This window comes from Thauera phenolivorans, assembly GCF_001696715.1.
Lineage (GTDB): Bacteria > Pseudomonadota > Gammaproteobacteria > Burkholderiales > Rhodocyclaceae > Thauera > Thauera phenolivorans.
Genome location: NZ_MBFM01000001.1, coordinates 107525 through 148690, shown reverse-complemented (window position 1 = coordinate 148690; position 41166 = coordinate 107525). Strand labels below are relative to the sequence as shown.

Genomic DNA, 41166 nt, shown 5'->3' with positions numbered 1-41166 from the left:
AGCCCGTGGGTGACGCGGTCGTAGAGCGCGAGTTCGTCGCCGCTCAGGTTGAGGTCGGCGAACAGCCGATCCTTGTCGATGATGAAGTCGGCCACCACCTTGCGCTCGGCGTCCTCTCCGACGCTGCGCGCAAGGGCGGCGAGCTGGTCGATGCGCTGCAGGTAGAAGGAGAGCTGGGTCGGCATCGCCCAGCGTTCGGTGTTCTGGTAGAAGCGGCCGAGGAAGGGATTCGTTTCCGCCTCCTCGAACATCGTCCCGGCCTGCAGTTCCGCAGCCAGGCGGCGTGCGAGCGAGGTCTTGCCCGCGCCGATCGGGCCTTCCACTACCACGTAGCGCGCTTTGTCCAGCATGTCGGCCTTCCCCTAGCTGCGAAAGATGAAATAGACCGCGCCAAGCATACACAGGCCGGCCCAGAGATAGTCAAGCTTCAGCGGCTGCTTCATGTACAGCACGACGAAGGGCACGAAGACGAGCAGGGTGATGACCTCCTGCATGATCTTGAGCTGCCCCAGGTCGAGCTCGGTGGCGCCGATGCGGTTGGCCGGCACCTGCAGCAGGTATTCGAAGAGGGCGATGCCCCAACTCGCGAAGGCGGCGACATGCCACGCCTTCGACGACATGTTCCGCAGGTGGCCGTACCAGGCGAACGTCATGAACACGTTGGAGGCGGTGAGCAGCAGCGCGGTCTTGAACCAGACCGGCAGGCCGAGGATCGTGGTCGAGGCGGAGTGGATCCAGGCGGACATGGGGTCGGGGGAGGGCGCGCGGGCAGGTATCTCAGCAGCGCTCGATCGACTGGTCGGCGACGCCGGCGAGCAGTGACTGCACGCTGCCGTGGCCGGGGATCGTTGCCGTCGGCGCGATCTCCGCGAGCGGCTGCAGCACGAAGGCGCGCTCGTGCATCCGCGGATGCGGCAGCTGCAGGCCGGGCTCGTCGAGCACGATGTCGTCGTGGAGCAGCAGGTCGAGGTCCATCGTGCGCGGCGCGCGATGGAAGTCGCGGGTACGGCCGCCCTCGGCTTCGATCGAGAGCAGGGCCTCGAGCAGGGCGCGCGGGGCGAGCGCGGTGTCGAGCGCGATCACCGCGTTGATGTAGTCGGGCTGGTCCTCGACACCGACCGGCGCGCTGCGGTAGAGCGAGGAGCGGGCGACGATCCCGGTACGGGGCAGGGCGGCGAGGCGGGCGCAGGCGAGCGCGAAGGCTTTGCGGGGGTCGCCGAGATTGGCGCCGAAAGCCACGTAGGCGCGCACCGGCGCTCGCGGGCTCATGCCGATTCCGGGGTGGCCGGCGCTTCGCCCCTTGCGCCGGGCTTGCGCTTGCGGCGGCGCCGCTTCCTGGCCGGCGCGGCCTCGGGCGGCGCCTCGAGCAACAGCTCGTCGCGCGCGTCGTGGTTCGCGTGCGCGAAGCGGTCCCACCAGTCCACGACTTCCATCGGGATTTCGCCCGCCTGCGCGCGCAGGCGCAGGAAGTCCCAGCCGGCGCGGTAGCGCGGCTGTTCGATGAGGCGGTAGGGCGTCTTGCCGGCACGTTTGTCGAAGCGCGGCTGCAGGGCCCAGATGTCCTTGATGTCGGTGGCGATGCGACGGGTGATCGCGAGCTTGCGCGCCTGGCCGTCGAGCACCTCGTCCATCGCCTCGAACAGCGCCGGCTGCGAGGGCTCGCCCGCGGCCTTGCGCCGCTCCCACTGCTGCAGCACCTCGTGCCACAACAGGGTGGCGAACAGGAAGCCGGGCGAGACCGATTTGTCCTCGCGCACGCGCTCGTCGGTGTTCTCGAGCGCGAGGGTGACGAAGCGCTCGCCCGCGGGCTGTTCGACGATCACGTCGAGCAGCGGCAGCAGGCCATGGTGCAGGCCCTCGGCGCGCAGCTGCTGCAGGCACTTCAGCGAGTGGCCGGAGAAGAGCAGCTTGAGCATCTCGTCGAACAGCCGCGCCGCAGGCACGTTCTCGAGCAGCGGCGCCATCTCGCGGATCGGGTGGCGCGCAGCGGGGTCGAGCGAGAGGCCGAGCTTGGCGCCCAGGCGTACCGCGCGCAGCATGCGCACCGGATCCTCGCGGTAGCGGGTGCGCGGATCGCCGATCATGCGCAAGGTCTTCTGCTGGATGTCGGCGACGCCGTGGTGATAGTCGACGATCGTCTCGGTGCCGGGGTCGTAGTACAGGGCATTGACCGTGAAGTCGCGCCGGGTGGCGTCTTCTTCCTGGTTGCCGAAGACGTTGTCGCGCAGCACGCGGCCGTGTTCGTCGGTCTCGGCCGATTCAGCGTCCTGGCTGGCGCGGAAGGTGGAGACCTCGATCGTCTCCGGTCCGCTCATGACGTGCACGATCTTGAAGCGGCGGCCGATGATGCGCGAGCGGCGGAACAGGGCCCGCACCTCCTCGGGGGTGGCGCTGGTGGCGACGTCGTAATCCTTGGGCGTCTGCCCGATCAGCAGATCGCGCACCGCGCCGCCGACCACGAAAGCCTTGAATCCCTTTTCCTGCAGTGTCGAGCAGACCTTGCGCGCCGCCGGCGAGAGCTGGCTGCGGGCGATGCCGTGCTGCTCGATCGGGATCAGGGCGGGTTCGTGGTGGGGAGAGGTCGCCGGGCGACGAAAGACCTTGCGCAGCAGCTTGCGGATCATCGGGGGAGAGGAGGTTGGTGCCACATGAGGCTCGGATGATACCCGATGGCAGTGCTCAGCGAAGGGAGATTACCGGCCAGTGCGCGCCCTCGGCGTGCGCGCGCAGGGTTTCGTCCGGGTCGACCGCGACCGGGTTGGTCACCCGCGTCATCAGCGGCAGGTCGTTGTGCGAGTCACTGTAGAACCAGCTACGCGCGAAGCCGCCGAAGTGCAGGCCGAGCGACTCCAGCCAGGCTTCGGTACGCTCGATCTTGCCCGCTTTGAAGGCCGGCATGCCGCGCGGCTTGCCGGTGAACGCGCCGCCTTCCTGCGCGGGGATGGTCGCGACCAGATGCGGGATCCCGAACTCGCGCGCGATCGGGCCGGTGACGAAGGCATTGGTGGCGGTCACCACGGCCACCAGCGCACCGCGCGCGAGTTGCTCGTCGACCAGGTGGCGCGCCTTGTCGGTGATCATCGGTCGGACCATGGTGGCGAGGTATTCCTCGTGCCAGGCGTCGAGTTGGGTGCGCGAATGGCGCGCGAGCGGCGCGAGCTGGAAGTCGAGGAATTCGAAGATGTCGAGCGTGCCGGCCTTGTACTGTTCGTAGAAGGCGAGATTCTTCGCCTCCTGCACTTCGCGGTCGAGCACGCCCTTGCCGATGAGGAACTGGGCCCAGGCGAAGTCCGAGTCGCCGTTGAGCAGCGTGTTGTCGAGGTCGAAGAGAACGAGATCCACGAGAAGTTTCCGTAACGAATGAAAGCGTGATTGAGGGGGCAGGGCTCAGATCGCCAGGCCCTGCTGCATGAGTTCGCGCAGCAGCGGCAGGGTGATCGGGCGCTTGCGCTCGAGCGAGGCGGCGTCGAGGGTGTCCAGCACCGCGAGCAGGCTGGAGAGCTCGCGCCGGCCGTGGCGCAGCAGGAACTCGATCACCTCGTCGGCGAGGCGCAGGCCGCGCCGGTCGGCGAGCGAGGCGAGGATCGCGGCGAGCGCGTCGTCGTCGAGCGGCCTGACCTCGAAGATCAGGCCCTGGCCGATGCGGGTGCGCAGGTCCTCGCGCAGCACCAGACCGACGGGGGCCGCCGGGCCGCTGAGCAGGAGCGACTGGCCGTTGCCGTGGGCGCGGTTGAAGGCGTTGAAGGTGGCGATCTGGGCGGCGGGCGAGAGCTGCTCGACGTCGTCGATCGCGAGCAGGGCGTCGGGCGTCTCCGGCAGCGCGTCGCCGATCTGCGCGGCGGCGAAGCGGTGCACCGCGCGCCCGTGTGCGTGGGCCAGGGCGCAGGTCGCCGCGAGCAGGTGGCTGCGTCCGCTGCCCGGGCTTCCCCACAGGTAGAGGCGGGGCGGCTGCGGGCGGACGGCGGGCGCCGCCGCGGCGAGCTGCGCGAGCGCCGCCAGCAGCTCGGCGTTGTCGCCGCAGACGAAGTTGTCCAGGGTCGGCGCCTCGTCGGGCCGGATGTCGAGCACGAGCTGCCTCATCGTCTGTTCGGTGCGCGGGCGACCTGGGTCGGCTGACGTCCGAGATAGACATGGCTGGCGAACCAGGCCTGCCGCACCTCGCGCAGTCCGACCAGCAGCGCGGCGCTGACCGGCAGCGCGACCAGCACGCCGATGAAGCCGAACAGCTGGCCGAAGGCCATCAGCGCGAAGATCACCGCGAGCGGGTGCAGGCCGATGCGCTCGCCGACGAGATAGGGGGTGAGCAGGAAGCTCTCGATCAGCTGCCCGAGGCTGTAGACGATCGCCACCCCGATCAGCGGCGGCCAGCCCTCGGCCTGCAGCAGCGCGGTGAGGATCGCGAGCACCAGGCCGCCGCCGAAGCCGACATAGGGGATGAACACCAGCAGGCCAGTGAGTACCCCCACAGGCAGCGCAAAATTCACGCCGGCCAGCCACAAGCCGATGCTGTAAAAGATCGCCAGCAGCAGCATCACCGAGAGCTGGCCGCGCAGGAACTCCGACATCACCGAGTCGATGTCGCCCATGATCCGCAGCGTGCGCGTCAGCCAAGGGCGCGGCACCAGCCGGCGCAACTCCAGGAGCAGTCGCGGCCATTCCTGCAGCAGGTAGAACATCACCAGCGGAATCAGGATGAGGTTGGCGGCGAAGCCCAGTACCGCCACCCCGCCGGTCTTGAGATTGCCGAGCACGATCGGCACCAGATCCTGCGCGTTGTCCCAGTTCTCGGTGATCAGTTTGCGGAACTGCTCGGCGTCGAGCTGAACGTCGACCCCGAGCCGCGCCTGCAGCAGAGGGGCGACGCGCTCGTTGAAGAGTACGACCAGGTCCGGCAGCCGACGCAGCAGACTCATCGCCTCGCGGTACAGCATCGGCACCATGATCAGCGCGAGGGTGACGAGCACCAGGCCGACCACCACGATCACCAGCGCCACTGCCGCCGGGCGCGGCATGCGGCGACGGGCGAGCCAGTTCACCGCCGGATCGCTGATGTAGGCGAACACCGCTCCGATCACGAAGGGCGCCAGGATCGGCGACAGGACCCAGAACAGGGCAACGAGGGCGATGCCCGCCAGGGCCCAGAAGGCAGTTTGCAGTCGGTCGGCGCGTGGAGTGGTCATTTCAAGTAAAATCGCGGGCTTGACGCGGATGATACCGTCCGCGCACCCGCAAATGTAGCCACCGGGCGTGCCGGCCCCGCTTCGGCACCGCAGCCGGGGGCTCGGCCCCGCATCCAGCCTGCCAGAGGAACGACCTTGAGCGCACCCCAGAATCCCACCCAAGCCTCCCTTTCCTACCGCGATGCCGGTGTGGACATCGATGCCGGCGACGCCCTGGTCGACCGCATCAAGCCACTGGCCAGGCGCACCATGCGCCCCGAGGTGCTCGGGGGCATCGGCGGCTTCGGCGCGCTGTTCGAGCTCACCGGCAAGTATCGCGAGCCGGTGCTGGTGTCGGGAACCGACGGCGTCGGCACCAAGCTCAAGCTCGCCTTCCAGCTCGACAAGCACGACACCGTCGGCCAGGACCTGGTGGCGATGAGCGTCAACGACATTCTCGTGCAGGGCGCCGAGCCGCTGTTCTTCCTTGACTACTTCGCCTGCGGCAAGCTCGAGGTCGACACCGCGACCGACGTCGTCAAGGGCATCGCCCAGGGCTGCGAGCTCGCCGGCTGCGCGCTGATCGGCGGCGAAACCGCCGAGATGCCGGGCATGTACCCGGCAGGCGAGTACGACCTCGCCGGCTTCGCGGTCGGCGCCGTGGAGAAGTCCGACCTCATCGACGGCAGCAAGATCGTGCCTGGCGACGTGGTGCTCGGGCTGGCCTCGAGCGGCGCCCACTCCAACGGCTATTCGCTGATCCGCAAGATCATCGAGCTCGCCCGCCCCGACCTCGACGCCGACTTCCACGGCCGCACCCTGCGCGAGGTGGTGATGGAACCCACACGCATCTACGTCAAGCCGCTGCTGTCGCTGATGCGCTCGATGCCGGGCGCGGTGAAGGGCATGGCCCACATCACCGGCGGGGGCATCACCGAGAACGTGCCGCGCATCCTGCGCGACGAGCTCACCGCCCGCATCGACGCCGCGAGCTGGACCCTGCCGCCGCTGTTCCAGTGGCTCCATCGGGCCGGCAACGTGGATATGCAGGAGATGTACCGCGTGTTCAACTGCGGCATCGGCATGGCGGTGGTGGTTTCGGCCGAGGACGCCGACCTCGCCGCCGCGCGCCTCGAGGCCGCGGGCGAGACCGTCTACCGCATCGGCCGCATCGACGCCCGGGCGGACGGCGAAGCGCAGACCATCGTCGGCTGAGCGCGGTCGGCGTCGAGGGCCGCGGCGCGCCCGCGGCCGTCTCCGGACCCGGCCCCGCGCCGGGTTCTTCGCTCGAGGGACAGGCTCATGCTGCTCCGCCTCGCCGCCGACGCCGTCCTGCTGCTGCACCTCGGCTTCATCGCCTTCGTGCTGCTCGGCGGCCTGCTGGGCTTGCGCTGGCGCCGGGCGCCGTGGCTGCATCTGCCGGCGGCGGTCTGGGGCGTGTGGATCGAGCTCAGCGGGGCGATCTGTCCGCTGACCCCTCTGGAAAACCGGCTGCGTGCGGCGGCGGGCGAGGCGGGCTACGAGGGCGGCTTCGTCGACCACTACCTGCTCGCGCTGATCTATCCGGCAGGGCTCACGCGCGAACGCCAGTGGATTCTGGCCGCACTGGTGCTGGCGGCGAACCTGGCGATCTATGCGTGGGTGTGGCGGCGGAGGCACACCCGGCGCTAGGCCGGGGGGCGAAAGGGTGGGGCGATGCGTGAACTGTGGGTTTCGGGGCTTCTTGCGCTGCTTCTGCTGGCCGCCATCGTGTGGATGGTCGCGCCGCTGTCGCCCGGGGCGGTGGTGCTGCAGTTCGCGTGGACCCCGCGCGCCTTCGGTGAGATCGTGCACCTCTGGCCGCCGGACGATCTAGCGCGTTACCGCCTGCACCTGCCATTGGATACCGCCCTGCTGCTCGCCTATGGCAGCTTCGGCTGGCTGCTCGCGACCCGCACCGCGCTGTTTGCGGCGCTGACGGGGCCGGGACGGGCGTTCGCGCGGTTCGGCCTGCCGCTCGCCGCCGTCTTCGACGCCGCCGAGAACGCCTTCCACTGGTGGCTCACCGAGGTGCCGCGCTTCGACGCCCCGATGACCTATCTGATGTCGAGCGCCTGCTCGGCCTGCAAGTGGAGCCTGCTGCTGGGCTTCGGCGCCCTCGTCCTGTACGCGCTCGCGCGCAGCCCGGATTGAGCGCGCTCGCGGCCCTGTGTGCGGGTGGTTGCGGGATGAATTTTCGGCTTCGGGGGGCGTGGAGCGATAATGCCGGCGGCTGTCCGCCCCCCGGCAGCGCATGGAACTTCATGACGACAAGGAAACAGGATGAGCGATCTGCCCAGGTGCCCGAAGTGCAATTCGGAATACACGTATGAGGACGGCGAGATGTATGTCTGTCCGGAATGTGCGCACGAGTGGCCTCGGGCCGCGGCGGAGACCGCCGCCGGCGAGGCGGAGAAGGTGTTCAAGGACGCCAATGGCAACGTGCTGCAGGACGGCGACAGCGTCACCGTCATCAAGGACCTGAAGGTCAAGGGCTCGTCGCTGGTGGTGAAGGTGGGAACCAAGGTGAAGAACATCCGTCTGGTGGAGGGTGACCACGACATCGACTGCAAGATCGACGGCATCGGCGCCATGAAGTTGAAGTCGGAGTTCGTGAAGAAGCTGTGAGGACTCGCGCCGGCCCGCCGGCACCAGCCGATCGACCGGGAAGCGGCATGCTTCCCTTCATTTCCCCGCCGGAATCGGAAGCTCATGTCCCTGCGTCGCCCCTTCGTCGTGCTTGTCTGCGTAATCGGCGTCGTCGCCGTCGGCGGCTACGCCTGGTATGCCAATCGCGCAGCGCCCGGGCCGCAGGTGGTTGCAGCTGGCGGCGCTCCGCGGGCGGGCGGAACGGCCGGGGAGGCGCCGCCGGTGATGGTCGAGGTTCAGCTCGTGCGCGGCCAGACGGTGGTCGACGAGGTGAGCGCGGTCGGCTCCCTCGTGTCGAACGAGTCGGTGGTGCTGCGCCCCGAGGTGGCGGGGCGGATTGCGGCGATCCGTTTCCGCGAGGGCGCGCCGGCCAGGGCCGGCGAGATCCTGGTCGAGCTCGACGCCGCGGTGCAGCGCGCCGAACTGCAGCAGGCGCAGGCCAACCTCAAGCTCGCGCAGGCGAACCATCGCCGCGCGGTAGACCTGTTCGCGCGCAAGTTCGTCAGCCAGAGTGCGCTCGACACCGCCCGTTCGGCGCTCGAGGTGGCCCGCGCCGGCGCTGCGCTGGCGCAGGCGCGCTTCGAGCGCACGCGGATCCGTGCGCCCTTCGACGGGGTCGTCGGCATCCGCTCGGTCAGTCCCGGGGACTATGTGAAGGAAGGCGATACGCTCGTCAATGTCGAGGACATCGCCACCTTGAAGGCCGACTTCCGCCTGCCCGAGGCCTATCTCGACCGCGTGCGGCGTGGTCAGGTGCTCGCGCTGGCGAGCGACGTGCTGCCGGACGAGCGCTTCGCGGCCGAGGTGGACGCGATCGATCCACTGGTCGATGCGCAGGGGCGCTCGATCGTGCTGCGGGCGAAGCTCGCCAACCCCGAAGGTCGCCTGCGGCCGGGCATGTTCGTGCGGGTGCGTGTGATGCTCGCCGAGCGGCCCGGGGTGCTGGTGGTTCCGGAAGAGGCGCTGGTGCCCGCGCCGGGGGGCGCCGCTTATGTCTATCGGGTGGTCGATGAGCGCGCGCAGCGGGTGGACGTGAAGACCGGCGCCCGCCGCGACGCCCAGGTGGAGATCCTCGAGGGGCTGACGCCCGGCGACGTGGTGGTGACCGCCGGCCAGCTCAAGCTGCGCGACGGCGCGCGGGTGACGCTGGCCGCCGCTGCCGAGGTGCGGGCCGCGCGCGCGGTCGACTGAGCGGGGGCGGCGGCGATGGTCATCTCCGAGATCTGCATCAAGCGCCCGGTGTTCGCCACCGTGCTGTCGCTGATGGTGCTGCTGGTGGGGCTGATGTCCTACTCGCGGCTCACGGTGCGCGAATACCCGAACATCGACGAGCCGGTGGTGACGGTAGACACCACCTACACCGGCGCCAGCGCCGAGATCGTCGAGTCCCAGGTCACCAAGCCGCTGGAGGATTCGCTCGCCGGCATCGAGGGGGTCGATGTGCTGTCCTCGATCAGCCGCCAGGAGCGCAGCCAGATCACGGTGCGCTTCCGCGTCGAGCGCGACGCCGACAGCGCCGCGGCCGACGTGCGCGACCGCGTGTCGCGGGTGCGGCGCCGCCTGCCCGACGACATCGACGAGCCGGTAATCGCCAAGGTCGAGGCCGACGCCAGCCCGATCATTTGGATCGCCTTCTCCTCCGACCGCCATTCCGCGCTCGAGATGAGCGATTTCGCCAACCGCATCGTGAAGCCGCGGCTGCAGACCCTGGCGGGCGCGGCCGACGCCCGCCTGTACGGCGAGCGGCGCTATTCGATGCGGATCTGGCTCGATCGCGACCGCCTCGCCGCCTTCGGACTCACCGTGCAGGACGTGGAAGACGCGATCCGCGGCCAGAACGTCGAGCTGCCGGCCGGCCGCATCGAGAGCCGGCAGCGCGAGTTCGCCGTGGTCGCGCGCACCGACCTTACCGAGCCCGATCAGTTCGGCGCGGTGGTGGTGCGCGAGCCGACGAGCGCGGGCGGCTATCCGGTGCGCATTCGCGACATCGGACGGGTCGAGGTGGCACCCGAGAACGAGCGCACCTCGGTGCGCTTCATGGGGCGACCGTCGATCTCGATCGGCCTCATCAAGCAGTCGACCGCCAATCCGCTCGACCTAAAGCGCGGCCTCGACGAGATGCTGCCGCGGCTGCAGGCGGAGCTGCCCGAAGGCATGCGCATGGACATCGCCAACGACACCACGGTGTTCATCGAGCGCTCGATCGCCGCGGTGTTCTCGACGATCTGGGAGGCGGTGCTGCTGGTGGCAGCGGTGTGCCTGTTCTTCCTGCGCAACTGGCGCGCGATGCTGGTGCCGCTGGTGACCATCCCGGTGTCGCTGGTGGGCGCATTCACCCTGATGTTCGCCCTCGGCTTCTCGATTAACACCCTGACCCTGCTCGCGCTGGTGCTGGCGATCGGCCTCGTGGTGGACGATGCGATCGTGGTGCTGGAGAACATCTACCGCCACATCGAGGACGGCATGGAGCCGGTGGCGGCGGCCTTCCGCGGCGCGAAGGAGATCGGCTTCGCGGTGGTGGCGATGACGATCACGCTGGCCGCGGTGTATGCGCCGGTGGCCTTCATGACCGGGCGCACCGGCAAGCTCTTCACCGAGTTCGCCCTGACCCTGGCCGGGGCGGTGATCGTGTCGGGCTTCGTCGCGCTGACGCTGTCGCCGATGATGTGCTCGAAGCTGCTGCGCCACGAGCCGAAGCACGGACCGATCTACAACGCGGTCGAGCGCTTCCTCAACTGGCTCACCGAGGGGTACCGCCGCGTGCTGCGGGTGGCGCTCGGGCTGCGCTGGCTGGTGATGCTCGCCTTCGTCGTGGTCGCCGGCAGCTCGGTGCTGCTGCTCGGCCAGCTCAAGTCGGAGCTCGCCCCGCTCGAGGACCGCGGCCGGGTGATCGGCATGTTCACCGGGCCGGAAGGCGCGACCATCGACTACATGGCGCGCTACGCACGCGAGATCGAGGCGATCTACGCCGGCGTGCCCGAAGTCGACCGCTACCTGGTGATCGCCGGCAATCCGACGGTGTCCCAGGGCATCTCCTTCGTCGGCTTCCAGGACTGGTCGGCGCGCGAGCGCAAGGCGGGACAGATCGCCGCCGAGCTGCAGCCGCAATTGCGCGCGATACCTGGCGTCAATGCCTTTCCGGTGCTGCCCGCCTCCTTCGGCCAGAGCGCGCGCTCGCGGCCGGTCGGCTTCGTCATCACCACCTCCGCCTCCTACGAGGAACTCGCCGGCTACACCGAGGCGATCCTCGACGCGATGCGCGACAACCCCGGCTTCGTCTCGCCCGACACCGATCTCAAGTTGACGATGCCCGAGCTCGCGGTGGACGTCGACCGCGACCGCGCCGCCGACCTCGGGGTGTCGGTGGAGGTGATCGGCCGCACCCTCGAGACCATGCTCGGCGGCCGCCAGGTGACGCGCTACAAGCAGGACGCCGAGCAATACGACGTCATCGTGCGGCTGGAGGAGGACAGCCGAACCGCTCCGCACGACATCCGTGACATCTTCGTGCGCGCCGGCAGCGGCGAGATGGTGCCGCTCGCCAGCGTGGTGAGGGTGCACGAGACGATCGCGCCTCGCGAGCTGAACCACTTCGGCCAGCGCCGCGCGGTCACGATCTCCGCCGGCCTCGCGCCCGGCTACGCGCTCGGCGAGGCGCTGCAGTGGATGGACGAGACCGCCGCCCGCATCCTGCCGGGCGGCTACGCCACCGATTACGACGGCCAGTCGCGTGAATTCATGACCAGCTCGGCAAGCCTGGCGCTCGCTTTCGTGCTCGCGCTGCTGTTCATCTACCTCGTGCTGGCGGCCCAGTTCGAGAGCTTCCGCGACCCCTTCATCATCATGCTGACGGTGCCGCTGTCGATGACCGGTGCGCTCGGCGCGCTATGGCTGGCCGGCGGCACGCTCAACGTCTACAGCCAGATCGGCCTCGTGACCCTGGTCGGCCTGATCACCAAGCACGGCATCCTGATCGTGGAGTTCACCAACCAGCTGCGCGAGCAGGGGCGCGCGCTGGTAGAGGCGGTGATCGAGGCCTCGGTGCTGCGCCTGCGCCCGATCCTGATGACCACCGGGGCGATGGTGCTCGGCTCGGTGCCGCTCGCGCTGGCCACCGGGGCGGGGGCCGAGAGCCGGCAGCAGATCGGCTGGGTGATCGTCGGCGGCCTGCTGCTCGGCACCTTCTTCACCCTCTTCGTGGTGCCGACCGTGTATACGCTGCTCGCACGCCGGGAGCGCACGGCGCTGGCGGAGCCAGCGCCCGCAGAAAGCGTGTCCTGAAGAAAGAAGCCGGGCGCCGCGATCGACAGCTTCCCGCGCCGCTCAACGTGCTCGCGGGTTTTTCTTCGGCCCTGATGCCGCGAACCACGCTGAGCAGAGTGTGTCGGGTGTTTGCGGTCGCGGGGTGGCAGCGGCGGAGGGTCTCGGCTCAGCCGAAGAGGTAGGGGAACAGGCGTTCCTTCTCCGCGGCGCTCAGCGTCTTCATGCGGGCGACGTTGCGTTCGGGAATGCCGTCGACGTCCGGGTAGTGCTCGATCGCCTTCTCCAGACTCTCCTCGCGGATGATGTGCAGCAGCGGCCAGGGGGAGCGGTTGGTCAGATTGCCCGGGTCGTCCGCATCCGTGTCGGCGAACTGGTACTGCGGATGGAAACTCGCGACCTGCAGCTCGCCCTCCCAACCGAACTGCTCCACCCACAGGTCGACCGCGTCGAGGAAGTCGTTGTAGTCGGCGAAATCCGCGAGCATGTCGGGGATCGCCAGCAGCGTCGTCTCCAGTTCCGCCACCGGGGTGTCGGACAGCCGTTCGAGTTCGGCCTGCAGATCGTCGAGCAGGGCCTCCTCGGTGGTGGCATGGCTCACAGCGATGCGCACCCGATTTTCCCGCCGCGGCCGCGCGGCGAAGGGGCAGAGGTCGAGGCCGATGACGACCTCGTCGAGCCATTGGTTGATGTCGTCGATGATCTGCTGGTCCATGAGAGGCATCCTTGAGCGGGAGTGATCGGGAGGGGCCGGGCTGCCCGTTCAGCGCCCGAGCAGCCGGAGTGCCGCCCGACCGACCGCTTCGGGAAGGTCGGGGCGCAGGCAGTCGAGCTCGACCAGGTCCGGCCAGCGCTCGCGGAACTGGCGCTGCCAGGTGAGCTGGCGCTTGGCGAGCTGGCGGGTGGCGGCGATGCCCTTGAAGCGAAGCTCGTCGTAGCCGATCTCGCCGTCGAGGTATTCCCACGCCTGGCGATAGCCGACGCAGCGCATCGAGGGCATGTCGGGCGTAAGCCGGTACTTTGCCCGCAGCCTGCGCACCTCGTCGACGAAGCCCGCGTGCAGCATGGCTTCGAAGCGCGCGGCAATGCGCGCGTGCAGCACGGCGCGGTCGGAGGGCGCGAGGGTGATCGGCAGCAGGCGGCAGGGGAGGGCGGCGTCCTCCTTCTGCGCATAGCTCTCGGCGAGCGGGCGGCCGGTGAGCCGCACGATCTCGAGCGCGCGCTGGATGCGCTGGGCGTCGGTGGGCTCGAGGCGGGCGGCCGCGGCCGGGTCGAGGGCGGCGAGCTCGGCGTGGAGCGCCCGCCAGCCGCGCGCGGCGGCGGCCTCGTCGATCGCCCGGCGCAGCGCGGCATCGGCTGGTGGCAGGTCCGAGAGACCGTCGCGCAAGGCCTTGAAGTAGAGCATGGTGCCGCCGGCGAGCAGGGGAATGCGGCCACGGTCGCTGATCTCGGCCATCAGCCGGATCGCATCGGCGCGAAAGCGCGCGGCGGAATAGCGCGCCTCCGGCGACACGATGTCGATCAGATGATGGGGGCAGCTCGCGAGCTCCGCGGCACTCGGCTTGGCGGTGCCGATGTCCATGTCGCGATAGACCAGTGCCGAATCGACGCTGACGATCTCTACCGGCAGCGCCTGTGCGAGCGCGAGCGCGCTCGCGGTCTTGCCGCTGGCGGTGGGACCGAGCAGCAGCAGGGCTGGGGGAAGAGGGAAGGCGTGGGTCCTCAATCGTCTATACGGTGCGGAGAGGGAAAGCGAAGGCGATTATCCCTCAAGCCGACGCCAGAAACGAAAAAGGCGACGACCATCATCGATCATCGCCCTTGAGCCGGGGCGCTATGCGCGAAGGCTTCAGCGCGCGGCGCGCATCATCGGCCGCGTCATCGCATCGAGCGGGAGGGCATAGTCATGCACCGCCATCGCGATGTTGTTTTCGGGGTCGATCACCTTCAGGTTCACGAACACCATGTCGCTGCTTTGCGCATAGGTGCCGATGATTACCGCTTGAGCGTTGTGCGAACTGGCGATGTCGCGGATCTCGCGGGTCAGCATGAGTTCGCCCTGGTCGCGCGCCATATAGACGTTGTTGCGGAACTTCATCTCGATCATGCGGTGGCCGGCAAGCGTGAAGCGCGCGGAAACTTGCTCGGAGATGAGCCGGCCAAGGGTCGAGGAGCGATCGAGCGCATCGATATTCACCACGGTAGCCACGATCAACGGATGTTCTGTGGCGAGCCGGCCTTGCAGTTGCGCGAGCAAGCTGTCGGCGGCCGCGTAGTTTGCCGGGATCAGCGGGTTGGTCGTGGCCTGCTCGTAGGTGGGATCTTTACGTACGGTCGCGGTCTCCGTGGCGCAGCCCGCGGCGCCGATCGTGAGCACCCCCGCGAGCGCGGCGAGAACGGTATTCTTGAGCGTCATCATTCGCCTCCTTCGACTCGCAGGGTCTTGGTCCGCACTTGTTGTTGGGCGGCGTAGAGACGCTGGTCGGCGTCGGCGACGTAATAGACGCTCGTGTTGCGCGCAACGTAGCGGTTGGCATCGGTGACGCTGGTGTTGACGATGATTTCCATCTCCGGCGTGCCGCCGCCAGCGAATTCGGAATCGAACCAAGCGTACGCGTCCATCGCTCCGACGGCGAGCAGTGCGGCTTTGCCAGGGCCGTTCGAAGCGTACTCGACGATGTCGTATAGGGCCCACAGGCCGGCGCCGAGCGCGGTGGCCTTGCCAGCGTGGCGATACTGCGGACGGTCTGCTGCGAACGGCACGGCCTGGGTTTCCACCTCGACGCGCATCGCACCTTCCGGAGTGCGCATGAGCGGGTGGCCTGCTTCCATCAGGGCAGTGATCAACTGTCCGGCAAAGGCGCGCTCGAAGCTGGTGGCGTCGGCGTTCTGATGGACGTATAGCGGCACGTTCTCGGAAAGGCCGATGGACAGCTTGGCGGCGACATCCTGCGCGATGGTGTTCCAGTGCGCAGCCGCTTGGAGCTTGTGTTGCTTGCTGGTTTCGAAGTTGGTTGCCAGCGGCGCGGGTGCGTATGGTGTGGCACAGGCTGTCGCCAGCATGGCTGCGGCGGCAGCGGAAACGAGGGCTTGTTTCATCGAGCAGGATCTCCGGGAGGGGCCGCGTCGCGTCACCGATGACGATGCGAGCATAAAAAAGTACAGCGGCGTATGTCAGATGGTGGCTGAAGGTAGCAAATCGTCGATCCCCGCTCAATTCCGGCCTGACGGCGAGTGAGACATAGTTCCTATCAGTCGCGTTGAACGAATCCGGAATGGCTCGACTTTGGAGTTTCCACGCAATCGCGCCGACGCCGTTCGCCCTTTGCCGATCCGATGCGCTGGCGGTGATGCAACGATTCCTGCAGCCGTTTTGCGATAATGCTTATGGAATAATTGGCGCCACGTGCACATTGATGAGGATCGAATATGAGGAAAGCGATTGCTACGTTGCCACGCGTACGTTTTTTCGCGCTCGCCCTGAGCGCCATTTCTTTCGGCGCGTTTGCGCCGTCCGCGTTTGCAACCGCGCCCGACGCGGCTATGCCGCATGCGCCGATGCTCGCCGAACGCTGGCGCGACGGCCTCGATCCGGCGGCCTACTTGGTGAGCGAGAAGCTCGACGGCGTGCGCGCGCATTGGGACGGCGCGGCGCTGCGCCTGCGCGGCGGACGGGCGATCGCGGCGCCGCCCTGGTTCCTCGCCGGCCTGCCGGCGATCCCGCTCGACGGCGAGCTGTGGCTCGGGCGCGGCCGCTTCGACGCACTCTCCGGCCTGGTTCGCCGCCAGCAGGCGGACGATATCGCCTGGCGCGCCGTGCGCTACATGGTGTTCGACCTGCCCGCAGACGCCGCGCCGTTTCGAGCGCGCGCCGCGCGGCTCGCCGAACTGGTGGCGGCGGCTGGCCGACCGTGGCTGCGTGCGGTGCCGCAGTTCACGGTGGCGAACCGGGCCGAGCTGGCCGCCACCCTCGCCGCCGTCCTCGCCGGCGGCGGCGAGGGCCTGATGCTCCATCGTGCCGATGCGCGCTGGCGGCCGGGTCGCAGCGAGGCCCTGCTCAAGCTCACGCCCTCGCTCGACGCCGAGGCCAGGGTGGTGGGCTACGTGCCGGGCAAGGGCAGGTACCGCGGTCTGGTCGGTGCGCTCGAGGTCGAGGCGCCGGACGGCCGGCGTTTTCGCATCGGCAGCGGGCTGAGCGAGGCCGAGCGTCGTGCGCCACCACCGCTCGGCAGCGAGGTCACCTATCGCTACCGCGAGCTCGGCAGCGGCGGCCTGCCGCGATTTCCGGTATACATGCGGCAACGGCTGCTGCCCTGATCCTGCGCGTGTGCCGCATTTTTGGGCGATCGCGAAAACGCCTTTAGGCTCATCGACCTATGCCGCCTATCCACAACTTATCCCACGCGCAGCACACTGCGGATGGGGACAAGCCGCGCGTGACGGGCGGGCCGCCGCTGCACCTGGTGGCAAATCCCGCCTCGGGCGCAGGCGAGGGCGCGAGCCTGGTCGAGCGCGCACGTGCGGCCTGCGCGCGCGCCGGCCGCACCCTGGTGCTGCACGACAGCGTCGGGCCGGGCGGGCTGGAGGGGGCCGTTCGCCGGGCGCACGCGGCGGCACGGGCCGATGGCGGCGTGGTGGTCGCCGCTGGCGGCGACGGCACGGTCCGCAGCGTGGCGCAGGAACTCGCCGGGGGGGCGGTGCCGCTGGCGGTGGTGCCGGTCGGGACCTTCAACTTCTTCGCCCGCAATCACGGCATACCCGAGGACAGCGATGCCGCGCTTGCGCTGGCGCTCGACGGCGCGCCGCGCGCGGTCGCGCTCGGCGAGGTCAACGAGCGGGTCTTCCTCGTCAACGCCAGCTTCGGCCTCTACGCCCGGGCGGTGGCGCAGCGCGAGCGCGACACCGCCCGCTTCGGCCGCAACCGCGCGGTGGTGATCGCCTCGACCGTGCTCAGCCTGCTGCGCGGCCATCCGCTGATGGATCTCGAGCTCGAGGCCGGCGGCCGCGCGCAGCGGGTGCGTACCCCGATGGTCTTCGTCGGTAGCAATGCGCTGCAGCTGCGCGACGTCTCGCTCGACGTCGCACACTGCCTGCGCGACGGCCGACTGGCGGTGGTGGTGCTGAGGCCGGTGGGTTTATGGGGCATGCTGCGGCTGGCCCTGTCCGGTCTCGCGCGCGCGCTGCAGCAGGAGGAGAGGTTGGAATCCTTCTGCGCCGACCGCCTGCGGGTGCATCCGCGCCGACGCCGCATCCGGGTGGCGCTCGACGGCGAACTGTTCAATCTGCGCACCCCCCTGTGCTTCGGCACGCGCCCGGCAGCGATCCGGGTCATGCTGCCGGGCGAGCCGATGGCGGGCGCGGCCGCCGAGGCGCGCGGGCCGGCATGAGCGTGCGCCTGCTGCAGCTCTCCGACCCGCATTTCGGCACCGAGCGTCCCGAGGTGGTAGCCAGCCTGCTGCGCTGCGTGCGGGCGATCGCGCCGGATCTCGTGGTGCTCTCGGGTGACATCACCCAGCGCGCCACCCGCGCGCAGTTCGCCGCCGCCGCCGCCTTCGTCGCCGCGCTCGCGCCGCTGCCGGTGCGGGTGGTGCCGGGTAATCACGATATTCCGCTGTTTGCGCTGGCGACCCGGCTGCTGTGGCCTTATCGACGCTTCGCGGCCGCTTTCGGTGTCACCGAACCCGCGCCCTGGACGCGGGAGGGCGTGGCGGTGCTGTTCATGGACTCCACCTCGCGCTGGCGCCACCGACATGGCGTGCTGGCGCCGGCGCGAGCACGCGCACGGCTGGCGGCGGCGGCCGCTGCGCGCGTGCGGGTGGTGGTGCTGCATCACCCGACGACCTGTCGGCGCGAGCGCGACGAGGAGAACATCGTGCGGCCGGGTGCCGAGCTGGTTTCCGCGCTGGCCGCGGGCGGGGCCGACCTGGTGCTCGGCGGCCACATCCACGACCCCCACGTCGAACTCGCCGCGCGCCGCTATCCCGGACTGACGCGCTCGCCGGTGCTCGCGGTGGCCGGCACCTGTGTGTCCGACCGCACCCGCGCCGACGCGCCCAACAGCTTCAACCTGGTCAGCCTGTCGGCGGGCGCGCCGACGGCGATTGTGGTCGAGCGCTGGGATCATCGCGAAGCGGGTGGCTTTGCGCCGGAGCTCGCGCATCGCTTCGTCGCCCACCATAGCGGCGGCTGGCGCCGGGCGGGCTGAGCGTGGGGCGCTGCCTAATTTTTCAGCAGGCGTTGAAATCTGCCTGCGCTCAGGGGCTTGGCATGCTTATCCACAGCTTATCCCGTGGCCTGTTCAGGCCGGTTGGGGACAAGCGGCTCAGGGCCCGTCCTCCGGCCCGCGGCTGAACTTGTCGGCGTACATCGCGCGGTCGGCGTGCTTGATCAGGGTCTCGGCGTCCTTTCCATCCTCCGGATACAGGGCCGCGCCGATGGCTCCGCCGCACGGGGTGGGGCCGATACCGGCACCGAGCGAGCGCAGCGGCTCGCGCAGCACCGCGTCGATCTGCCCCCGGACGTGATCGACCGCGGCGCGGTCGGGGGCGTGGTCGAGCAGGATCACGAACTCGTCCCCCGCATAGCGGGCGACCAGGTCGGCGGCGCGCACGCTGTCGCGCAGGCGCGCGGCGATCTCGCGCAAGGCCTCGTCGCCGGCGGCGTGGCCGTGCTCATCGTTGATGCGCTTGAAGCCGTTGAGGTCGATGAACAGCACGCCGAGCCGGTCGCTTCGCCGCTCGGCGCCGTGGTGCGCGATGCGCCGGCGCAGTTGCTGCAGCAGGGCGTCGCGGTTGGCTAGGCCGGTGAGCTTGTCGGTGCGCAGGCGCTCCTGCATCGCTTCGAAGCTGCGCGCGAGCTCGCCGATCGCGTCCTCGCGGGCGATGCCGACCGGCGCGTCGAGTTCACCGTCGCCGACCCGGCGCGCGGCCTCGGACAGCCGGGAGAGGTCGCCCGACACCCAGCCCAGGATGCGCAGGCCGATGCCGATGGCCAGCAGCACGGCCAGCGAGGCGAGCGCGACGGTGCGGCTGACGTTGCCGGTGACCCCGGAGAGGTAGTCGCTCTCGGGCATGACGACGACGGTGATCCAGTCGAGCCCGGCGGTGTCGCGGATGCGGTCGAAGGCGGCGCGCACCGCGCTGCCGTCCTCGGCGCTGAAATCGACCACCAGCGGCAGCTTCGGCGTGGCGTTGGCGGCGAGGTAGCGGCCGATCGCGTGGTAGGCGGCGCGCAGCAGGGGGTGCTCGCTCTGCGCCGCGTTCAGTCGGGCGCCGCTGCCGTCGGGCAGGGTGACGACGTTCGGGCTGGCGGAGGAGGCGATCAGGTTGCCGTCCGGCTCGATGATGAAGGCGATGCCGTTGGGCGAGACCTCGAGCCGGCCGACGAAGTCGTTGAGCGCGCGCAGCGAGACGTCGGTGGCCACCACGCCCTCGAACGCGCCATCGGCCGACAGTACCCGGCGAGCGCGGGTGGCGACCAGCTGCAGGGTGCCGAAATCGATGTAGACCGAGGTCCAGGTGTGGTCCGGCGCGAGCCGGCCGTCGCGATACCACACCCGGCTGCGCGGGTCGAACAGGCGAGGCTCCCGGTAGTGAAAGCGGAGCGGCCCGTCGATCGTGGTGAAGCGGTGGATTGCCCGCTTTTCGTCGGCACGGAACTTGATGCGCAACTCGGCTTCCTGCTCGGAGTGGCGGTAGAGGCCGAGCCCCTGACCGGCCTCGTTGCCGTAATAGACGTAGTTGTTGGGGTCGGTGTGCAGGGAGGTGGCGATCCAGAACCGGGTGCGCAGCTCGTGGAACTCGCTCTGGATATCGACCGGCGCCGCCATGCCGGCGGGGAAGGCGGCCTCGAGCACGGCGCCGGAGCCGACGATGTGGCGGTCGATCGCCTGGGTGATGCGGCTGGCGGTCTCGCGCAGCAGGTGTTCCGACACGGTGTTGACCGCCCGGCTGCCGGCGGAATACGACAGCACGCCGATCGCCAGCGCCAGCGCCAGCACCAGCACCACGTAGGGGACGATCAAGACGAAGCGCAGGGGCAGTCGTAGCGGCATGGCGGGCGCGGCCGGTGGGATCGGAAACCCCGAATATTCAACCTGTTTGCCACCCGACGCAATGATTTCGCATAGACGGCGGCGTGCCCGCGCAGGCGGTTGCTCGCAGATCGCGCGCGGACGGTATGATGGCGCCCGCAGTTCCGCCCGCGGGCGGGCTCAACCGATCAACCAGCAAGGACGTTCACGTGAAAATCTTCTCGCCGCTGTACGCGCGGGCGATGGTGTGGTCGCGCCACCCGCGCGCGCCGTGGTTCCTGGGCGGGCTCAGCTTCGCCGAGTCCTCCTTCTTCCCGATACCGCCCGACGTGATGCTCGCCCCGATGAGCCTCGCGAACCCGCGCCGCGCCTGGTGGTTCGCCCTGCTGACCACCCTCGCGTCGGTGGCCGGCGGGCTGTTCGGCTACCTCATCGGCTACTTCGCCTTCGATGCGATCGAGCCCTGGCTGCGCGACAGCCATTACTGGACTGCCTATGAGCAGGCGGTGGCCTGGTTCGACGAGTGGGGATTCTGGGCGATCTTCGTCGCCGGCTTCTCGCCGATCCCCTACAAGGTGTTCACCATCGCCGCCGGGGTCGCCTCGATGGCGCTGCTGCCATTCACGCTCGCCTCCCTGGTCGGGCGCGGCGCGCGCTTCTTCCTCGTCGCCGGGCTGATGGCGCTGGGCGGCGAGCGCATGGAGGGTGCGCTGCACAAGTACGTCGACCGGCTGGGCTGGGCGACGGTGGCGCTGGTGGTGGCCGGGGTGCTGGTCTACCGCGCCTGAGGCTGGCCCGGCAAGCGGCTCACTGGCCGCGCATGAAGAAGCGGTCGAGTTCGGCCATGCTCAGCTGGGTCCAGGTCGGCCGCCCGTGGTTGCACTGGTCGGCGCGTTCGGTGGCCTCCATGTCGCGCAACAGCGCGTTCATCTCGGGCAGGCTCAGCTGGCGGTTGGCGCGCACCGCGCCGTGGCAGGCCATCGTCGCCAGCAGCTCGTTGCGGCGCAGGGTGACGACCTCGCTCGCCGGGTACTCGCGCAGTTCCTCGAGCAGCTTGCGCATCAGTTCGGCTACCGGCGCGCTCGCGAGCAGGGCGGGGACGCTGCGCACCGCGAGCTCGTACGGGCCGGCGGCGGCGATCTCGAAGCCCATGCCGGCGAGCACCTCGCCGCACTCCTCGGCCGCCGCCATGTCCTTCGCGCTCACCGAGAACACCGCCGGGATCAGCAGGCGCTGCACGCTCGGGCGGCCGTCGAGCACGGTCTTCAGCTTCTCGTAGAGGATGCGCTCGTGGGCCGCATGCATGTCCACCAGCACGAGGCCGGCGGTGTTCTGCGCCAGGACGTAGATCCCATGCAGCTGGGCGATCGCAAAGCCGAGCGGCGGCGCGCCCTCGGTCGCCAACGGCGGCGGGATCGACGCCGCTGACGGCGCCGGGGTCGCATCGGGGGCGGAGCGTGCCCCGCCGGCGAACTCGAGGTAGGCGCGGCTGGCCGAGTCCATCGCCAGCTGGCTCTGGCGGGGCGCCGCCTGGTACCAGTCGCGCGAGGCCGTGCCCGCCGCCCAGCGGCCGGGCACGGCCTCGCGCGCGTGGGGGGTGAAGGCTTGGGTCGGGGAGGGCGACGCGCCCGCGCCCGGTGCGGCCGCCATGCCGGCGCCGGACTCCGCCAGCACCCGCTTGAGCGCGTGATAGACGAACTGGTGCACCGCGCGCGACTCGCGGAATCGCACCTCGATCTTCGCCGGGTGCACGTTGACGTCCACCCCGGCCGGATCGAGCTCGAGGAACAGCACATAGGCCGGATGCCGGCTGCCGTGCAGGATGTCGGCGTAGGCCTCGCGCACCGCGTGGGTCAGCAGCTTGTCGCGCACGAAGCGGCCGTTGACGAAGAAATACTGGGCGTCGCGGCTGGCGCGCGAGTAGGCGGGCAGGGAGGCGAAGCCGGTGAGGCGCAGCACGCCGCCTTCGGCCGCCACTTCGCGCGCATGCTGGACGAAGTCGTCGCCCATCAGCGCGCCGACCCGGGCGAGCGCGTCGCCGGGGGGCAGGCGATGGATGACGCGGCCGTTGTGCGCGAGCTGCATCGCGAGGTCGGGGCGGGCGAGCGCGATGCGGCGGAACATCTCGTCGCAATGCGCGTACTCGGTGCCTTCGGTCTTGAGGAACTTGCGCCGCGCCGGGGTGTTGTAATAGAGATCGGCGACGTCGACCACCGTCCCCTGGTTCAGCGCCGCGGGCGCGAGGCTGCGGTCGCTGCCGTCGATGCGCCAGGCGTGGGCGGCACCCTCGGCACGGCTGGCGATCGTGGTGCGGGCGACTGCCGCGATCGCCGCCAGGGCCTCGCCGCGAAAGCCCATCGTGCCCACCGCCTCGAGGTCGTCGAGGCTGGCGATCTTGCTCGTGGCGTGGCGCTCGAGGGCCAGGGCGAGGTCGTCGCGCGCGATCCCGCAGCCGTCGTCGGCGACCCGGATGCGTCGCACCCCGCCCTGTTCGAGCTGGACCTCGACCGCACGCGCGCCCGCGTCGACCGCGTTCTCGAGCACCTCCTTGAGCACCGAGGCCGGGCGTTCGACGACCTCGCCGGCGGCGATCTGGTTGACCAGCAGGTCGGACAGGCGGTGGATGAGGGGCATGGGCGCAGGGGCGGGAGGCGGAGCGCGCCATTATACGGAGCCGCCCTGCAACAGGTTCGCTTCGACCCGCGGGGCTGCAGCATCTACAATGTCGCCTTTCGATCGCGTGCGCGCGCTGGCCGCCGCAGCGGCCAGCGCGCTCGATCGTCCCGCCTTATTCCCGTTCAGGATCCATGAAGTCGATCGTCATTCTCGTCTCGGGCCGCGGCAGCAACATGGAGGCCATCGTCCGCGCGGCGATCCCTGGCACGCGCATCGCCGCGGTGGTCAGCAACCGCCCGGATGCGCAGGGCCTCGCCTTCGCGGCCGCGCACGGCATCGCCACCAGGGTGGTCGATCATCGCGTCCATGCCGATCGCGTCGCCTTCGATGCCGCGCTCGCCGAGGCGATCGACGCCCATGCGCCCGACCTGGTGGTGCTCGCCGGCTTCATGCGCATCCTCACCGACGGCTTCGTGCGCCGCTACGCCGGCCGGCTGCTCAACATCCATCCCTCGCTGCTGCCGTCCTTCCCCGGCCTGCACACCCATCGCCGGGCGCTCGAGGCCGGCGTGCGGGTGCATGGGGCGACGGTGCATTTCGTCACCGACCAGCTCGATTGCGGGCCGGTGGTGATCCAGGCCGTGGTGCCGGTGCGCGCCGATGACGACGAGGCAGCGCTCGCCGCACGGGTGCTCGCGCAGGAGCATCGCATCTATCCGCAGGCGGTGCGCTGGTTCGTCGCCGGGCGTCTCGCGATCGGTGCCGACGGCCGCGTCCGCGTGGCGGGCGAGGCCGACCCCGGCCCGGGATGGACCGTGCCGCCGCTCGGCGGCTGAGAGGAGGTTACATGTTCGACCGCATCCACCGCATTTTCGTCACCCTGTTGCTGTGCCTGCCGCTGTCGCACGCGGGCATCGCTGGCGCCGCGTCTCCGCCCACGGGGGAACTGCCCGAGCTCGCGCGCAGCGGCCACATCGTGTTCAACGTCATCTATGGTTCGTCCGGCTTCCGGATAGGCGAGGCGCGGCACGAGTGGCACTACGACGGCGATCGCTACCGTCTCAGTCTCAAGCTCGAGGCGGGCGGGCTGATCGGGCTCGCCGGATTCAGCTACATGCAGCGCAGCGAGGGCAGGATCGGTCCGGCCGGACTCAAGCCGACACGCTTCAGCGTGGACCAGCGCGGCCGCAAGGTCGAAGCCGCCGAGTTCGACTGGGCCGCGGCGCGGGTCAGCCTGCGCCGCGGCGGTGTCGAGCGCCGCTCCGCGGAGATCGGTCCGGGCGACCAGGACGTGCTCAGTCTGTGGCACCAGCTGCGCCGCGTGGGCGCCACCGGCGAGGCGGTGCGCATGACCGTGGTGACCAACAAGAACGCCAAGCCCGCCGAACTGAAGCGGATCGGCAGCGGCAGTCTGAAGCTGCCGCTCGGCCGGGTCGACACCGTGCAGCTGCAGGCCCGCGCGCTCGACGGCAGCATGACGATCGACGTCTGGCTCGCGCCCAAGCATCAACTGCTGCCGGTGCGCATCCGCATCGTCGACGACGACGGCGGCGTGCTCGACCAGCAAGCGGTGAAACTCGAGCTCGGGGCCGCCGCGGTCGCCGCGGGCGGCGACCTACAGAGAGGCTGAACGGCATCATGGAAAACAAGAGACGCAAAGCAGTGCAGCAACGGGAGAAGACGGCCGAAGGACCGGTATCGCGGGTCCTGTTCATTCAGGCCACGCAGGCGCTGGGCGCGGTGCTCAGCTTCGAGCATCCCGCCGACGCGGTGCTGTCGCGCCATTTCCGCGAGCATCGTGAGCTCGGCCATCGGGACCGGGCCTTCATCGCCGAGGCGGTGTACGGCATCCTGCGCCGCCTGCGCTGGCTGCGCCGGGTCGCCGGCGAGCGGGCGACGCCGCGCGAGCTGCTGCTGACGTGGTTCGCGCGTGGCGAAGGCTGGCCGATGCGGTCCTTCGAGGGGCTCGCCTCGGCCACCGAGCGCGACTGGATTGCCGGAGTGAAGGCGGCCGAGCCGGGCACGGGCACGCTGGCCGAGCGCGCCGACCTGCCCGACTGGCTCGCCGAGCGCCTGCTGCCGCAGTACGGCGAGGCAGGGGTGCTCGAGCTCGCGCATGGCCTCAACCGGCCTGCGCCGCTCGACCTGCGGGTCAACATCGGCAAGACCGATCGCGACACGGTGCTCGAGCGCCTGGCTGCCGACGGCATCGCCGCGGGCGCCGGCCGCCATTCGCCGCAGGCGATCCGGCTCGCCGGTAAGCCCGCCCTGCAGAAGCATCCGCTCTTTCTCGACGGCAGCTTCGAGGTGCAGGACGAAGGCAGCCAGCTGCTCGGCCTGCTGGTGCAGCCGCGGCGCGGCGAGATGGTGGTGGATTTCTGCGCCGGCGCCGGTGGCAAGACGCTGCAGCTGGGCGCGATGATGCGCTCGACCGGCCGCCTCTATGCGCTCGACGTGTCCGACAAACGGTTGGCCAAGCTCAAGCCGCGGATGGCGCGCGCCGGGCTGTCGAACGTGCATCCGGTGCTGATCGCGCACGAGCGGGACGCCAAGCTCAAGCGCATGGCGGGCAAGGCCGACCGCGTGCTGGTCGACGCGCCGTGCAGCGGCCTGGGCACGCTGCGCCGCAATCCCGATCTCAAATGGCGGCAGTCGCCCGCCGCGGTCGAGGAAATGGTGGCCAAGCAGGGCGCGATCCTCGATGCCGCGGCGCGCCTGGTGCGCCCGGGCGGCCGCCTGGTGTATGCCACCTGCAGCCTGCTGGCGGAAGAGAACGACGGCGTGGTCGACGCCTTCCTCGCCGCCCATCCCGATTTCAAGCCGCTGTCGACGCAGGATCTGCTCGACAAGCAGGGGGTGACGCTGGAGACCGGCGAACGCCTGCATCTGCTGCCGCATGTGCACGACACCGACGGCTTCTTCGCCGCCGTCCTGGAGCGCGATGTCCAGGCCTGAGGCGCTGGCCGCGGCGTGGGTGCTGGCGCTGCTCGCCTTTCTGGCGGCGCCGGTCGCGGCCAGCCAGCGCTTCGCGGCCGAAGGCGAGATCGAAGTCGCCTTCAGCCCCCGCGACGACGCCGAGGCGGTGGTGTTGCGCGTCATCCGCGAGGCGAGCCGGACCCTGCTGGTGCAGGCCTATGTCTTCACCAGCCGGCGCATCGCCGATGAGATCGTGGCCGCCCACTGGCGCGGTGTCCAGGTCGCGGTGCTCGCCGACGCGAAAATGAACCGTCGTGCGGAGGGCAACGCGTTGCCGCGACTGCTCGCGGCCGGCGTGCCGGTGGCGCTGGAAACCGGCTACGCCGCCGCCCACAACAAGCTGCTGATCGCCGACGAGACCGGCCCCGCCTGCGCGGTGCTGACCGGCTCCTACAATTTCACCTGGTCGGCGCAGAACCGAAACGCAGAAAACCTGCTCGTGGTACGCAAGCACTGCGCGCTTGCCCGCGCCTACGCCGACAACTGGCGGCGCCACCGCGCCGCGGCCACCACCATCCGCCGGCTTCCGTTCAATCCCTGAGCTTCCGTTTGCAGCTGGAGCTCGGCGCGGCCAAGGGAAGGCCCGAGCCGGGGGCGCCCTGCAGGGGCGGTGATCACCCATCGCGCCGAGCTCATGACCCGCGTCGGTTCCTCGCTGCGGCGCCGTGCGGGCTGAGTTGAGCGCTTACTCGGCGCGCAGCGCGTCGGCCCAGCAGTTCGGGGTTTCGTACAGGCGCACGCGCTCGAGACGCAGGTGGTTGCCGTAGACGTCGCGGTAGGCGGCGTCGAGCAGCCGGAAGGCCTCTTCGGCGAGGTTCTCGGCGGTGGGTACGACGTCGAGCAGCACCGTCTTGTGGCCCGGAATGCTGGCGAGGAAGTCGACGATCTGGCGGTCGTCGCGATAGGCGAGGAAGGCGTGGTCCCATCGGCTCACGACTTGCTCGTTGGCGATGCGCTTGACGTCGGCGAAGTCCATCACCATGCCGTTGACCGGCTGGCCCTCGGCCCGGATGATCTCGCCCGACAGGCTCACCTCGAGGACGTAGCGGTGGCCGTGCAGGTGGCGGCACTGGCTTGCGTGGTCGGGAATCCGGTGCCCGGCATCGAATTCGAGACGGCGGGTGATGCGCATGATGAACCTCGCTGGAAAGGGCAGGGATTATACACCGCGCCATCCCGCGCGGTTCCCAGGAGATGCTGCAAGTGACTGAGAAGACGACGAATTTCCCGTCCGGAAGGATCAGCGTGGGCAACCATGACCGCGATCTTGCCGGCCTCACCTACGTCTATCCGGTGCTTTCGCGGCGCGCCGGCGGCGTGTCGGTGGGCATCAATCTGAACCCGAACAACGCCTGCAACTGGCATTGCGCCTACTGCCAGGTGCCGAACCTGGTGCGCGGCACGGCGCCCGCGATCGACCTCGTGCGGCTGGAAGCCGAACTGCGCGGCTTTCTCGCAGACCTGCTCGAGGGCGACTGGATGGCGCAGTTCGTGCCCGAAGGGCTGCGGGTGATTCGCGACCTCGCCTTTTCAGGCAATGGCGAACCCACCAGTGCCGAGGTCTTCCCCGAGGCGGTCGCGCTCGTGGTACGTATTCACAAGGAGTTCGGCCTCGGTGACGCGGTGAAGCTGAGGCTGATCACGAACGGCAGCCTGTTGGGCCGGGCGCGGGTCCGGCAGGGCATCCGCCTGCTGGGCGAGGCGGACGGCGAGGTCTGGTTCAAGGTCGATGGCGGCACGCTGGATGACATCGAGCGCATCAATGGGGTGCGGCTCGAGCCGGCGAGCATCGCCCGGAATCTCGCGCGCTGTGCGCGCCTATGCACCACCTGGGTGCAGACCTGCATGTTCCGCTGGGACGGCAAAGCGCCTTCCGAGGAAGCGCTCGCCGCCTATGGCGCGCTGCTCGAAGACGCGGGCATCGACCGACTCGCCGGGGTGCTGCTGTATGGCGTCGCGCGTCCGTCCATGCAGCCGGAAGCGACGCACCTGAACCCTCTCACAGCCGACGAACTCGAGGCGATCGCCGAACGCATCCGTAAAAAGGGGCTGACGGTACGCGTCAGCCCCTGACGGTCGGCAACGCCCGGCTCACTTTTCCTTGCGCTTGGCGCGGGCTTCCTTCTTGAGGCTCTTGAAGAGATCCGGCTTGGTGGCCTTGAGGTACTCGGCAACTTCCACGTCGTCCTTCTTCACCTTGTTGATGTCGATCTGCTCGATATGAACGAGGCGCAACAGCGCCTGCACCGGGCGAGGGATGTTGCGCCCGCTTTCGTAGCGGGAACCGCCGCTCTGGGTGACACCGATCTTAGACCAGAATTGCGACTGGTTCATCCCGAGCTTGCGGCGGATTTCGCGGACGTCGAGGTTGTCACTGTTCTTCATGATGGTTCCTGTATCGAGTATGCAGCGAGGGTTCGGAGAACTGCATTCCTACGAAATTACGGGTAAGACCAAAGTCGTAGCGTGCCCAAAGTATAGGCAGTGCCTGGCATAAATGCAAAACAAATGTTTCGTGCTGCGTTGCGGCGATCAGTCATGTTCCAAAAGGGGTTTTTCGGGTCCGGCTCCTGCAAAACAGGCGCGCTTTGGTTAGAATCCCGACCCTTACCCTCAGGCACTTGGATACAACGATGGCACTGATAGTTCAGAAGTACGGAGGCACCTCGGTCGGCAGCCCTGAGCGCATCAGGAGCGTCGCCCGCAGGGTGGCGAAATTCCGCGAGCAGGGCCATGAGGTGATCATCGTGGTGTCGGCGATGAGCGGCGAAACCAACCGCTTGATCGCGCTCACCAAGGAGGTTGCCGCCAATCCCTCGCCGCGCGAGCTCGACGTGGTGGTGTCGACCGGCGAGCAGGTCACGATCGGCCTGCTGTGCATGGCGCTCGAAGACATCGGCGTGCCGGCGAAGAGCTATACCGGCGGCCAGGTGAAGATCCTCACCGACTCGATGCACACCAAGGCGCGGATTCTCGACATCCAGGACGCGCCGATTCGCAGCGACCTCAGCGAAGGGAAGGTGATCGTCGTCGCCGGCTTCCAGGGTGTGGACGAGTTCGGCAACATCACCACCCTCGGCCGCGGCGGCTCCGATACCACCGCGGTGGCGATCGCGGCGGCGCTGAACGCCGAGGAATGCCAGATCTACACCGATGTGGACGGTGTGTACACCACCGACCCACGGATCGTCCCCGAAGCCCGCAAGCTCGACACGATCACCTTCGAGGAAATGCTGGAGATGGCCAGCCTCGGTTCGAAGGTGTTGCAGATCCGTTCGGTGGAATTCGCCGGCAAGTACAAGGTCAAGCTGCGCGTCCTTTCGAGCTTTGAAGGTCGTGAAGGCGAAGGCACGCTCATCACCGTTGAGGAAGACAAGAATATGGAACAGCCCGTCATTTCCGGCATCGCTTTCGCGCGTGACGAAGCCAAGCTCACCGTCGTCGGCGTGCCGGACAAGCCCGGCATCGCCTACCAGATCCTGGGCCCGGTCGCCGATGCCAACATCGACGTCGACATGATCATCCAGAACGTCGGCCGCGACGGCATGACCGACTTCTCCTTCACCGTCGCGCGCGGCGACCTGGACAAGACCCTGAAGGTGCTCGAGACCGTCAAGGAGCACATCGGTGCGCGCTCGATCGAGGCGGACAAGGCGATGTGCAAGGTCTCCGTGGTTGGCGTCGGCATGCGCTCGCATCCGGGCGTGGCGTCGAAGATGTTCCGCACCCTGGCCGAGGAGGGCATCAACATCCAGATGATCTCGACCTCGGAAATCAAGATCTCGGTGGTGGTCGAGGAGAAGTATCTCGAGCTGGCGGTGCGCGTGCTGCACAAGGCGTTCGGCCTCGATGCGGACGACGCGAAATAATCGCAACGTAATTTGACCGCCCGGCGCGAAGTCGTTATGATCGCGCCTTCTTTACGGAGACGTGGCCGAGAGGTCGAAGGCACTCCCCTGCTAAGGGAGCATACCGTCAAAAACGGTATCGAGGGTTCGAATCCCTCCGTCTCCGCCATGGATATGAGAAAGCCCCGCAAGGGGCTTTTTTGTTTTCCGGCTACTTCTTCGCGCCGTTCTCGAGTTTCGCTTCCGGCACCTGGCTGCTGGGCGGTTGCGCGGCGTCTGCCGGCGGCGAGTGCGCACCTGCGGCTTCGAGCGGCGGCGTCTCCGCGGCGAAGGGGCCGGGGTCGGCGCACTCTGCGGTGGCGACGGGCGGGGGAACCTGCTTGCCGGCCCGCGCCATGTCGGCGAAATATCTGGCGGCCACGGCGTCCTGCGACTTGCACAGCTGATACGCGTCCACCTTGGCGGCCCAGGCTTTGCGCGCCGCTGCCTCTGCCGCCTTGGCTTTTGCCGCCTCGTCGATGGGCGGCTGTGCGGCCATGACGGAGGCGCAGAACATGGCGGTGAGAAGGGTGCCGAGTCTGAAAAGTTTGCTTGGCATGTGGTTTCCTCCGTTGCGGTGGACTTCGGTCAGGCGGCAGTCGTGAGGCGCGTGCAGATCCGCGTCCTCGAATACTCGCGGCCGACGAGCGCACATGTCAACGCCGACGGAGCGCTGAGCCTCTTCTCCTGAGGCGTGCCGATCGTGGTTGGCGGGTCATGTCGCTTTGGTCGTCTCGACTCGTCGGGCCGTCCGTTCGGGCCGCGGCGGTGACGCGCCCGGCCTAGATCGTCGGCGCCCAGGCGCTCAGTGCGCGCAGCAGGGAACGCTTCTTCGCCTGGTGCGATTGCATGCGGGTGAGAATGTCGTCGAGCGCGTGGATCGCCTCGAGGATGTGCGGCCCCTTGTTGAGCATCACGCACTCGGCGCGCTCGCCCATCGCCGCGTCCGTGATCTCTGCGCGCGAGGGCTGGCCGGTCTTGGCGAGCGTCTCCAGCACCTGGGTCGCCCAGATAACCGGCATGTGGGCCGCTTCCGCCGCCCACAGGATCTCTTCCTGGACCTCGGCGAGCCGCTCGTAGCCGCACTCGACCGCGAGGTCGCCGCGCGCGATCATCACCCCCGCGCGATGACTTTCCATCGCCGCGAGCATCAGTTCGGGGAGGTTCGCGAAGGCGCGGCGTGTCTCGATCTTCAGGATGATCCCAAGCGAGTCGGCGCCGAGCGCCGCGAGGCGCACGCGCAGGGCTTCGACATCGCTGCCGTGCTGGACGAAGGACAGCCCGACCAGGTCCGCATGGCGGGCGACGGCGCGCAGATCCTCGATGTCGGTGGCGGTGAGCGCGGGCAGGTCGAGCGCGCTGTCGGGCAGGTTGATGCCCTTGTCGCCCGCCAGTCGGCTGCCGTTGGGCTTCGCGCTGACGATCTCGACGATCAGCTCGTCGTCGCCGGCCTCGCGAATGATGCCGCCGATCTTGCCGTCGTCGAACCAGATCCGTTCGCCGGCGCGGACCTGGGCGAAGACTTCGGGCAGGGTGCAGGCGATGCTCGGGATGCGGGGGTGCCCGGTCGTGAGTTCGTCGCCCCGGGCGGTTGCGACGCCCGACCGCGTCAGCCGCAAGAGCCCCCCGGTGCGCAGCAGCACGGTGCCGGGCCGGGCGGACAGGTCCGCGAGGGTGGTCGAGCGCGGACCGCCCGGGTGTTCGGCGCGGTCGAGGCGAGTGGCCGGGACCAGATAGACGGTGCGATCGGTTTCGGCGAGGGCCTCGTTCTCGCTTCGCGACACGATCCGCAGCGAACGACGCGCACCGCGTGCATCGACCAGATCCACCCGTTCGCCAACGGTGAGGGTGTCGAGCCAGGCGACATCGACGCCGACCTGGGGTTCGGCACTTTCGCCGCGCAAGACCGCTCCCTCGGCGCGCAGCCGCAGCCGGGCCTTGCGCACCACGTGGCCGAGCGCGTCGCGCTGCGGCTTAAGCTTGAGCACGCGCGGCCCCGGGGCCACCTCGCCGGTGCGCAGCTTCGGCCCGCCGAGATCCATCAGTACGCGCACCGGGCGCCCGAGCTTCCCGGCGGCGCGGCGCACATGCCCGGCCATCGCCCCCCATGCCTCGGCATCGTCGTGGGCGCAGTTGATGCGCGCCACGTCCATACCCGCCTCCACCAGCCGGTACACGAAGGCTTCGTCGTCGGCCGCCTCCGCGGGCAGCGTCACCATGACGCGGACAGCGCGTCCGGCGTGTGGCTCGCCCAGCAGCGCCGCGGTGTGCCGCGCGAGCAGATCCCGGCTGCTGCGCATGCCGACCGGTTCCTCTGCGGAACGCTCGCGCCAGGGCTGGCCGGTGAGGCTGTGGAGGATGCCGAGGACCTTGTCGAGGTTCGCGAGTACATGGGATTCGGCGCGCCCGAGCGAGGACAGGCCAAGGCTGGCGAGCTGCTCCTGGAGTTGCCGGCGGTCGCGGCGGCGGAGGCCGAGGTAATGGGCCAGGTTGCGCGCACTGGCGAGGTAGTCGTCGGAGACCTTGGCCAGCTGTGCGCCGAAACGGTGCTCGGAGCCGAGGAGCTCGGCCCGCAGCGCCCAGAGCGCCTCGAGCAGCGCCCGGCAGGCCGCCTGATTCCAGGGGTTCGATTCCTGACCGGCCGCAGAGGGGGGCGAGGCGGCGGGGAGGTGGTCGGGATGGGGCGGAATTTCGATCCGGGCGATTCTGACGTTCATGGCGCGCCTCTTTGCGATCGCGGAGACAAAAGACACGGCCAGCGTGCGATCGACGGTGGCGCGTGAATCGGGATGTCCTTATATTGCTTGAGGGTGATGAAGGCTTTGTGACCGTCTCATGACGGCCGCCCAGAGGGTGTCGGACGATTCCGACAGGGGTTTCGGATGCGGACTATGGGACGGACGCGGCCTGCCGATTACATTCACAGCGTGGGCCGGGCGGCATGGGTTTGCCGTGCCTGGCTAAGTGAAGCCGTTCGTCCGGTCGGGAAGGAGCTTTAACAATGTTGCGTATCGCGATCGTCGACGACCACAAGATCGTGCGTGCCGGATTCAGGGACATGCTCGCCGAAGAGCTCGATCTGTCGATCGCCTTCGAGGCTGGCTCCGGCGAGGAGGCGATCGAGCAGCTGCGTGCGCAGCCGGTGGACGTGTTGCTGCTCGACCTGTCGCTGCCCGGACAGAGCGGGGTGGACGTGTTGAAACACGTCAAGCAGCGCCACCAGGCGCTTCGCGTGCTGATGCTCAGCGGCTTTCCCGAGGAACGTTATGCGCTGGCGATGATCCGTAACGGCGCCGACGGCTATCTGTGCAAGGACTGCGACGCAGAGGAACTGGTGCGCGCGATTCGCACCGTGGCCCAGGGCCGACGCCACCTGTCAGCGCGCACTGCCGAGCTGCTTGCCGAGGAACTGACGGGCGGCAATACCGGGCCCGCGCACGAGCAGTTGTCCGAGCGCGAACTGCAGGTCTTTCTGCGCTTGGCGCGCGGCGAATCGGTGTCGGAGATTGGCAACAACCTCCACCTGAGCGTGAAGACGATCAGCACCTACCGCTCGCGCCTGCTCGAGAAGCTCGGCGTTTCGAGCAATGCGGAGCTCGCAGCCTATGCGATCCGCAATGGCCTGCTGGTCGAGTGAGGCAGAGGTGATGAAGAGAATCGAAACGGGAGGGCACGGTGTGCGAGTGGTGTTGATCGAAGATTCGCCGCTGCTGTGCGAGATGCTGAGCGAGATGCTCGGCGAGCTCGACAGCGTGCAGGTGGTCGCCCGTGCAGCCGACGAGAACACGGCGATCGAGGCGCTCGCCGAGCACCGTCCCGACCTCGCGGTGATCGACATTGAACTCAAGGACGGCTCCGGGATCGGGGTGCTGCAAGCGCTGCACGACGATCCGCAGCGGTTCGGCCGCCCGCGCGCGGTGGTTTTCTCCAATCACGGTCACCGCATCGTGCGCCGCCGCTGTACCGAGCTGGGCGTCGAGCACTTCTTCGACAAGTCCTACCAGCTCGACGACCTGGTCGATTACGTGCAGGCCAGCCGAGCCGCTGACTGACTGAGAACGCGTCCTACGCGGCGAGCGCGGCGCGGGTCGGGACGCGCGCCTCGACGACGGTCCCGCGCCCCGCCGCGCTGCGCAGCGTGAATCGGCCCGCGAACATCTGCACCCGGTGGCGCATGCCGGCCAGCCCGTGGCTACCGAACTTCCGCGTCGAGGCGTCAAAGCCGCGACCGTCGTCCTCGATCCGCAGGACCACGTCGTCGCCGTCGATCGACAGGCTGAGCGTCACCTTGTGTGCGTGGGCGTGCTTATGCACGTTGTTGAGCGCTTCCTGGGCGATGCGGAACAGCGCGAGCGCGACCGGGGCCCGCAGCTCCGGAAGGTCGGCGGGCAACTCGGTCTCTATCTGCAGATCCCCGGCATTGTTATCCAGATAGGTATTCAGGGCGTCGACCAGACCGAGTTCGCCGAGCAGCGGCGGACGCAGGTCGGTGACCACCCGACGCTTGATCGCGATGCCCTGATTGAGGGTGTCCTGCAGGCGGTCGAACCGGTCCTGCAGCGGCGCCTTCACCTCGGGCGGGAGCTTGCGCGCGATCCAGCCGGTGTCGAGCTTGGCCGCGGTGAGCAGCGCGCCGAGCTCGTCATGGAGTTCGCGGGCGAGGCGGGCCTGTTCCGCTTCACGCGTGTTGGTGAGGTAGCTCGCCAGCGCGCTGAGCTCCGCGGTGCGCTGCGCAACCTCCGACTCGAGCTCGGCCTTCTCGCGCTGCAGGATCTCGTCGAGTTGCCGGCGCATCCGCTCCTGCTTGCGCATCGAGACGAACAACACCAGCAGCAGGCCGAGTGCGGCGACACAGAGCGCGATGTTCATCATCCGGCTGCGCGAGAAGCTGGCAAAGGAGTCGAGCACGCGGCGATCGTGAGCGGAGGCGAGATCGTCGCGCAACTCGCCGACGAGCACACGGATCTCTTCCATCGCCTGCTTGCCAGGCCCGCCGCTGGCCGAATGCACCTCCGGGAGCGTGCCGTGGACGAGCGCCTCCTCGAGCACCGCACGCTTGCGCTCGACGAGATCGGTCAGGCGGAGGAGTCGCTGACGGAAGGCTGGTTGGTCGGCGAGATCGCTGCGTAGCGCGCCGAGCGCCTTGCGGGCCTGTTGGGCGCTTTCCTGGTAGGGGCCCAGGTATACGGGATTGTGGTTGAGCAGGTAGCCGCGCACGCTGCTCTCGGCCTCGAGCAGAGGAAGATAGACCGCGTCGAGCAGATCTTCATGGCGGCTTCGCGCCTGGAGGTCGTCGAGCGCCTCGCGGCTGGAGGCTGCCTGCCAGTAAACCGAAACCAGCAGCGAGAGGATCAGGCCGCAACCCGCGAGCAACATGGCGAGGGGCCAGCTGAAGCCTTGTGAGGCCGACGGAGTGGGGGCGGCGGGAGGCGGGGTTGGGGACATCCTGTGCTCCGGCGCGGGGGAGGGGGTGGTCACGGACTCGCCAGGTCATACAGTCGCAACGACGCCCGCAGGCTCCCCCGGGAAGGGGGGAGGCAGCGGGCGGGCATTCAGGCCAATGTCACTGCGAGCCTGAAAACGCTCGCTCAGGGCCGGATGACGATGTCGTTCTTGACGCTCTTCACGCCGGAAGTGGACGCGGCGATCGAGCTCGCCTTCGCCTTCTCGTCCGCCGACTTGGCGAAGCCGGAGAGCTGCACCACGCCGCGCAGGGTCTCGACACTGATCGACATTGCGCTCACCGTGGGATCTTCGGCGAATTTCGCCTTGACTCGCGCGGTGATGGCGGAATCGTCAACGTATTCGCCGACGGTGGACTGGTCGCGGGTGACGGCGCAGCCGACCGCGGTGAAGGCGAGCAGGCCGGAGAGGGCGAGAGTGGCGGCGGTATTTTTCATGTTGAGCTCCTCATGTAGGTTGCCATCGTCGTGGCGTTCTCGTCTATGCGATGGACGTCTTCACTCTACGCCGGATGGCCACGCTTTGCTGTCCGATTCCACGGATTGCCCTGTAGGACGATTCCGGCATGGCGGCGGCATCGGCTTGGCGGTCGGAAGTCGGCGGCTGCCATGAAACTCCCCGCGTCTCGCGATGACGGCCCAGGGAGGACGAGTGTTCTCCGGCGGAGTGAAACCTCGTGCCGCGGACGTTTCCGGGAAATGCGTCAGTTGAGGGGGGCCGCTTTCGGCGACGGCCGGGAGGGTGGGCGCGAGTCCCCTCCCTCCGCCCGCGGCAGTTCCAGCCACGCTTCCAGGCCGCCACCCGGGCGCGGCCCCAGCTGGACGTTCCAGCCATGGAAGCCTCGTCTCCTGCGGATCAGGGGGGAGAGGCGAACTGCTGCCCGAGATGAGTACCACGGTAAGCGTTATCCCAGCATCGTCTTGAGCGCAGCATCTTGAGCGGCGAAGGTGTCCACCATCTTTGAGGGTGGACACCATGAGGATTGAGAAGGAGTCGATCAATGGCTGCCTCCTCTCCCACACCTCCGGCACGACGACTTCGGGCAACGGGCAGACCGATAGCGGCAGCCGACGCTGAGGTCCGCGCAGCGCAGGTGCTTGTTCTGCGCTCAAATGCAAACGGGCAGCCCCTTGCGGCTGCCCGTTCTCGTTCGTCGGGGGCTTGAGTCCAGGGCCGGCCCCCGGGCGCTCAGGCCCTCAGCCGCAGGTCCCCACCGCGCCGCAGGCGGTGCAGAAGTCGCAGCCGTCCTTGCGGATCACCGTGTGGTTGCCGCACTCGGTGCACAGCGCGCCCTGCATCAGCTTGGGCTCGTTGTCGTCGCGCGGCGACTCGAGGATGCCCATCTCGCGGGTGGGGTAGCCCCTCTCGTCGAGCACACCGAGCATCGCGTAGCGGTGGATGATCAGCTGGGCGAGGTAGGCCACCGTGCTCGGCCAGTTCTGCTGGCGGCGGGTGCCCGGTACGAAGGCCATGAAGTCGCCGAGCGGCTCGGGATAGTCGAGCAGCTTGCGCAGCTTCATGCCGATCCAGGCCGGGTCCATGACGCGCATGTCGAGCGAGAGGATGCGCGACAGCCCGTCGAGCGCACGCGGGTAATTGCCCGACAGCCACATCGAGTAAGGCCGGGTGACGCCTGCGGCGTAACCGTCCTGCGGCGGCAGGGTGATCTCCTTGAGGCCGAGCACGAAGTCTTCGCCGGTGGCCGGGTTGTAGATGTCGACCGTCCACGACAGCGTGCCGTCGGTGCCGGTCTTGGGCTCGTCGAGGCTGAACAGGGTGTCGAGCACCGGATTGGCTTCATCTTCCTTGTCGAACACCCCGAGCTTCTCGCAGCGGTAGTTCACCACCTGGGCAAAGGCCGACACCGCGCCCGGCACCAGCTTCTTCTCGCCGTGCGGCGGGAGCGGCATCTCGAAGGACTTCTCGCCGACGGTGCGTGCCAGGGTGTCGAGCTTGAGCTTGAGCCAGGCGCGGTCGTTGGCGCGCATGTCCATCGACAGGGTCTTGGCCACTGCGCCGAGGCCGCGCGGCTGGTCGGCGCCGTTGACCCACACTTCGAACGGGAAGGTGCCGCCGTTGGTGCCGAACTGGCCGACGAAGAGGGCGAAATCGCCGGTCGGGGTGTTGAGCATGTAGGTCCATGCCATGTTGCCGTCCGGCATCTCGGGGCGGCCCGGCCAGCGCAGGCTGGCGAGCACCGGGGCGGGCAGGCTCTTGATCGACAGGCGCTTGTTGGCGTCGGACAGCTCCACGTCGTGCGGCTGCTTCTGTTCGGCGCTCGGGGTCACCGACAGCACCGAGCCTAGCACCGAGTTCGGGCGATAGGTCGCCAGCCCCTTGAGTCCAGCCTTCCACGCGCTGAGGTAGAGGTCCTCGAACTCGGCGTAGGGGTAGTCCTCGGGCACGTTCACCGTCTTCGAGATCGAGGTGTCGATGTAGGGCGCGACCGCGCCGACCATGTCCTTGTGCGCCTGCGACGAGATCTCGAGCGCGGTGACGAAGCTGGACGGCAGCTGCTCGACGTTGCCGCCGAGGTGCTTGTACAGGCGCCAGGCGTAGTCCTCGACCGCGTACTCCTTGAAGGTGCCGTCGGCCATGCGCTTGCGCCGGGTGTAGGTGTAGGAGAACGGCGGCTCGATGCCGTTGGAGGCGTTGTCGGCGAAGGCGAGCGAGATCGTGCCGGTGGGCGCGATCGACAGCAGGTGCGAGTTTCGGATGCCGTGCTTGCGGATCCTCTCCTTCACTTCGGCCGGCAGGCGCGAGGCGAAGTTGCCCCCCGACAGGTACAAGTCGGCGTTGAACAGCGGGAAGGCGCCGCGCTCCCTGGCCAGATCCGACGACGCGAGGTAGGCGCGGTTACGCATGTATTCGGAGATCCTGCGCGCTTCCTCGCGAGCCTCGGGGGTGTCGTAGCGCTTGCCGAGCATGATCAGGGCGTCGCCCAGGCCGGTGTACCCGAGGCCCACGCGGCGCTTGGACTGCGCTTCGGCATGCTGCTGCGCGAGCGGCCAGTGGGTCGCCTCGAGCACGTTGTCGAGCATGCGGATCGACACGTCGACCACCTTGCCGAAGGCGGCGTAGTCGAATTCCGCCTTGTCGGAGAAGGGGTTCTTGACGAAGGGCGTGAGGTTGATCGAGCCCAGGCAGCAGCAGCCGTAGGGCGGCAGCGGCTGCTCGGCGCAGGGGTTGGTAGCCTCGATGGTCTCGCAGTAGTACAGGTTGTTGTCCTGGTTCATGCGGTCGAGGAAGAGGATGCCCGGCTCGGCGTGATCGTAGGTGGAACGCATGATCTGGTCCCACAGCTCGCGCGCGCGCACCTTGCGGTACACCCACAGGCCGTCCTCGCGCTGGTAGGCGCCCGCGGCCTTGATCTCCTCGGTGGGCTCGGCCTTGTGCACCAGCTCGACGTCGCCGTTACCTTCCACTGCCTGCATGAAGGGGTCGGTGACGCCGACCGAGATGTTGAAATTGGTGAGGTCGCCTTCGTCCTTGGCGTGGATGAATTCCTCGATGTCGGGGTGGTCGCAGCGCAGCACGCCCATCTGCGCGCCGCGGCGAGCGCCGGCCGACTCCACCGTCTCGCACGAACGGTCGAACACGCGCATGTAGGACACCGGACCGGAGGCGTTGGAGGCGGTGCCCTTGACCAGCGCGCCCTTGGGACGGATCGACGAGAAGTCGTAGCCCACGCCGCCGCCGCGGCGCATGGTCTCGGCGGCCTGGGCGAGTGCGGTGTAGATGCCGGGGCGGCCGTCGACCGCTTCGGTCACCGAGTCGCCCACCGGCTGCACGAAGCAGTTGATCAGGGTGGCGGCGAGTGTGGTGCCGGCGGCGCTGTTGATGCGGCCGGCGGGCACGAAGCCCTTCTCCTGGGCCTCGAGGAACTTGGCTTCCCAGTGCGCGCGCTTGTCTTCGGACTCGATAGCGGCGAGCGCGCGGGCGACGCGCTGTCGCACTTCGGCGACCGTGCGCTCGCCGCCCTTGGCATATTTCTCGATGAGGACCTCGCCCGAGATTTCCTGCGCAGCGAGGGTGCTGGCGTCGGTTCTGGCGGTGGTCTGGGTGCTCGCGTTCATGGTGTTTTTGTCCCTCCGGGCGCTTTGTTTACGGGCTGAAGGATAGCGCGCGGATGGCGATTCTGCAAAAAAATAAAGTGCAATTAAAACAGATAGATAACAAAATATATTGTGTGTCAATAGGGCTTTGGGTACTACATCTAGTAGCTTAAAAATGAGGCGGGGCGGCCGTGAATGCCACGATTCGCGCGGGTTTACCGGCTCTCATGGGGGGCGAAGCATGCGTGCACGGGGCTGGCGGCAGCCGCTCAGTCCGAGGGCGGATCGGCCTTGCGCCGGCGCGGCGAGAACACCACCGGCGCCGCCGGCGGCAGCTCCGGCTGCAGGGTCACGTGCTCGATGCCGAAGCGTGCCGCGAGCAGCCGGCGTTCGTCCTCGAGCACCTGCGGCCAGCGCGCCGGCTCGATCATCACCAGGTGCGCCGAAAGGCTCGGGTGGCGGGAGTCGAGGCTCCAGATGTGGAGGTCGTGCACCGAGCGCACACCCGGGACCGCCGCCATCGCGCGTCCCACCTCGGGGAGCGACAGGTGTTCCGGCACACCCTCGAGCAGGGTGTGGGTGGAGCGGCGCAGCAGCAGCAGGGTGGAGGCGAGGATGAGGCCGCAGATCAGCATCGTCAGCAGCGGATCGATCGGGGTCCAGCCGGTGAACTGGATCACCAGGCCGGAGGCGAGCGCAGCGAGCGAGCCGAGCAGGTCGCCAAGCACGTGAAGCAGGGCGCCGCGGGTGTTGAGGTCCGCCTCACCGCGGGTCAGCAGCCAGGCCACCACCAGGTTCAGCGCCAGGCCGCCGAGCGCCACGATGGTGACGGCCTCGCCGGCGATCGCGCGTGGCTCGCTCAGCCGCAGCACCGCCTGCCACAGCAGCACTGCGACCAGGGCGAGCATGAACAGGCCGTTGAACAGCGCCGAGAGCGCCTCGGCGCGCGGCAACCCGTAGGAGTGGCGAGCGCTGGACGGACGCTTCGCGATCCTCGCGGCGAACGCCGCCAGCCCCAGCGCGAGCGCGTCGGTGACCATGTGGCCGGCGTCGCCGAGCAGGGCGAGGGAGCCCGACCACCAGCCGGCGAGCGCCTCGACCGCGGCGAAGCCAAGCGTCAGCGCGAGCGCCAGCGGCAGCCAGCGGCTGGCGGCGTGGTCGTGATGCTGGTGCGCGTGTGTGTCGGGACCGCCGTGGCCGGGTGCAAGAGCGTGTCCCTCGGCGTGTTCGTGCGCGTGGTGGGCGGCATGCGGCCGCCCGGGTTCGGCGGGCTGCATCTTTTCATCCTGAGCGTGGATCTCTCGCGATTATGCGCCCGAGATCGGTCGGCGCACCGCTGCTGGCGCCCGATGCGACGCTGGCGATGACCTAGAATCGAAGCCGGAGCGGACCATTTCCCGCGGGGGAGCCGAGATGCGAATCCTGAGCTGGAACATTCAATGGGGGCGCGGCGCCGACGGTCGCGTCGATCTCGAGCGTACGCTGGCGGCGATCCGCGCGGCGGGCGAGTTCGACCTGATCTGCCTGCAGGAGGTGGCCTGCAACTTCCCCGGCCTGCCGGGCGGGGCGCGCGAGGACGAGCCGGCCTTCTTCGCCCGCGCCTTCCCGCGCCACGAGGCGGCCTTCGTCGCTGCGCTCGACGTGCCCGACGGCGAGGGCGGGCGGGCGCGCTTCGGCAACCTCGTGCTGTCCTCGCTGCCGCTAGGCCAGCTGCTGCGGCACCAGTTGCCGTCCCCGGCCGATCCGGCCGTGCCGTCAATGTCGCGCGCCTGCCTCGAGGCGATGGTGCTCACCGCAGCGGGCTGGATGCGTGTGATGACGACCCATCTCGAGTACTACTCGGTGCGACAGCGCGAGGCCCAGGCTGGCGCGCTGCGCGCGCTGCAGCTCGAGGCCGCCCTGCTGGCGGCGCGGCCGCCGGCGAAGGGCAAGGAGTCCAGCCCGGCATTCGCCGCCCACCCGCGCCCCGCTTCGGCGGTACTGTGCGGTGACTTCAACTGCGAGCCCGGCTCGCCCGCCTACGCCCTGCTACAGCAGCCCATGCCCGGCGG

Annotated in this window: 40 protein-coding genes and 1 tRNA gene; 20 read left to right on the top strand and 21 right to left on the bottom strand. The window is 68.9% G+C overall.

Annotation, left to right across the window (positions count from 1 at the left end; genetic code table 11):
• The 7 genes from BB334_RS17330 to BB334_RS00595 form a co-directional block, all read right to left on the bottom strand.
• On the bottom strand, window positions 1-350 hold a 350-nt coding region (locus tag BB334_RS17330), incomplete at its 3' end, for a deoxynucleoside kinase (RefSeq protein WP_198531152.1).
• A 12-nt stretch (window positions 351-362) separates the two neighbouring features.
• The gene (locus BB334_RS00620; protein WP_068803307.1) at window positions 363-746 is read right to left on the bottom strand and encodes a DMT family protein; all 384 of its coding nucleotides are present in this window, start codon (window positions 744-746) and stop codon (window positions 363-365) included.
• 31 nt (window positions 747-777) lie between these two features.
• Window positions 778-1269, bottom strand: a complete 492-nt coding sequence (folK, locus tag BB334_RS00615; RefSeq protein WP_068803305.1) for a 2-amino-4-hydroxy-6-hydroxymethyldihydropteridine diphosphokinase — start codon at window positions 1267-1269, stop codon at window positions 778-780.
• Entirely contained in the window at window positions 1266-2624 is a 1359-nt protein-coding gene (gene pcnB, locus BB334_RS00610) for a polynucleotide adenylyltransferase PcnB (RefSeq protein ID WP_068803303.1), read from the bottom strand. The genes folK and pcnB overlap by 4 nt, the downstream gene beginning before the upstream one ends.
• 55 nt (window positions 2625-2679) lie before the next feature.
• On the bottom strand, window positions 2680-3342 hold the full coding sequence (locus BB334_RS00605; RefSeq protein WP_068803301.1) for a histidinol-phosphatase: 663 nt from the start codon (window positions 3340-3342) through the stop codon (window positions 2680-2682).
• Window positions 3343-3387: 45 nt separating this feature from the next.
• Complete coding sequence (hda, locus tag BB334_RS00600; RefSeq protein WP_068803299.1) at window positions 3388-4080, bottom strand: DnaA regulatory inactivator Hda; 693 nt, start codon at window positions 4078-4080, stop codon at window positions 3388-3390.
• Window positions 4077-5180, bottom strand: a complete 1104-nt coding sequence (locus BB334_RS00595; protein WP_068803296.1) for an AI-2E family transporter — start codon at window positions 5178-5180, stop codon at window positions 4077-4079. The genes hda and BB334_RS00595 overlap by 4 nt, the downstream gene beginning before the upstream one ends.
• Before the next feature lie 135 nt (window positions 5181-5315).
• Between BB334_RS00595 and purM the strand changes: the two genes are divergently transcribed.
• The 6 genes from purM (at window position 5316) to BB334_RS00565 (ending at window position 12107) form a co-directional block, all read left to right on the top strand.
• A complete protein-coding gene (gene purM, locus BB334_RS00590; RefSeq protein WP_068803294.1) occupies window positions 5316-6374 on the top strand; it encodes a phosphoribosylformylglycinamidine cyclo-ligase in 1059 nt (352 codons plus the stop codon).
• A gap of 87 nt (window positions 6375-6461) precedes the next feature.
• Window positions 6462-6830, top strand: a complete 369-nt coding sequence (locus BB334_RS00585; protein ID WP_068803292.1) for a DUF2784 domain-containing protein — start codon at window positions 6462-6464, stop codon at window positions 6828-6830.
• A gap of 24 nt (window positions 6831-6854) precedes the next feature.
• The gene (locus tag BB334_RS00580; RefSeq protein ID WP_068803290.1) at window positions 6855-7331 is read left to right on the top strand and encodes a hypothetical protein; all 477 of its coding nucleotides are present in this window, start codon (window positions 6855-6857) and stop codon (window positions 7329-7331) included.
• A 129-nt stretch (window positions 7332-7460) separates the two neighbouring features.
• Entirely contained in the window at window positions 7461-7805 is a 345-nt protein-coding gene (locus tag BB334_RS00575; RefSeq protein ID WP_068803288.1) for a zinc ribbon domain-containing protein YjdM, read from the top strand.
• An 84-nt stretch (window positions 7806-7889) separates the two neighbouring features.
• Window positions 7890-9017, top strand: coding sequence for an efflux RND transporter periplasmic adaptor subunit (locus tag BB334_RS00570; protein WP_068803286.1), 1128 nt, complete (start codon window positions 7890-7892; stop codon window positions 9015-9017).
• 15 nt (window positions 9018-9032) lie between these two features.
• Entirely contained in the window at window positions 9033-12107 is a 3075-nt protein-coding gene (locus BB334_RS00565; RefSeq protein ID WP_068803284.1) for an efflux RND transporter permease subunit, read from the top strand.
• A 148-nt stretch (window positions 12108-12255) separates the two neighbouring features.
• Here BB334_RS00565 and BB334_RS00560 read toward each other — a convergent pair whose 3' ends face one another.
• From BB334_RS00560 to BB334_RS00545, 4 genes are all read right to left on the bottom strand, one after another.
• Complete coding sequence (locus tag BB334_RS00560; protein WP_068803282.1) at window positions 12256-12801, bottom strand: DUF1415 domain-containing protein; 546 nt, start codon at window positions 12799-12801, stop codon at window positions 12256-12258.
• A 48-nt stretch (window positions 12802-12849) separates the two neighbouring features.
• Window positions 12850-13812: a tRNA (adenosine(37)-N6)-dimethylallyltransferase MiaA gene (gene miaA / locus BB334_RS00555; protein WP_068803280.1), complete on the bottom strand. Its 963-nt coding sequence runs from the start codon at window positions 13810-13812 to the stop codon at window positions 12850-12852.
• A 123-nt stretch (window positions 13813-13935) separates the two neighbouring features.
• Window positions 13936-14505: a FlgO family outer membrane protein gene (locus BB334_RS00550; RefSeq protein WP_068803278.1), complete on the bottom strand. Its 570-nt coding sequence runs from the start codon at window positions 14503-14505 to the stop codon at window positions 13936-13938.
• Window positions 14502-15185: a hypothetical protein gene (locus BB334_RS00545; protein ID WP_068803276.1), complete on the bottom strand. Its 684-nt coding sequence runs from the start codon at window positions 15183-15185 to the stop codon at window positions 14502-14504. Before BB334_RS00545 ends, BB334_RS00550 begins: the two co-directional genes overlap by 4 nt.
• Before the next feature lie 330 nt (window positions 15186-15515).
• On the opposite strand from BB334_RS00545, the gene BB334_RS00540 reads away from it, so the two are divergent.
• From BB334_RS00540 to BB334_RS00530, 3 genes are all read left to right on the top strand, one after another.
• On the top strand, window positions 15516-16403 hold the full coding sequence (locus tag BB334_RS00540; protein ID WP_068803273.1) for a DNA ligase: 888 nt from the start codon (window positions 15516-15518) through the stop codon (window positions 16401-16403).
• 119 nt (window positions 16404-16522) lie between these two features.
• On the top strand, window positions 16523-17473 hold the full coding sequence (locus tag BB334_RS00535) for a diacylglycerol/lipid kinase family protein (protein WP_158014329.1): 951 nt from the start codon (window positions 16523-16525) through the stop codon (window positions 17471-17473).
• The gene (locus BB334_RS00530; RefSeq protein WP_068803269.1) at window positions 17470-18291 is read left to right on the top strand and encodes a metallophosphoesterase family protein; all 822 of its coding nucleotides are present in this window, start codon (window positions 17470-17472) and stop codon (window positions 18289-18291) included. The genes BB334_RS00535 and BB334_RS00530 overlap by 4 nt, the downstream gene beginning before the upstream one ends.
• A gap of 117 nt (window positions 18292-18408) precedes the next feature.
• On the opposite strand, the gene BB334_RS00525 is transcribed toward BB334_RS00530, so the two are convergent.
• Window positions 18409-20139, bottom strand: a complete 1731-nt coding sequence (locus tag BB334_RS00525) for a sensor domain-containing diguanylate cyclase (protein ID WP_068803258.1) — start codon at window positions 20137-20139, stop codon at window positions 18409-18411.
• Between the two features lie 188 nt (window positions 20140-20327).
• On the opposite strand from BB334_RS00525, the gene BB334_RS00520 reads away from it, so the two are divergent.
• The gene (locus BB334_RS00520) at window positions 20328-20906 is read left to right on the top strand and encodes a YqaA family protein (protein WP_068803256.1); all 579 of its coding nucleotides are present in this window, start codon (window positions 20328-20330) and stop codon (window positions 20904-20906) included.
• 19 nt (window positions 20907-20925) lie between these two features.
• Here the strand turns inward: BB334_RS00520 and mutL are convergent, their stop codons facing one another.
• Window positions 20926-22752, bottom strand: a complete 1827-nt coding sequence (gene mutL, locus BB334_RS00515) for a DNA mismatch repair endonuclease MutL (protein ID WP_068803254.1) — start codon at window positions 22750-22752, stop codon at window positions 20926-20928.
• Between the two features lie 173 nt (window positions 22753-22925).
• On the opposite strand from mutL, the gene purN reads away from it, so the two are divergent.
• From purN to BB334_RS00495, 4 genes are read left to right on the top strand one after another with little or no spacing between them, the layout of a single operon-like run.
• The gene (purN, locus tag BB334_RS00510) at window positions 22926-23570 is read left to right on the top strand and encodes a phosphoribosylglycinamide formyltransferase (protein WP_068803253.1); all 645 of its coding nucleotides are present in this window, start codon (window positions 22926-22928) and stop codon (window positions 23568-23570) included.
• An 11-nt stretch (window positions 23571-23581) separates the two neighbouring features.
• Window positions 23582-24364: a DUF3108 domain-containing protein gene (locus BB334_RS00505; RefSeq protein ID WP_068803251.1), complete on the top strand. Its 783-nt coding sequence runs from the start codon at window positions 23582-23584 to the stop codon at window positions 24362-24364.
• A gap of 8 nt (window positions 24365-24372) precedes the next feature.
• On the top strand, window positions 24373-25689 hold the full coding sequence (locus tag BB334_RS00500) for an RsmB/NOP family class I SAM-dependent RNA methyltransferase (protein ID WP_068803249.1): 1317 nt from the start codon (window positions 24373-24375) through the stop codon (window positions 25687-25689).
• Complete coding sequence (locus tag BB334_RS00495) at window positions 25676-26251, top strand: phospholipase D family nuclease (protein ID WP_083200214.1); 576 nt, start codon at window positions 25676-25678, stop codon at window positions 26249-26251. The genes BB334_RS00500 and BB334_RS00495 overlap by 14 nt, the downstream gene beginning before the upstream one ends.
• Window positions 26252-26395: 144 nt before the next feature.
• Here BB334_RS00495 and queD read toward each other — a convergent pair whose 3' ends face one another.
• The gene (gene queD / locus BB334_RS00490) at window positions 26396-26842 is read right to left on the bottom strand and encodes a 6-carboxytetrahydropterin synthase QueD (protein WP_068803247.1); all 447 of its coding nucleotides are present in this window, start codon (window positions 26840-26842) and stop codon (window positions 26396-26398) included.
• A gap of 71 nt (window positions 26843-26913) precedes the next feature.
• Between queD and BB334_RS00485 the strand changes: the two genes are divergently transcribed.
• Window positions 26914-27783: a radical SAM protein gene (locus BB334_RS00485; protein WP_232756614.1), complete on the top strand. Its 870-nt coding sequence runs from the start codon at window positions 26914-26916 to the stop codon at window positions 27781-27783.
• A gap of 18 nt (window positions 27784-27801) precedes the next feature.
• On the opposite strand, the gene BB334_RS00480 is transcribed toward BB334_RS00485, so the two are convergent.
• Complete coding sequence (locus tag BB334_RS00480) at window positions 27802-28095, bottom strand: helix-turn-helix domain-containing protein (protein ID WP_068803243.1); 294 nt, start codon at window positions 28093-28095, stop codon at window positions 27802-27804.
• Between the two features lie 248 nt (window positions 28096-28343).
• Here BB334_RS00480 and BB334_RS00475 point away from each other — a divergent pair, with 248 nt between their 5' ends.
• Together BB334_RS00475 and BB334_RS00470 are read left to right on the top strand one after the other, a co-directional pair.
• Window positions 28344-29579, top strand: a complete 1236-nt coding sequence (locus BB334_RS00475) for an aspartate kinase (protein WP_068803241.1) — start codon at window positions 28344-28346, stop codon at window positions 29577-29579.
• Window positions 29580-29634: 55 nt separating this feature from the next.
• Window positions 29635-29727, top strand: a tRNA-Ser gene (locus tag BB334_RS00470).
• 42 nt (window positions 29728-29769) lie between these two features.
• Here BB334_RS00470 and BB334_RS00465 read toward each other — a convergent pair.
• Both BB334_RS00465 and BB334_RS00460 read right to left on the bottom strand, forming a co-directional pair.
• Window positions 29770-30156 (bottom strand): hypothetical protein, encoded by a 387-nt coding sequence (locus BB334_RS00465; RefSeq protein ID WP_068803239.1) that lies wholly within the window; start codon window positions 30154-30156, stop codon window positions 29770-29772.
• A gap of 223 nt (window positions 30157-30379) precedes the next feature.
• Window positions 30380-32314, bottom strand: coding sequence for a pyruvate kinase (locus tag BB334_RS00460; protein WP_083200213.1), 1935 nt, complete (start codon window positions 32312-32314; stop codon window positions 30380-30382).
• Window positions 32315-32598: 284 nt separating this feature from the next.
• Between BB334_RS00460 and BB334_RS00455 the strand changes: the two genes are divergently transcribed.
• Complete coding sequence (locus BB334_RS00455; RefSeq protein ID WP_068803233.1) at window positions 32599-33234, top strand: response regulator; 636 nt, start codon at window positions 32599-32601, stop codon at window positions 33232-33234.
• Between the two features lie 49 nt (window positions 33235-33283).
• Window positions 33284-33649 (top strand): response regulator, encoded by a 366-nt coding sequence (locus BB334_RS00450; RefSeq protein WP_332835028.1) that lies wholly within the window; start codon window positions 33284-33286, stop codon window positions 33647-33649.
• A gap of 13 nt (window positions 33650-33662) precedes the next feature.
• Here BB334_RS00450 and BB334_RS00445 read toward each other — a convergent pair whose 3' ends face one another.
• The 4 genes from BB334_RS00445 to BB334_RS00430 all read right to left on the bottom strand — a co-directional run bounded on the left by BB334_RS00445 (window position 33663) and on the right by BB334_RS00430 (window position 40392).
• The gene (locus BB334_RS00445) at window positions 33663-35042 is read right to left on the bottom strand and encodes a CHASE3 domain-containing protein (protein ID WP_083200212.1); all 1380 of its coding nucleotides are present in this window, start codon (window positions 35040-35042) and stop codon (window positions 33663-33665) included.
• A gap of 143 nt (window positions 35043-35185) precedes the next feature.
• Window positions 35186-35497 carry a BON domain-containing protein gene (locus BB334_RS00440; protein WP_068803227.1) on the bottom strand — a complete coding sequence of 104 codons (312 nt, stop codon included), beginning with the start codon at window positions 35495-35497 and terminating at the stop codon, window positions 35186-35188.
• Between the two features lie 759 nt (window positions 35498-36256).
• Window positions 36257-39136 carry an adenosylcobalamin-dependent ribonucleoside-diphosphate reductase gene (locus BB334_RS00435; protein ID WP_068803225.1) on the bottom strand — a complete coding sequence of 960 codons (2880 nt, stop codon included), beginning with the start codon at window positions 39134-39136 and terminating at the stop codon, window positions 36257-36259.
• 248 nt (window positions 39137-39384) lie between these two features.
• Window positions 39385-40392: a cation diffusion facilitator family transporter gene (locus BB334_RS00430; RefSeq protein ID WP_068803223.1), complete on the bottom strand. Its 1008-nt coding sequence runs from the start codon at window positions 40390-40392 to the stop codon at window positions 39385-39387.
• Window positions 40393-40528: 136 nt separating this feature from the next.
• On the opposite strand from BB334_RS00430, the gene BB334_RS00425 reads away from it, so the two are divergent.
• A partial coding sequence (locus BB334_RS00425) for an endonuclease/exonuclease/phosphatase family protein (RefSeq protein WP_068804357.1) occupies window positions 40529-41166 on the top strand: 638 nt, incomplete at its 3' end.

What these genes read in the sequence shown, in the direction of transcription:
- BB334_RS00620 (WP_068803307.1), bottom strand. Translation starts at nt 746, where the DNA reads ATGTCCGCCTGGATCCACTCCGCCTCGACCACGATCCTCGGCCTGCCG.
- folK (WP_068803305.1), bottom strand. Translation starts at nt 1,269, where the DNA reads ATGAGCCCGCGAGCGCCGGTGCGCGCCTACGTGGCTTTCGGCGCCAAT.
- pcnB (WP_068803303.1), bottom strand. Translation starts at nt 2,624, where the DNA reads ATGATCCGCAAGCTGCTGCGCAAGGTCTTTCGTCGCCCGGCGACCTCT.
- hda (WP_068803299.1), bottom strand. Translation starts at nt 4,080, where the DNA reads ATGAGGCAGCTCGTGCTCGACATCCGGCCCGACGAGGCGCCGACCCTG.
- BB334_RS00595 (WP_068803296.1), bottom strand. Translation starts at nt 5,180, where the DNA reads ATGACCACTCCACGCGCCGACCGACTGCAAACTGCCTTCTGGGCCCTG.
- BB334_RS00585 (WP_068803292.1), top strand. Translation starts at nt 6,462, where the DNA reads ATGCTGCTCCGCCTCGCCGCCGACGCCGTCCTGCTGCTGCACCTCGGC.
- BB334_RS00580 (WP_068803290.1), top strand. Translation starts at nt 6,855, where the DNA reads ATGCGTGAACTGTGGGTTTCGGGGCTTCTTGCGCTGCTTCTGCTGGCC.
- BB334_RS00575 (WP_068803288.1), top strand. Translation starts at nt 7,461, where the DNA reads ATGAGCGATCTGCCCAGGTGCCCGAAGTGCAATTCGGAATACACGTAT.
- BB334_RS00570 (WP_068803286.1), top strand. Translation starts at nt 7,890, where the DNA reads ATGTCCCTGCGTCGCCCCTTCGTCGTGCTTGTCTGCGTAATCGGCGTC.
- BB334_RS00565 (WP_068803284.1), top strand. Translation starts at nt 9,033, where the DNA reads ATGGTCATCTCCGAGATCTGCATCAAGCGCCCGGTGTTCGCCACCGTG.
- BB334_RS00560 (WP_068803282.1), bottom strand. Translation starts at nt 12,801, where the DNA reads ATGGACCAGCAGATCATCGACGACATCAACCAATGGCTCGACGAGGTC.
- BB334_RS00550 (WP_068803278.1), bottom strand. Translation starts at nt 14,505, where the DNA reads ATGATGACGCTCAAGAATACCGTTCTCGCCGCGCTCGCGGGGGTGCTC.
- BB334_RS00545 (WP_068803276.1), bottom strand. Translation starts at nt 15,185, where the DNA reads ATGAAACAAGCCCTCGTTTCCGCTGCCGCCGCAGCCATGCTGGCGACA.
- BB334_RS00540 (WP_068803273.1), top strand. Translation starts at nt 15,516, where the DNA reads ATGAGGAAAGCGATTGCTACGTTGCCACGCGTACGTTTTTTCGCGCTC.
- BB334_RS00530 (WP_068803269.1), top strand. Translation starts at nt 17,470, where the DNA reads ATGAGCGTGCGCCTGCTGCAGCTCTCCGACCCGCATTTCGGCACCGAG.
- BB334_RS00525 (WP_068803258.1), bottom strand. Translation starts at nt 20,139, where the DNA reads ATGCCGCTACGACTGCCCCTGCGCTTCGTCTTGATCGTCCCCTACGTG.
- mutL (WP_068803254.1), bottom strand. Translation starts at nt 22,752, where the DNA reads ATGCCCCTCATCCACCGCCTGTCCGACCTGCTGGTCAACCAGATCGCC.
- purN (WP_068803253.1), top strand. Translation starts at nt 22,926, where the DNA reads ATGAAGTCGATCGTCATTCTCGTCTCGGGCCGCGGCAGCAACATGGAG.
- BB334_RS00505 (WP_068803251.1), top strand. Translation starts at nt 23,582, where the DNA reads ATGTTCGACCGCATCCACCGCATTTTCGTCACCCTGTTGCTGTGCCTG.
- BB334_RS00500 (WP_068803249.1), top strand. Translation starts at nt 24,373, where the DNA reads ATGGAAAACAAGAGACGCAAAGCAGTGCAGCAACGGGAGAAGACGGCC.
- BB334_RS00495 (WP_083200214.1), top strand. Translation starts at nt 25,676, where the DNA reads ATGTCCAGGCCTGAGGCGCTGGCCGCGGCGTGGGTGCTGGCGCTGCTC.
- queD (WP_068803247.1), bottom strand. Translation starts at nt 26,842, where the DNA reads ATGCGCATCACCCGCCGTCTCGAATTCGATGCCGGGCACCGGATTCCC.
- BB334_RS00480 (WP_068803243.1), bottom strand. Translation starts at nt 28,095, where the DNA reads ATGAAGAACAGTGACAACCTCGACGTCCGCGAAATCCGCCGCAAGCTC.
- BB334_RS00475 (WP_068803241.1), top strand. Translation starts at nt 28,344, where the DNA reads ATGGCACTGATAGTTCAGAAGTACGGAGGCACCTCGGTCGGCAGCCCT.
- BB334_RS00465 (WP_068803239.1), bottom strand. Translation starts at nt 30,156, where the DNA reads ATGCCAAGCAAACTTTTCAGACTCGGCACCCTTCTCACCGCCATGTTC.
- BB334_RS00460 (WP_083200213.1), bottom strand. Translation starts at nt 32,314, where the DNA reads ATGAACGTCAGAATCGCCCGGATCGAAATTCCGCCCCATCCCGACCAC.
- BB334_RS00455 (WP_068803233.1), top strand. Translation starts at nt 32,599, where the DNA reads ATGTTGCGTATCGCGATCGTCGACGACCACAAGATCGTGCGTGCCGGA.
- BB334_RS00445 (WP_083200212.1), bottom strand. Translation starts at nt 35,042, where the DNA reads ATGTCCCCAACCCCGCCTCCCGCCGCCCCCACTCCGTCGGCCTCACAA.
- BB334_RS00440 (WP_068803227.1), bottom strand. Translation starts at nt 35,497, where the DNA reads ATGAAAAATACCGCCGCCACTCTCGCCCTCTCCGGCCTGCTCGCCTTC.
- BB334_RS00435 (WP_068803225.1), bottom strand. Translation starts at nt 39,136, where the DNA reads ATGAACGCGAGCACCCAGACCACCGCCAGAACCGACGCCAGCACCCTC.
- BB334_RS00430 (WP_068803223.1), bottom strand. Translation starts at nt 40,392, where the DNA reads ATGCAGCCCGCCGAACCCGGGCGGCCGCATGCCGCCCACCACGCGCAC.